Below are 56,644 nucleotides of genomic sequence, written 5' to 3'. Positions count from 1 at the left end.
GAGGTGGGGCCGGGGATCTCCCCGCGCAGCGTCGCCTGCTCCAGATTACGGATCCGCGGGTCCGGCTGCGGCACCGCGGCCAGCAAGGCGCGCGTGTAGGGGTGCGCCGGGTGCTGATACAGCGCATTCGCCGGGGCCACCTCCACCAGCTTGCCAAGGTACATCACCCCGATCCGCGTCGAAATGTGGCGCACCATCGACAGATCGTGGGCGATAAACAGATAGGTCAGCCCCAGCTCCTGCTGGAGATCCTGCAGAATGTTCACCACCTGCGCCTGCACCGACACGTCCAGCGCCGACAGCGGCTCATCGCACAGCACAAACTCCGGGCGCACCGACAGGGCCCGGGCAATGCTGATCCGCTGACGCTGGCCGCCGCTGAACTCGTGAGGATAACGCTGCAAATGTTCCTGTCTGAGCCCGACTTTATAGAGCAGGGTTTCGGTACGCTCCCGCTGCTCTTCCCGGCTGTAGCCGTGGACCTGCATCGGCTCCGCCACCAGCTGCTGGACGGTCATGCCGGGATTGAGCGACGACCAGGGATCCTGGAAAATCGCCTGCATCCGCTTGCGCAGCGGCTTGAGCTGTTTTTCACGGGCCTGGGCGATCTCCTGCCCGGCGAAATGGATCTCGCCCGAGGTGATATCAAACAGGCGCAGAATGGCGCGCCCGAGGGTCGATTTCCCGCAGCCGGATTCGCCCACCAGGCCAAAGGTCTCCCCCGGCTGGATATCAAAGCTGACGCCGTCAACGGCCTTCACCGCCACGCCTTTGCGCAGCAGCCCGCCGTTTAAGCTGTAGTGTTTTCGCAGATCCCGCACGCTCACCAGCGGGGCGTTGTGCTCGCTCATACCTGAACTCCCTTATCCTCTAACAGCCAGCACGCGGCGCGATGCCCGGCCCCCTGGCTGTAAAACGCCGGCTGGCGTTCGCACTGCGGCATCCGCTGCGGACAGCGTTCAGCAAACGGGCAGCCCGGGGGCGGATTCAGCAGCCCCGGCGGCGAGCCTTCGATCGGCAACAGGCGATGGCTGGTCTGCTCAGGGTGCGGCAGCGACGCCAGCAGCCCCTGGGTATACGGATGCTGCGGACGGTAAAAAATATCCTCCACGCTGCCCTCTTCCATCACCAGCCCGCCGTACATCACCACCACCCGGCTGCACACCTGCGCGACGACGCCCAGATCGTGGGTGATCAGCAGGATTGCGGTGTGGGTTTTCTGCTGCAGGCTTTTGAGCAGGCGCAGGATCTGCGCCTGAATGGTGACGTCCAGCGCAGTGGTCGGCTCGTCGGCAATCAGCAGTTTAGGGTCGCAGGAGAGCGCAATGGCGATCATCACCCGCTGGCGCATCCCGCCGCTGAACTCGTGCGGATACTGGTCGTAGCGCCGCACCGCCTCGGCGATCCCCACCTGCTCCAGCATCGCGATGCTCGCCGCTTTCGCCGCTTTTTTGCTTAAGCCTTTGTTGCGGACCAGGATCTCCGTCATCTGTTTGCCGATGGTCAGCACCGGGTTGAGCGCGGTCATCGGATCCTGAAAAATCATCGCGATCTGGTTCCCGCGAATAGCCCGCATCTGCTGCGGCGTTTTTTGCGCCAGGTCCTCCTGGTTAAAGCGGATCTGGCCCCCGGTAATGCGCCCGTTGCTGCCCAGCAGCTGGATTACCGACTTGCAGGTGACGCTCTTGCCGCAGCCGGATTCACCGACAATGCCCACCAGCTCACCGGCCTGCACGTGGAAGCTCACCCCGCGCACCGCATGGACATCGCCATCGTGGGTGCGGAAGGTGGTTTGCAGGTTATCGAGTTCAAGTAAGTTACTCATTGCGGTTCGCTCCCGGCTCAAAGGCGGTACGGAATACGTCGCCCAGCACGTTAAAACTGAACACCGTCAGCAGGATCAGAATGCCGGGGAACATCGCCAGCCACGAAGCTTCGCCAATGTACGACTGGGCATTATTAAGCATACTGCCCCACGACGCAGCAGGCGCTTGCACGCCCAGCCCGAGAAAGCTCAGCGTCGATTCCATTAAAATAGCCGAGGCGATATTCAGCGTGGCGGCAACGATAATAGTCGGCAACACGCCGGGAATAATGTGGCGCAGGATAATGCGCAGCGGGTGTTCGCCACAGGCGCGGGCGTAGAGCACATACTCGCGCTCTTTCACCGACAGAGTTTCGGCACGCACCAGCCGGGACATGTTCATCCACGTCAGCAGGCTAATGATCATGATGATGTTATCCACCCCCGGCTTCAGGTACGCGTTGAGCACCAGCAGCAGGAAGAAGGCCGGGATCGCCATCAGGATATCCACCGCGCGCATCATCAGGTTATCCAGCCAGCCGCCGAAGTAGCCGCTTACCGTCCCAACCACAGTGCCAATCAGGGTGGAAAAGACCATCGCCAGACAGCCCACCATCAGCGAGATTTGCCCCCCGTACAGGGCCCGGGTGAAGTAATCCCGGCCATATTCATCGGTGCCAAACCAGTGCGCGCCATCGGGCGCGAGAGTGCGGGCGCCCAGCGACATCTGATCCGGATCGTAAGGACTCAGCCCCGCGCACAGCGCAGCGGCGATAAAAATAAACAACACCAGTAAAGAGAATTGCGCCGGACGATTGCGGCGCAACTGGTGACCCACCTGTTGCCAGCGTCTGCTCATCCGGGTTACCTCAGGGTACGTATGCGGGGATCGGCGAAGCGATACAGCAAGTCGGCGATCAGGTTGCCAACGATCAGCATCAGCGACGAGAGCATGATGATCGCCATAATCAGCGGGTAGTCCAGGGAGGTGATCGACTGGATCCCCAGCAGGCCCATTCCCGGCCAGGAGAAGACGCTTTCGGTAACATAGGCCCCGACCACCAGCTCGCCAAACGACAGGCCAAACAGGGTGATCACCGGCAGCAGCACGTTTTTCAGCACATGGCGGAACAGGATGCTGGTACGCGTTGCGCCATAGGCAAGCTGCGTTTGCACGTAATCGGCCGAGAGCTGCGAAATGGTATTGGAGCGGATATAGCGCACATAGCTTGAGAGGTTATAAAAGGTCAGCGCAATGCACGGCAGTACGCCATGGCGCACTACGTCCAGCCAGTTATCCTCCATGCCGATGGTGCGCATCCCCATGCTGGGGAACCAGTTGAGCTGCACGGCGAAGACGGTGATCAGCAGGATCCCGAACCAGAAGATCGGCACCGAGATGCCAATATAGGCGAACAGGTTCAGAACATGATCCAGCCAACGGTGCTTAAATGCGCCCGCCAAAAGACCCAGTGGAATGGCCAGGACAATCGCCATCAGCAGCGAGGCGCCCATCAAGCCTAAGGTGGCCGGAATGCGCTCGGCGATCATCGTCAGCACCGGACGGTGATAGATCAGCGAGTAACCCAGATCGCCCTGCAAAATGTTTTTCAGCCACAGAAAATACTGCGTGACCAGCGGCTTATCCAGCCCCAGGCTCTGGCGGATCCGCTCGATATCCTCGGGCGCCATGCGCGGGGTGATGTAGGCCGCCACCGGATCGCCAGGGGCGAGTTTGACCAGCAAAAACGCCACCAGCGAGATAAAGAACAGCATCGGTATCAGTTGCAGCAACCGACGCATCAGTAATGTGTTCACGACTTGCCCTTAAAAATGACCCCGGCCAGCAGACCGGGGCTACGGCTTATTTTTGATAGATTTTTGACAGGTCCTGGAACATATACACCGGCTTCGGTTCCGCTTCCGCGGTGCCGCCAAAGCGTTTATCCACCGCGACGGTGGCGTTGGTGTAGGCAATCGGGTAATAGGTCATGTCGTTCGCCACCGTCTGCTGAATTTGCTTGTAGGTCTCCGCGCGTTTCCCCGCATCGGTCTCAACTGCGCCTTTATCCCACAGGGCATCAAACTGCGGGTTCTTATAGTGGGCGTAGTTATAGGCTTCGTTGCTCATAAACAGCGATTTGTAGCCGTCCGGCTCAGCGCCCATGATGTAGCCGCCAAGGTTCAGCTCCCATGCGGTGTTGTTCATGTCGAGGCTGCGCTGGGACATGGCGTTGGCGTCCAGCGGCATCAGCTCAACGTTCACCGCAATCCCCTTCAGCTGCTGCTGAATGTACAGCGCCATGCTCTCCTGGGTTTTGTTGGTGTTAACGTAGGCCAGACGCAGCTTGAGGTTTTCTGGCGCACCGGAGGCTTTCAGCAGATCTTTGGCTTTTTGCTGGTCGAATTTGTACTGCTCTACGTCGTCGGTCTGGTACAGCGTATCCGGCGTCAGGAACGAGGTGGCCGGTTTCGCGTAATCCAGCGAGGTAAACGCGGTCTGGGTTAGCTCGTCTTTATTGATGGCGTACGCAATGGCCTGACGCAGTTCCTTGCTTTTCATCACCGGCACGTTCTGGTTGAAGGTCATGTAGGCCAGACGCCCTTCCGGGTAGACCACGAAGTCAAACTTACCGGTATTTTTCAGGCGCGACACGTCCTGCGGATCGACCATCTTGAGGTTGATCTCGCCGTTCTGCAGCGCCAGGTTAGCGGAGTTGCTGTCTTTGGCAAAACGGTAGGTCACGGAATCAAGCTTCGCTTTGCCGTTCCAGTAATCGTCAAAACGGGTCAACGCGTAATACTGCCCTGCGCGATACTCTTTAAATTTGAACGGGCCGGAGCCGACCGGGGTATCGTTTTTGCTGCTCTTTTCCAGATCGCTTTCGCTGGCGAACACGTGCTGCGGGATTGGGTAGATCTGTACCAGGGTGCCGGTAAAGGCCGCGCTCACCTGCGGCAGGGTGAACTTAACGGTGCGATCGTCCACTTTGCTGACCGCAACGGGCTTACCGCCGTAGGTGAACATGCTGCGGAAGAAGCTGTGCTGCTTCTCGTCCAGCAGCTTGTTAAAGGTAAACACCACGTCATCAGCGGTCAGCGGCTGGCCGTCCTGCCATTTGAGATTCGGCTTTAAGGTCAGGGTGTAGCTGAGGTTATCCGCCGCCGGGGTCAGGCTTTCGGCGAGGCCCCATTCGATTTTACCCTCGTTAAAACTGTATAGCGGAGCATACAGCGCTTGCATGATGGTCAGGGTGGTGCGGTCGCTGGCGTACAGCGGGTTCACCGCCAGCGGGTCGCCGGAGGTAATGCCGATAATCAGCGAGCCGCCCTCTTTTGGCGCATCATTTTTGGCCGCCGGGGCCGCTGTGTTGTCTTTATTTTTGGCATCATCACAGCCGGCGGCGACCAGCGCCAGGGCGACCAGAACAGCAGATACTATTGGCTTACGCATATCTCACTAACTCCTTGCCTTGAAAGTTTTTTTAACTGCAGGTTGTTATTTTAACGATATCTGAGTGCGCATCATATTCAGCTTTAGAGGCATACGCATTAACAATGAAAATGCGATTTTTGATTAAGCTTATAACGATTTAGATATATATAAGCTTATTAAGTAATGGCTCATATCCTTATGCGCTCAGTTCGTTAAACCGTTCACGGAATGCCTGCTAAACTGCCTCAACACCTCATGAAAAAGGCAGATCAGCATGTCAGATGATTCTTATCAGCCAGCAAAAGTCTGGGAATGGAAGCAGAATAATAACGGTGGCGCATTTGCCAGTATCAACCGCCCGATCTCGGGTGCGACGCACGAGAAAGCGCTGCCGGTCGGCTCGCATCCGCTGCAGCTCTATTCCCTGGGCACGCCAAACGGCCAGAAGGTGACTATCCTGCTGGAAGAGCTGCTGGCGCTCGGGGTGACGGGCGCGGAATATGACGCGTGGCTGATCCGCATCGGCGAGGGCGATCAGTTCTCCAGCGGGTTTGTCGATGTGAACCCGAACTCCAAAATTCCGGCTCTGCGCGACCACTCCAGCACCCCGCCGACGCGCGTCTTTGAGTCGGGCAATATCCTGCTCTACCTCGCTGAGAAATACGGCCACTTCCTGCCAAAAGATCCGGCAGGCCGGGTGGAAACCCTGAACTGGCTGTTCTGGCTGCAGGGCTCTGCCCCGTTCCTTGGCGGCGGTTTTGGTCACTTCTATCATTACGCCCCGGTGAAAATTGAGTACGCGATCGACCGTTTCACCATGGAAGCTAAGCGCCTGTTCGACGTGCTGGATAAACAGCTGGCGCGCAGCCGCTACGTGGCGGGGGATGAGTACACCATCGCCGATATCGCGGTGTGGCCGTGGTTTGGCAGCGTCGCACTCGGCCAGGTGTATGGCGCAGCCGAGTTCCTCGATGCAAAAAGCTACAAGAACGTCCAGCGCTGGGCGAAGGATGTCGCTAACCGTCCGGCAGTGAAGCGCGGGCGTATCGTCAACCGCACCAACGGCGAGCTGAACGAACAGCTGCATGAGCGTCATGCCGCCAGCGACTTCGACACCCAGACCGAAGATAAACGTCAGGGTTAATCCTTGAGCCGGGCGGTTCACCGCCCGGCTGATGCCCGTTCTATCAGAATACGATGAGTTTTCCCCTCGGGGCATTATCGGCCTACCCCAGGCTGTGATGCTGCTGGCAGTATCCCCGCAGTAACACCCACTCTGACAAAGGAACTGCCATGAAATACATCAAAACCACGCTGCTGCTCAGCGCACTGATCTTCTCTGCCACAAGCCTGGCTGCGGATAAAACCGCTACCGGGGCGCTGGCGGGTGCCGCCATCGGTGCCGTCGCGGGCAAAAGCGTAAAATCCACTGTCGGCGGCGCGGTCGTCGGGGCCGGCACCGGAGCGATGTTCAAAAACGGTGAGAAAGGCAAAGCCGCGCGCAAGGGCGGGGCCATTGGTGCCGCGGTCGGCGCTGGTGCAGCGGTGGTCACCGGCAACAGCGTCCTGAAAGGTGCCGCACTCGGTGCCGGTGCAGGCGGCATGGTTGGCGAGGCCACCCACTGATACAAAAGCCGGGTGGTTGCGCCACCCGGCTTTTTAGCCCACACCTCGTTTTTATTTCCTGTCATCCCTGAATATAAGCCCTGGCGCAAATCATTGTCTTTTTTCAACAGCATATTTACTTCCGTCCGTTAAACTGGCATCAATATTTTTTTTATTCAGATGATTCGCATGTCAGAAAAATCGCTGAAACAACAGATCCAGAATCTGAAAAAGCACAATACCCGGCTTGCCAGGCTGGCGCGCGACGCCCGCAGCAAGCTCAGTGCTGCGCTCGACGGGACGGGGTTATGTTTGTGGCAGCTCGACGTCCCGAGCGGCAAGCTGATTATTTATAACCGCCGCTGGGGGTCGATGCTGGGCTATCAGCCCAAAGAGTTAAGCGCCCAGTTTGAGGTCTGGCGGGAACACCTGCACCCGGACGATAAGCAAAACGTACTCGATGCATTTTACGATCATCTGCACGGCAAAACCCCTTTCTACGAGGCGCTGCACCGGATGCAGCATAAAAACGGCACCGTCACCTGGGTGCTGGATCGCGGTCGCGTCAGCGAATGGGATGAACACGGCAACCCGCTCAAGGTGACCGGCACCCATATCGACATGACTAAAGAGAAGCAGTACGAAGAGCAGCTTGCCCTGCTGGCGAATCACGATCCGCTGACCGGGCTGGCCAACCGCCATGCGCTGATCAAACACTTCACCCAGCTTAAAGCCCAGGGACCGCTGTGCGTTGCCTTTATCGATCTTGATGATTTTAAAATGGTTAACGATACCTTTGGTCACCGCAGCGGCGATGAGCTGCTGATCCAGCTCAGCCAGCGCCTGCGCGATACCTGCCCGCCGGATGCAGTGGTCGGGCGGCTGGGAGGAGATGAGTTTGTGCTGCTGCTGCCCTACCCGCTCAACAGTTTGCTGATCAACCAGACCGCGCACAGGTGCCTGAACGCGGCGCTGACGCCTTTCGAGCTGGACAACGGCCAGGCGCAGGTGGGAGCGTCGGTGGGCATCGACGAGGTCCAGCCGCAGGATGATTTTATCAATGCCCTGCGACGGGCCGATCAGTCCATGTACCAGATTAAGCACACCGGCAAAAACGGCGTGGCCATCGGCCAGACGCTGCTGTCGGTGTCCCGTAGCGGAACCCATCCATGAAAAACAGCCGCCAGCAGGAGATCCTCCGCCAGTTGGCGGCGTGCGACGGAATGACGACGGACGCGCTTGCCGCATCGCTTGCGGTGAGCAAAGAGACGATTCGCCGCGATCTGAAGCAGCTTCAGCAGCAGGGGAAGATCGTGCGCCATCACGGGCGCGCCCGGGCGATCCATCCGGATCATCGCGACGGCGGCGAGCCGTTTGGCGCACGCCTGAAAAGCCACTACGCGGATAAAGCCGATATCGCCCGCCACGCGCTGGACTGGGTCAGCGAAGGGATGACTCTGGCGCTTGATGCCAGCTCCACCTGCTTTCATCTGGCGCGCCAGCTGCCGGACATCGCGCTGACGGTGTTTACCAACAGCCTGCCCATTTGCCACGAGATGGCGAAGCGTGAACGTGTGACCCTGATTTGCTCGGGCGGGACGCTGGAGCGCAAGTACCGCTGTTACGTGAACCCGGCGCTGGTCACCCAACTGAAATCGCTGGAGATCGACCTGTTTATCTTCTCCTGCGAAGGGGTGGATGAGCAGGGCGTGATGTGGGATCCCGCCCCGCACAATGCCGGGTTTAAGACGCAACTGCTGAGCCGTGCCAGCCAGTCACTGCTGCTGATCGACAAAAGTAAGTTTCAGCGCTCGAGCGAAGTGAAGATTGGTGATCTGTCGCAGGTCACACAAATCATCACCGACGCTCAGCTTTCCAGACGGTAGCCCGCCATAAAATAGCGCACGGTGGTGCTGGCATCGCTCTCTTTAAAGAAGTCCATTACCAGGTCGCGATCCAGCCCGTAGCGACGGGTTAAGATCCCCGCCTCCCAGGCGCTGAGCTGCCGGTCACCGGTTTTTTCGAACATCCGGTGGGAGAAGCCCAACACAAAGCCGCGTTTATAATCGGAACAGAAATGCGCCACGCTGCTGGCGGTATCTGCCTGTGCGGCGTTCATTCCCGCCATCAACCCTTTGCCAAAATGGTTATCCATCACATTGCCCCCAATCGCTATATAATGAATTATATAGCGATATTTTCATCGCTGGCTACTGCTATTTATGGGGCTGCAGAAAGCAGCCAACGACTACTGGGCCGACAGGCGGAACTTCTGCACTGAACGCTGCAGCTCTTCGGTCTGACGCTCCAGCGCCGCCGCCGCAGCCGACACCTGCTCCACCAGCGAGGCATTCTGCTGGGTCACGCCGTCCATCTGGGTGATGGCCACCCCCACCTGCGAAATCCCTTTGCTCTGCTCTTCCGAGGCCGCGGCGATTTGCTTCATGATGGTGGTCACTTCACTGACATCGCGCAGCACCGCTTCCATGGTGGTGCCGGTGTCGTTAACCAGTTTTGCCCCTTGCTCCACGCGGGAGACCGAGTCGGCAATCAGCCCTTCAATCTCTTTGGCCGCGTTTGCGCTGCGGCTCGCCAGATTACGCACTTCGCCAGCAACCACCGCAAAACCGCGTCCCTGCTCGCCCGCGCGTGCGGCTTCCACTGCCGCGTTAAGCGCCAGGATATTGGTCTGGAAGGCGATGCTGTTGATCACGCTGGTGATCTCGGCAATTTTCTGTGAGCTGACGGAGATACCGGTCATGGTGCTGACCACCTTTTCCACCAGCATCCCACCACGGCTGGCGGAGGTTGAGGCCACATCGGCCAGCTGGCTTGCTTCGCGGGCGCTGTCCGCGTTCAGCTTCACCGTGGCGGTAAGCTGCTCCATGCTGGCGGCCGTCTCTTCCAGGGCGGCAGCCTGCTCTTCGGTACGTGAGGAGAGATCGTTATTGCCGGTGGAGATCTCGGTGGCGCCGCGCCAGATATTCTCGCTGCCAGAACGAATAGTGCTCACCGCTTCACGCAGGCTGTCCTGCATCGCACTCAACAGTGGCACCAGTTGCCCCACGCAGTTGCGGCCAAACGGCGCAATAGGCTGACTGAGATCGCCCTGTGCAATCTGGCGAAAATGCTCGCGGATGCGATCCAGCGGTTTCACCAGCATCGCGACCAGATAGCGGTCGGTGAACAGCAGGATCAGCAGGCCAATAATCGTCGCCGTGATAATTGCCGTGCGGGTGAAGCTGGTCAGGCCATCCACCGTCACGCGGGTGCTGTCGAGGATGGTGTCGGCGGCTTTGCTGAACTGTTCAGCGCTGGCACCAAACGCGCGGCTCAGGGGCGGGGTGACGCTGTTCGCCTGCTGGCGATAGCCGTCAACATTCCCCTGCTGCGCAAGCTGCATCTGAGGCCTGACGCCGTTCTCCAGCAGCGCCTGCCAGCTGGCGATCACCTGGGTGGAAATCTGGGCATCCATTGGCCCCGGCGAAATCGCTTTCAGTTCATCGAGCTTGCTGGCCATATTGTCCAGCGCCTGCTGCACAGGCGCGAGATCGGCCGTGCCGCCCGACGCCTGCACGTCCATCGCGCGGCTCAGGCGGGTGACAAAGCGGAAATACTGATCGTTCCCCTGGCTCAGTACCGTCATCTGTTTGACCAGCTGCCGATCCACGTCATTACCGTCCGCAACGCGTGACAGTGCCCAGGTGCTATACAGCCCAACGCCCGCCCACATTAAACAAAAGATCCCCAGAATCGTCAGCATGACGAACCGGATCGTGAAATTACGAAGCACTTGCATATTTATTTCCTTGCCATGAGGGAGATATCGCCCGGAGGCGGGTATTACCCTCGTTATCGGCAATAAAATGCGAAGCGATACCTTTTATTGGTTAATTTTATAAAACTTTTCATTTCCATTTAATATTTATTGGAATAGATACCGGAGGCGCGATAAATACCCATTAAAACAATCCGCCTTTACATTTCATAAAGTTGCAAATAGTAAGCATCTTCAGCATTCATTAACCGCATAATTATTAAGGGCGAAACGGTTTTTATATTTGTAATAAAAACGTCATAAAGCACATGACGAAGACTAGAGATATAATCAGGGTTATTACGCGGATTTATAACAAGGAGCCCGGCAAAGATCCTGCCGGGCATTTTCAGGCGGGTTAACTCAAATATTTCTCAAACCATCCCAGGGTTCTTTTCCAGGCTAACTCCGCTGCAGGTTCGTCGTAGCGTGGGGTTGAATCATTATGAAACCCGTGGTTCACGCCAGGGTAGATCCAGGCTTCATACACTTTGCCGTTGGCTTTCAGCGCGGCTTCATAAGCCGGCCAACCTTCGTTAACGTTCTTATCCAGCTCCGCATAATGCAGCAGCAGTGGCGCCTTAATTTTGGCGACATCGGCGACGGGCGCTTGTCGGCCATAAAACGGCACCGCACAGGCCAGCTCCGGCCAGGCGACGGCCGCCGCATTCGAGACACCGCCGCCGTAGCAGAAGCCGGTAATCCCCACTTTGCCGGTGGCATCCGGATGCTTTTGCATAAAATCGATGGCGGCAAAGAAGTCGTTCATCAATTTAGTGGGATCGACCTTCTGCTGCAGCACCTTTCCTTCCTCATCGTTACCCGGGTAGCCGCCCACCGAGCTTAAGCCGTCCGGCGCCAGCGCAATATACCCCGCCTTCGCGACCCGACGGGCCACATCTTCAATATAAGGATTAAGGCCGCGGTTCTCGTGCACAACCACCACTGCCGGGACTTTACCGCTGGCTTTGGCCGGTTTCACCAGATAGCCACGCACCTCGCCATGTCCGTCCGGCGAGGGATAGGTAATGTATTCGGGGAGGATATCCGGATCGGTGAACTTCACCTGCTCGGCGAGGGCGTAATTGGGCTTAAGCATATTAAACAGCGCCAGCGCCGTGACGCCGCCAACGGCATAGCGGCCCGCCAGATTGAGGAACTCACGCTTGCTTATTTTGCCGTGAGCGTAATAGTCGTAATAGTCGAGCAATTCCTGAGGAAAGTCTTTGGCGGTCATACGCGTCATCGCATATCTCCATGAATTGTGAACGAACTAAGGATAGAATAGAAACGCTGTTTCGAAAATTAATCACTAACAAAGGAGACATCATGCCCTGGAACGCCTCCCCTGACCGCTACGAGAATATGCAGTACCGTTACTGCGGTAAAAGCGGCCTGCGCTTACCCGCGCTCTCCCTCGGTTTGTGGCACAGCTTCGGCCACGTCCACGCCCTCGATTCCCAGCGTGCACTGCTGCGCAAAGCCTTCGACTGCGGCATCACCCATTTTGATCTCGCTAATAACTATGGCCCACCGCCAGGCAGCGCGGAGGAAAATTTTGGCCGCCTGCTGCGCGACGATTTCGCGGCATATCGCGATGAACTGATCATCTCTACCAAAGCCGGCTACGACATGTGGCCAGGTCCGTACGGCGCGGGTGGTTCACGTAAGTATCTGCTCGCCAGTCTGGATCAAAGCCTCAGCCGTATGGGGCTGGACTATGTGGATATCTTCTATTCACACCGCGTGGATGAAAACACGCCGATGGAGGAGACCGCTTCTGCGCTGGCGCAGGCGGTGCAGAGCGGCAAGGCGCTGTATGTCGGCATCTCGTCCTACTCCCCGGAACGTACGCAGAAAATGACCGAGCTGCTGCGCGAGTGGAAGATCCCGATGCTGATCCATCAGCCCTCTTACAACCTGCTTAATCGCTGGGTGGATAAGAGCGGCCTGCTGGAGACGCTGGCGGCCAACGGCACGGGCTGTATCGCCTTTACGCCGCTGGCGCAGGGGCTGCTGACCGGAAAATACCTGAACGGCATCCCGGACGGTTCCCGGATGCAGCGTGAAGGAAAAAAAGCGCGCGGCCTGACGGAGACGATGCTGACCGAGGCCAACCTGAACAGCCTGCGGATGCTGAATGAGATGGCGCAGGAACGTGGCCAGACCATGGCGCAGATGGCGCTCAGCTGGCTGCTGAAAGACGATCGCGTGACGTCAGTGCTGATTGGTGCCAGCCGCACGGAGCAGTTGGAGGAGAATGTGCAGGCGCTGAATAATCTGCACTTTAGCGAGGATGAACTGCAGCGGATTGACCAGCACGTGACGGACGGTCAGCTCAATTTATGGCAGGCGTCATCGGATAAGTAGTTCATACCTCTCTCCCCGTCGGGGAGAGAGGGCCATCATCGCCTATTTACTGCTGCGATTAAGCTTATCCAGATACCCCATCACAAACGCCGACAGCACAAACGTCAGGTGGATAATCACGTACCACATCAGCTTATTATCCGGGATGTTTTTAGCATCCATAAACACCCGTAGCAGGTGAATCGACGAGATCGCCACAATCGATGCGGCCACTTTATTTTTCAGCGACGAGGCATCCATTTTGCCGAGCCAGTTCAGCTTCTCTTTACTGGGGTCAATATCCAGCTGCGAGACAAAGTTTTCATAGCCCGAGAACATCACCATCACCAGCAGACCGCCTACCAGCGTCATGTCTACCAGCGACAGCAGCAGCAGGATCAGATCGGCTTCAGCGATACTGAATATATGCGGCAGGACGTGAAAAATTTCCTGGAAGAATTTAATACAGAGGGCAACCAGCGCCAGCGAGAGGCCAAAATAGACCGGGGCTAATAGCCAGCGGGAGGCATACATTGCGTTTTCAAAAAAGCGTTCCATAGTGTCCTGTCAGCAAACGAAACCAGAACGCAGTATATCGCAACAGCACAAATTGTTTGCAACAACTAAACAACAAAAACCTTACACTTCATCAGGTTTAACGATCGGCCGTTGATACTCCGGCCATACCAGCACCACCAGCGACGGGTAGGCTTCGAGGCTAAACTCACGAAAACACTGGCGCAGGTTCATCACCTCCAGATCGGAATGGGACACCTTTTCGCCGTTCAGGCAGCGCTTTTTGATATTGTCATAATACTTGTACACCGCCGAGTTCAGATCGCTGCAACGACGCTGAGCGTCAAACAGATCGGGAATGCTATTTATTTCCACCATATTCATTCGTTTAATTGTGGCATGGAGAAAATCAATATATTCATGATTTACGCGCCAGTACCATACCGGCGTAATCGCATTCATCAGCATTGAAAAATGGTCTTCGCCCTCTTCTTTTGACATCCGCTCTGGCGGTGCCTGGGTGTGTGCATTCTGTGCCTCGTTACTTTTATTGAACTCGCGCATCAATAAAAGAACCCCGGCGGTAAGCAATAACAAAGTAATGACAGTATAAAAAATGCTGTTCATAGGCAGGCTCCATTTTTTTTGATTTTAAATTTGCCTCATGTTATTGTCAACGAATCTCACACTCCTGACAACCCTACCCCATTGAAATTAAAGGAAATATAAAATGTTGCCCGACAATCTGGTTCCGGCCAAGTTTCACATTTCTTCCGTGGAACCCAAACCGCCAGAAGCAGAAAGCAATGCAAATTTCACTAAGGGGAAAAGAACGCTCGCTGATTTCGCACCTGATATATTAATTGGTGTTACCCGTACCGGTAACTCCCGCAATATGTTGCTTGAAGAGCACGACCGCCATATTAAGGACCGGTTATTTCGGGTGGTTAAAATCGAAGTGTTCGCCCGCCTGCTCAATGATCTGCAGGCGGAAGGCGAAATAGATGCGCAGGCTCTAAGTCAAATATTGACTGAAAAGACCGATGAAATAAACGAAGCGGGTAATGAAATCTGGTTAAACCTAATTACCTGCGAGCGAAATTCACCTGTTTTTTATAAGCTTGAGGATGAATAACGTGAAGGATACTGATAATAATAACGTTTATTTGACTTTAGATGACAAAAAAAGCGATGAATTTATCTTAGAGCAAAACCTTGAAGCGCTTAAACAGATTAAGAACGGTGAACTGCAGCGCATTGCCAAAGAGCTACTTTCGATCCCGGCGGGTCTGGTGCGGCTGAAATGGCAAAACCGGCGGGAGATTTATCCCTTGCAGGTTAAAGAAGAGATTTACGGCGCGACCATCAATGCCATCATGACGCAACGCCCGGAATTAAAAGAAAAAATCCTCGCCCGTCTGGAAAGCAATTACCAGTATTTACTGGCGCGTGAAACCGCCACCCTGCGCGTAACCCGCAAGCTGGCCGAAGAAGGCTACCGGACCTCTAACGTCACCACCGTCGCGCTGGATGAAGAGGCGCTGGCCGCTAAAACGCCCCCAACCTCAGAAAAGCCTTAAACCCCCTCCTCCGCATTCGGGATTATCCTGGATGATCCCTGCCAGCTGGCGACTCTCCTAAGCTTAAAAGCTGACAATGCAAGCAAGGAGAACATGTATGACCACTTCGCAGAGCAAAATTCAGGATCCCACCACTCAGTATTACACCGGTGAATACCCGCAGCAGATTCAGCCCGCACCTGGCGTGCAAAGCAAGATGGACCCGGTACCGGACTGCGGCGAGAAGAGCTACAAGGGCAGCGGTAGACTCCTGGATCGTAAGGCGCTGGTAACAGGAGGCGACTCCGGGATTGGGCGTGCTGCCGCCATCGCTTACGCACGTGAAGGGGCAGATGTCGCCATTAACTACCTGCCCGCTGAAGAAGAAGATGCGCAGCAGGTCAAACAGCTGATCGAAGACGCGGGACGCACCGCGGTGCTCATCCCGGGCGATCTGAGTGACGAAAACTTTGCCCGTTCGCTGGCGCATAAAGCCCACGAAGCGTTAGGCGGGCTGGACGTGCTGGCACTGGTGGCCGGGAAGCAGGTCGCCGTCGAGAAAATTGCCGATCTGACCACCGAACAGTTCAAAGAAACCTATGCGGTGAACGTGCTGGCGCTGTTCTGGATAACCCAGGAGGCATTGCCGCTGCTGCCCGCCGGGGCCAGCATCATCACCACCTCGTCGATTCAGGCCTATCAGCCTAGTCCGCATCTGCTGGACTATGCCTCCACCAAAGCAGCCATTCTGAACTACAGCCGTGGGCTGGCGAAACAGGTGGCGGAAAGCGGGATACGCGTCAATGTAGTCGCGCCAGGCCCCATCTGGACGGCGCTGCAGATTTCCGGCGGCCAGACCCAGGAAAAAATCCCCAAATTTGGACAGCAGACGCCGATGAAGCGCGCGGGACAACCTGCTGAGCTGGCGTCGGTGTACGTCTATCTGGCGAGTCAGGAATCGAGCTACGTGACGGCGGAAGTGCACGGCGTATGCGGGGGAGAACATCTGGGGTAGTGTGAGGATCTGCCCGGTGGCACTACGCTTACCGGGCCTACAGATCTAAAACGGCAACCTGTTGGTTGCCGTTTTACGCTTATTTGGCCGCTGTTTTCTCTTCGCCGACCAGACCAATCTTCAGGTAACCCGCCTGATGCAGCGTGTCCATTACCTTCATCATGGTTTCATAGTCGACCGACTTATCGGCACGGAAGAACACCGTGGTGTCTTTCTTACCTTCAGTCAGCGTGTTAAGCGCCGGGATCACTGACTCGTCGGTCACCGGATCGTTACCGAGGAACATCGTTTTGTCCGCTTTCACCGACAGATAGATTGGCTTTTCCGGACGCGGCTGCGGCTGGCTTGAAGAAGCCGGCAGATTGACTTTAACGTCCACTGTCGCGAGCGGCGCAGCAACCATGAAGATAATCAGCAAAACCAGCATGACGTCGATAAACGGCGTCACGTTGATTTCGTGCATTTCGCCATTATCGTCCAGGTTTTCATTAAGACGCATTGCCATGACGAATCAACCTAAGTGTAATTTCTGAGCAGAACGGACGGGCTTCGCGGAGCTGGCACTCAGGTCCAGATCGCGGCTTTGCAGCAGCAGAACCTGTGCGGCAACGTCACCGAGGGTTGCTTTGTAGCTGCCAATCATACGGGCGAAGATGTTATAGATAACCACCGCCGGGATAGCAGCAACCAGACCAATCGCCGTCGCCAGCAGGGCTTCGGCAATGCCGGGGGCCACAACGGCAAGGTTGGTGGTTTGCGTCTGGGCGATGCCGATGAAGCTGTTCATGATGCCCCAGACGGTGCCGAACAGACCCACGAATGGCGAAATCGCACCAATGGTGGCGAGGAAACCGTTACCCCGGCCCATATGGCGACCAATTGCGGCGACGCGACGTTCCAGACGGAAGCCGGTACGCTCTTTAATGCCTTCATTGTCTTCACTGCCCGCGGAAAGCTCCAGCTCGTTCTGCGCTTCGTTGATCAGCAGAGTCGTCAGGCTTTTTGCCTGGAACGAAGAAGCCATATCGCTCGCCTGATTCAGGTTGCGGGCTTCGGCCAGCTGCTGCTGCTCGCGCTTAAGACGGCGTTTGTGCGAGATCAGCTCAACGCTCTTGCTAAAGAAAATAGCCCAGGTGACGACAGACGCCAGAATCAGGCCGATCATCACAATCTTCACCACGATGTCGGCATGCTGATACATACCCCAGACGGAGAGATCCGTCTGCATCAAATTATTACCCACTCGGTATCTCCAGGACGCAAATCACAAAATCTGAGCATAATAATATCAAAAACGCGTCGAATTGATAGTAGTTCTCATTAGTATTTACATGGTGCCGGAATTTCGGTTAACTTTCCTTGCGCTCACGCAGGAAAAATTTCCCGGAAACAAATTTTAAAAAATTTTCTTCTTTATGTACCCACCTCTCGTGACCATTTTTACTTTCATGGTAGTCTGGACGTCCAGACGTATAAAAACAGGTTGCGCACACATGAAAGAGAAGCATCTTGATACCACGCTTGTCCAGGCGGGACGCAGTAAGAAATACACCCTCGGCTCGGTGAACAGCGTGATCCAGCGCGCGTCATCGTTGGTGTTTGAGACGGTCGAAGCCAAAAAGCACGCCACCCGCAACCGGGCCAAAGGCGAGCTGTTTTATGGTCGCCGCGGGACGCTGACCCATTTCTCTTTGCAGGAAGCCATGTGCGAGCTGGAAGGCGGCGCAGGCTGTGCGCTGTTCCCCTGCGGCGCGGCCGCGGTGGCGAATACCATTCTGGCGTTTGTTGAACAGGGCGATCATATCCTGATGACCAACACCGCCTACGAGCCCAGCCAGGACTTCTGCACCAAAATTCTCAGCAAGCTGGGGGTGACCACCGGCTGGTTTGATCCGCAGATCGGCGCCGATATTGCCGACCTGATCCAACCCAATACCCGCATTGTGTTCCTGGAATCCCCGGGCTCGATCACCATGGAGGTGCATGATGTGCCTGCCATCGTGCAGGCGGTGCGCAGCAAAGCCCCGGAAGCGATCATCATGATCGATAACACCTGGGCGGCAGGGGTGCTGTTTAAAGCGCTCGACTTTGATATCGATATCTCGATTCAGGCGGCCACCAAATACCTGATTGGCCACTCTGACGGCATGATCGGCACGGCGGTATCCAACGCCCGCTGCTGGGACCAACTGCGCGAGAACGCCTATCTGATGGGGCAAATGGTGGACGCCGATACCGCCTATATGACCAGCCGCGGCCTGCGTACGCTGGGCGTGCGCCTGCGTCAGCACCACGAGAGCAGCGTGCAGGTGGCCGAGTGGCTGGCGCAGCATCCGCAGGTGGCGCGCGTTAACCATCCGGCGCTGCCGGGCAGCAAAGGCCATGAATTCTGGCAGCGGGACTTTACCGGCAGCAGCGGTCTGTTCTCATTTATCCTGAACAAGCGCCTGAGCAACGACGAGCTGGCGGCGTATCTGGACAACTTCTCGCTGTTCAGCATGGCCTATTCCTGGGGCGGGTTTGAATCGCTGATCCTGCCAAACCAGCCAGAGCAGATTGCCGAGCTACGCCCGGGTGGCGACGTGGATTTTACCGGTACACTGATCCGTCTGCATATCGGCCTGGAAAACGTCGACGATTTGATCGCCGATTTAGCGGCAGGCTTTGCGCGCATCGAGTAGCAAAGGGAGAGAAAACAGCTCAGAGGATACTTTTCCCCACATCGCCTACAGAAAAGTCTGAATTGTTGCGCCTGCGATCAAAGCCCGCAGGCGAAATAGGGAGTACACTAGGTTCATATACGCTGTTCCACAGGAAAGCCCATGGCTGTTATTCACGATATTATCGCTGCACTCTGGCAACACGACTTTGCAGCGCTGGCGGACCCGCATGTAGTCGGGGTGGTTTACTTCGTCATGTTCGCCACCCTGTTCCTGGAAAATGGGTTACTGCCCGCCTCCTTTTTACCGGGCGACAGTCTGCTGCTGCTGGCAGGCGCGCTGATTGCGAAAGGGGTGATGGACTTTACCTCGACGATGGTTATCCTCACCTCCGCAGCCAGCCTGGGCTGCTGGCTGAGCTATCTGCAGGGCCGCTGGCTCGGTAATACGCGGATCGTGAAAAGCTGGCTGGCGCAGTTGCCGTATAAGTATCACCAGCGGGCAACCTGTATGTTTGATCGCCACGGCCTGCTGGCCCTGCTGGCCGGACGCTTCCTGGCCTTTGTACGCACCCTGCTGCCAACGATGGCGGGGATTTCCGGCCTCTCTAATCGCCGCTTCCAGTTCTTTAACTGGCTGAGCGCGCTGCTGTGGGTCGGCGTAGTGACCACCTTTGGCTATGCCCTGAGCATGATCCCGTTCGTGAAGCGCCACGAAGACCAGGTGATGACCTTCCTGATGATCCTGCCGATGTTCCTGCTGGTGGCGGGTCTGGTGGGTACCATCGCGGTGGTGATTAAGAAGAAGTACTGTAGCGCCTGACGGTTACTCCCCTCACCCCTGCCCTCTCCCACAGGGAGAGAGTTAGGGTGAGGGCAACAGCCCGCACCATCACATCCCCTGCATCGTGCGGATCCGCGCTGCATCTTCCCCCGGCGTGACGCCAAAGTAGCGTTTAAACTCCCGACTGAACTGCGACGCGCTCTCATACCCCACACGTAGCGCCGCCGCGCTGGCCTTCATCCCGTCGTGGATCATCATCATGCGCGCTTTGTGCAGACGATAGCTTTTGAGATATTGCAGCGGCGAGGTGCTGGTGACCGACTTAAAATTATGGTGGAACGCCGAAACGCTCATGTTGGCCTCGGCAGCCAGCTGATCCACGCTCAGGTTTTCGGTGTACTGGCTTTCGATGCGCTTCAACACCCGGCTGATCAGGCTAAAGTGGGTCTGACGGCTGACCAGCGCCAGCAGTGCCCCGCCGCCCGGCCCCAGCAGGACGTGATACAGGATCTCACGGATAATCTGCTTGCCGAGGATGCGCGCATCCAGCGGGCGCGCCATCACGTCCAGCAGACGTTCAATGGCGCAGAGGATCTCATCCGACAGGGTGGCAGAGTTAATGCCGCTGGCCGCCATCGACGGGCAAAACAGTTCGTCCTCGCCAATATCCATCAGCAGCTCCTGCAGCTGCAGAATATCAATATTTAAGCGAATACCGGCCAGCGGCACCGCCTCTGTCGCGAAGGTTTCACATTCGAAGGGTAAAGGTACTGTCAGAAGCAAATATTCACGGGTGTCATAGCGGAACACCCGCTCATTGATATAGCCCGTTTTATGGCCAGAAAAGAGAAAAATGATACCGGGCTGATACATCACTGGCGTGCGCGGTCCGGGCTGTGTGCCGTACAGCAGACGAACGTCTGGTAGCAGGTCATCAAGCTTATTTGCATTATCTTTCAGTGTGTTAATTTGCGCAGTGAGCTGCAGGCACGTCTCTTCACGGTTCATCTTTGCTGAGTCCGGGTACGGTTTCCGATGATGACAGTGTGCGCAGGTTTACCCATTTTCTCCAGCACTGTGTAGAAATGGGCAAGACATCGGCAGAAATGTGCATTGAGAGGATAGCCTGCGCTCGCCACAATGAGCACCATCAGGCAGCCGTCTGCGCCGCCACGTTTTTCACCCACCTAAGGGAACGAGCAATGAACAATTTTAACCTGCATACCCCAACCCGCATTCTGTTTGGTAAAGGCGCTATCGCCGACCTGCGCGAGCAGATCCCAACCGGCGCTCGCGTGCTGATCACCTACGGCGGCGGCAGCGTGAAGAAAACCGGCGTGCTGGACCAGGTGTATGCCGCACTCGACGGCCTGGACGTGCGTGAGTTCGGCGGCATCGAGCCGAACCCGTCGTACGAAACACTGATGAACGCGGTGAAAATCGCCCGCGAAGAGAACATCACCTTCTTGCTGGCGGTCGGCGGCGGTTCGGTGCTGGATGGCACCAAGTTTATCGCCGCAGCCGCCCACTACCCGGACGGTATCGACCCGTGGCAGATCCTGCAAAACGGCGGCAGCGACATTAACAGCGCGATCCCGATGGGCTCGGTGCTGACCCTGCCAGCCACCGGTTCTGAATCCAACAAAGGCGCGGTAATTTCGCGTAAAACCACCGGCGACAAGCAGGCCTTTATGAACGAACACGTCCAGCCGGTCTTCGCGGTGCTGGATCCGGTATACACCTACACCCTGCCGCCGCGTCAGGTGGCGAACGGCGTGGTGGATGCTTTTGTGCATACCGTTGAGCAGTATGTTACTTACCCGGTTGACGGCAAAATCCAGGATCGCTTCGCGGAAGGTATTCTGCTGACCCTGATCGAAGACGGCCCGCTGGCCCTGAAAGAGCCAGAAAACTACGCCGTGCGCGCCAACGTGATGTGGGCTGCCACCCAGGCGCTGAACGGCCTGATCGGTGCAGGCGTGCCGCAGGACTGGGCAACCCATATGCTGGGCCACGAGCTGACCGCGATGCACGGCCTCGATCACGCCCAGACGCTGGCGGTGGTTCTGCCTGCACTGTGGAACGAAAAACGCGACACCAAACGCGCCAAACTGCTGCAGTACGCTGAGCGCGTGTGGGGGATCACCACCGGTTCTGAAGACGAACGTATCGATGCCGCCATCGTTGCGACCCGTAACTTCTTCGAGCAGATGGGCGTTCCGACGCGCCTCTCCGGCTACGATCTGGACGGCAGCACAATCCCTGCCCTGCTGGCAAAACTTGAAGAACACGGGATGACGCACATCGGGGAACATGGCGACATTACCCTCGACGTCAGCCGTCGCATTTACGAGGCCGCTCGCTAAGGGATTTTCGATCTTACCTTTCGTTTTTCGGCATTTAGGCCAGGCTTAATGCACATACGCCACCGGGGGCCTGCCCCCGGTGGATGAGCAAATGAAGGAGGAAAGATGGCAAACCCAACCGTAATCAAGCTTCAGGACGGTAGCGTAATGCCCCAACTGGGGCTCGGCGTATGGAAAGCCGGTAACGACGAGGTCGTGTCCGCCATTCACAAGGCGCTGGAGGTCGGCTACCGGTCGATTGATACCGCTGCTGCATACAAAAATGAAACCGGCGTGGGGAGCGCACTGGCCAGCGCCGGTCTGCCTCGCGATGAGTTATTTATCACCACGAAGCTGTGGAATGACGATCAAAAGCGTCCGGCCGATGCGCTCCAGGAGAGCCTGGACAAACTGCAGCTCGATTTCGTCGACCTGTATCTGATGCACTGGCCGGTTCCGGCTATCGATCACTATGTCGACGCCTGGCATGGAATGATCGACCTGCAAAAAGCCGGTCTGGTGAAGAGCATCGGGGTGTGTAATTTCCAGATCCACCATCTGCAGCGGCTGATTGATGAGACGGGCGTCGCCCCGGTGATCAACCAGATCGAACTGCATCCGCTGATGCAGCAGCGTCAGCTGCACGCCTGGAATGCGACCCACAAGATCCAGACTGAATCCTGGAGCCCGCTGGCGCAGGGCGGCGAAGGCGTTTTCGATCAGAAGATTATCCGCGAACTGGCCGACAAATACGGCAAAACCCCGGCGCAGATTGTGATTCGCTGGCATCTGGACTGCGGTTTAGTGGTGATCCCGAAATCCGTGACCCCATCGCGCATCGCTGAGAACTTCGACGTGTGGGATTTCCGTCTGGATAAAGACGAGCTGAGCGAGATTGCGAAGCTGGATAAAGGCAAGCGTTTAGGGCCGGATCCGGACCAGTTTGGCGGGTAGTAAGTGCGATACTGTAGGCCCGGTAAGCGCTAGCGCCACCGGGCAACAGGTTTAACCGATCTTACGTTTTACACTTTTCTTCGCACCCGCCGTCCCGTTCGAACGTTGATGCACGATCGGCGTGTGTTTGGTCAGCGCCGGGCGCGTATTGCGATTCTGACGACGCGCTTCGCGCATCTCATCCAGCGTCGGTGACGGCACCAGGCAGTCGCGACGTGAACCAATCAGGTGCTTTTTACCCATATCTTCCAGCGCCTGACGGATCAACGGCCAGTTAGCGGGATCGTGGTAACGCAGCAGCGCTTTGTGCAGTCGACGCTGTTTGTCACCCTTCGGCACCACCACATCCTCACTCTTATAGCCAATCTTAATCAGCGGGTTCTTGCCGGTGTAATACATGGTGGTCGAGTTCGCCAGCGGCGACGGGTAGAAGTTCTGTACCTGATCCAGTCGGAAGCGGCGCTGTTTCAGCCACAGTGCCAGGTTGACCATGTCTTCATCACGCGTACCCGGGTGCGCAGAGATGAAGTATGGGATCAGATACTGCTCTTTCCCGGCCTGTTTGGAGTAGGTATCGAACAGCTCCTTGAAGCGGTCGTAGCTGCCCATGCCCGGCTTCATCATCTTCGACAGCGGGCCTTCTTCGGTATGCTCCGGAGCAATCTTCAGATAACCGCCCACGTGGTGGGTCGCCAGCTCTTTGATGTAGCGCGGATCTTCTACCGCGATGTCATAGCGCACGCCGGACGCAATCAGGATCTTCTTGATGCCCTTCAGGTCACGGGCGCGACGGTACAGGTTGATCGTCGGCTCGTGGTTGGTGTCCATGTGCTCGCAAATGCTCGGATAGACGCAGGAGAGACGACGGCAGGTCTGTTCCGCGCGCGGCGATTTACAACGCAGCATGTACATGTTGGCGGTTGGGCCGCCCAGATCTGAGATTACGCCGGTAAAGCCCGGAACCGTGTCGCGAATCGCTTCGATCTCGTTGACGATCGACTCTTCGGAACGGCTCTGGATAATGCGCCCTTCGTGCTCGGTGATTGAACAGAACGAGCAGCCCCCGAAGCAGCCGCGCATGATGTTGATCGAGAAACGGATCATCTCATACGCTGGAATGCGGCTATCACCGTACGCCGGGTGCGGCACACGCTTGTACGGCAGGGCAAAGACGCTGTCCATCTCTTCGGTCGACAGCGGGATCGCCGGCGGGTTAACCCAGATAAAGCGCTCGCCGTGCTTTTGCATCAGGGCGCGCGCGCAGCCCGGGTTAGTTTCATGGTGCAGAATACGTGACGCGTGAGCGTAGAGCACTTTGTCGCCCTTCACTTTCTCGAAGGACGGCAGCAGCACGTAGGTTTTTTCCCACGGCTTCGGACGCGGCGGCTGAACCACCACGGCTTTGGCTTCGGCTTTTTTCGGCTCAACCGGTTTGTTATCCGCACACGGCAGATCGTCGCCATACGGATGCGGGATCGGATCGATTTTGCCCGGCATGTCAATAATGCGGGAATCGACCCCGCTCCAGCCCGGGAGCGCTTCTTTGACCATGATCGCGGTGTTACGCACGTCGCGAATGTTGCTCACTGGCTCACCCTGGGACAGACGGTGCGCCACTTCTACGAGCGGTCGTTCACCGTTGCCGAAGATCAGCATGTCAGCTTTGGAGTCCACCAGCACCGAACGGCGCACGGTATCGGACCAGTAGTCGTAATGCGCGGTACGGCGCAGGCTCGCCTCAATGCCACCCAGAATGACCGGCACGTCTTTCCATGCTTCTTTACAACGCTGGGTGTACACGAGAGTGGCACGATCCGGACGCTTGCCCGCCACGTTATCCGCGGTGTAGGCGTCATCGTGACGCAGCTTACGGTCGGCGGTGTAGCGGTTGATCATCGAATCCATGTTGCCCGCGGTCACGCCGAAGAACAGGTTCGGTTTGCCGAGGCGCATAAAATCATCTTTGGTGTTCCAGTCCGGCTGGGAAATGATCCCCACGCGGAAACCCTGCGCTTCGAGCATACGACCGCAGATCGCCATGCCAAAGCTCGGGTGATCGACGTATGCGTCGCCCGTCACCAGAATAATGTCGCAGCTGTCCCAGCCCAGTTGGTCCATCTCTTCGCGGGACATCGGCAGGAATGGCGCCGGTCCAAAACAGGCTGCCCAGTACTGGGGCCAGGAGAAGAGGTCTCGATCCGGCTGGATCAAGGATATTGCGCTCATAATGCTTCCGGAGAAAAAATAATCAAAAGGGCGGGGATTATACGCTGGATTAATACGGGAAATGAAGGGGTATTGTGCGGGGCGTGTTAAAGCCCGGTAGCGCTACGCTTACCGGGCCTGCGGACCTGTAGGCCCGGTAAGCGCAGCCGCTACCCGGCGAATTACGGTGCCGGGTTGACCAGCAGCTGCCCGACCGATCCTCTGTCCATCATCTCCAGGGTCTGGCTGTGGAACAGGAACGGGAAGTGCGGCCACGACGGTTGGCCGTAGTAGACCAGCAGTTCGACCTGCCCATCGATCCAGACGGTGTCTTTCCAGCCTCTGTCTTCCGGGAACGGCATCGCCCCGTTGACGTTGCGCACAAGGAAGCTCACCCCTTCGATATGGAACGACTGCGGCATTTCGGCGCGTACCGTCCAGCGCTCCCACGTGCCCTGCTGGGCAGTAATATCAATGCGGTTGACGTCCCACAGCTGGCCGTTAATGCCCGGATCGTCACCGAGGCTGATATCGCGGCTGCGCACCGCGGTACCGCTCATGATCTCTTCCGGCAGCAGGCGCATCGGCAGGGTATCGGTCACCAGCGGCAGCAGGCCGGTCGGACGCAGGGTCAGCACCAGGGTTGAAACCAGAATGCTCGACGGCTCAAAGAAGCCGCGCAGCCGATCAACGATGCTCGCCGCTTCGCCACAGGTAATCGACACTTCATCGCCGTTGGTCATATCCACCAGGATTTCGCGCCGCTCGCCCGGGGCCAGCGCCAGCTGTTTTACCGGGACCGGGGCAGGTAAAAAGCCCTGATCGCCGGCGATCACGTGCAGCGCCCGGCCGTCGCTCATCTGCAGCTGATAGCGGCGCGAGTTGGAGGCGTTCAGCAGGCGCAGACGCACCCAGCCGCGAGACACTTCGACATACGGGCTCTGTACGCCATTGACCAGCAGCGTATCACCGACAAACCCGCCGCTCCCCGGCTCGCTGTACTCCGGCGTACCGAAGTTATCCAGACGCTTATCCTGAATAATGACCGGGAAATCGTCGACGCCGTAGTGATTGGGAATGGGCAGCGATTTGCTGACCTCATCCTCCACCAGCCACATACCCGCCAGCCCTTTATAGACCTGCTGCGCGGTGCGGTTCGGGGTGTTGGCATGATACCAAAGGGTAGCCGCGTTCTGGCGAACGGGCAGAACCGGTGCCCAGTCAGCGCTCGGGGACATCATACGCGGCGCGCCGCCCTTAAGCGGGCCTGGAACCTGTAAACCGCTGATGGTCATGGCGACGTTTTCCGCCAGACGATTGCTGTAAATCAGCTTCACGTCATCGCCCTTCCAGACGCGGACCGTCGGACCGAGATAACGCCCGTTAATGCCCCAGACGGAGGCACGCGTGCCCTGGGTAAAGGTCCAGTGGGTACGCTGCAACGTCAGGAAAAGCGGCTGTCCGCGACGGGATTCGAGTAACGGCGGAATGGGCAGCGGCTGTTGCTGCCCGGCGGCGTTTGCCCTCAGCGGAACCGCACCTGCACATAGGGCGATTCCCGATGCCTGAATAAACTGACGGCGACTGAGTGACATATTGGCTCCATGTATAAACGTACTAACAACACGGGAATTCGTTTTCCCTTATGCCGGCTTAAACCTTGCCAGCGGCTTCGCGCTCTGCGACTTCTTTATCAAGTGCAGCGATTTTATTGAGCATGATTTCACGGCAATGCGCCGCCAGCTCGCGCACCTGGTCTTTACCGTACTTGCTCACATCAACCGGCTGCAGCATTTCAACGATCGCCAGACCGTTGTTCAGGCGGTTAAGATTAATCTTATTCGATGTGGTGGAAACGCACACCGGAATAATCGGTACACCGGCCGCAATTGCGGCATGAAACGCGCCAGTTTTAAACGGCAGCAGGCCACGCCCACGGCTGCGGGTGCCTTCCGGGAACATCCAGATCGAAATTCTGCGCTTCTTAAAGTGGCTGACCACTTCTGCAATAGTCCCGTGCGCTTTGGTGCGGTTGTTGCGGTCAATCAGCAGATTGCCGGTCAGCCAGTAGAGCAGACCGAAGAACGGCACCCACAGAAGGCTCTTTTTGCCTACGGTGACGGTTGGCGGTTGCACAATTTTAGCGGCGGTGACCATATCGTAGTTATTTTGATGGTTACAGATATAGATGGCGTTGCCAAACTTCTCTGCCCCTTCGGGCAGACGGGTCTCTACTTTCAACCCAAACAACGGTGCCAGGCGGCCAAACATATGGCCGAAGGTAGAGACATGCTTCGGATTACGTGGGCTGAACAGGCAGTAAATGCAGCCGAAAATACAGACCAGGATGCAGTAGATAACAACCAGGATTAAACGAACAATTAATAGCATAGCGACCTCTGAAGCCCGAACAGCTGACAATTATACTGCAACTGTATTCGGGTAACTGCTTTGTTTTTATAAAGGATGTGGTGACGATATCCCCCGCCTGAACGGCGGGGGAGAAACGAGATTACACCTCGCCTTCGCTCGCTTTGCCGCGATGTGGAGAGTCGATCTCCAGGCGATCAATACGCTGCAGACCGCGCATCAACGAGCCTTTGCGTCCACGTTCGCCCACCACTTTCTGCAGCTCTTCCGGGCGCAGTTTGATTTTGCGTTTACCCACGTGAAGGGTAAGGGTGCTCTGCGGCGGCAGAATAAGCAGGTGCGCCAGACTGTCTTCCCCTGATGCGGCATCCGCCGTGGCGATGTTGATGATCTTATTGCCCTTGCCTTTCGATAGCTGCGGCAGGTCGCTGACCGGGAACATCAGCATTCGCCCTGCGGCCGAGATCGCCAGCAGCATATGGCTCTCGTCTTCAATCAGCAGCGGCGCCATCACGCGCGCGTTATCCGGCAGGCTGATTAACGCCTTGCCCGCGCGGTTGCGCGACACCAGATCGTTAAAGGTACATATAAAGCCGTAGCCTGCATCGGAGGCCATCAGCAGCTTCTGCTCATCGCCTTCCATCAGCATGTGTTCAACCGTCGCACCCGGCGGCAGCGTCAGCTTGCCGGTCAGCGGCTCGCCCTGGCCGCGCGCCGACGGCAGGGTAATCGGATCGATGGCGTAGCTACGCCCGGTGGTGTCGATAAACGCCACAGGCTGATTGCTCTTGCCTTTCACTGCCGCTTTGAAGCTGTCGCCCGCTTTGTAGCTTAAGCCCGGGGCGTCGATGTCGTGACCTTTGGCGCTGCGCACCCAACCGCTTTGTGACAGCACAATGGTCACCGGCTCGGACGGCTGCATGTCATGCTCGCTCATCGCTTTGGCTTCTTCGCGCTCGCGCAGCGGAGAGCGACGATCGTCGCCGAAGGCTTCGGCATCTGCCTGCAGCTCTTTCTTCAGCAGGTTACTCATCTTGCGCTCGGAGGCGAGGATCGCCTGCAGCTGATCGCGCTCTTTTTCCAGCGCGTTCTGCTCGCCGCGAATTTTCATCTCTTCCAGTTTGGCGAGATGGCGCAGCTTCAGCTCGAGTATCGCTTCAGCCTGGGTTTCGCTGATACCAAACCGCGACATGAGCGCCGGTTTCGGCTCATCTTCAGCGCGAATGATCTCAATCACTTCGTCAATATTGAGGAACGCCACCAGCAAACCGTCGAGGATATGCAGGCGCTTGAGCACTTTCTCCAGACGGTAGTCCAGACGACGACGCACGGTATCGCGACGGAACGCCAGCCATTCGGTGAGGATCTCCAGCAGATTTTTCACCGACGGACGACCATCCAGACCGATCATGTTCAGGTTGATGCGGTAGCTTTTTTCCAGATCGGTGGTGGCGAACAGATGGTTCATCACCGGCTCCATGTCCACGCGGTTGGAGCGCGGGACGATCACCAGACGGGTCGGGTTCTCGTGATCCGATTCGTCACGCAGATCGTCAACCATCGGCAGCTTTTTATTGCGCATCTGGGCGGCGATTTGTTCCAGCACTTTGGCGCCGGAAACCTGGTGCGGCAGCGCGGTGATCACCACGGCACCGTCCTCTTTGGTCCACACCGCGCGCATGCGCACCGAGCCGCGACCGTTCTGGTAGATTTTGCGGATTTCAGCGCGGGAGGTGATGATTTCGGCTTCGGTCGGGTAGTCCGGCCCCTGCACAATATCCAACACTTCATCGAGGGTAGTTTTCGGCTGCTCGATCAGGGTGATCGCCGCTTTCGCCACTTCACGCAGGTTATGCGGCGGGATGTCCGTCGCCATACCCACCGCGATACCGGTGGTGCCGTTCAGCAGAATGTTCGGCAGGCGCGCAGGCAGCATCTTTGGCTCCTGCATGGTGCCGTCGAAGTTTGGTACCCAGTCGACGGTGCCCTGGCCCAGTTCGCCGAGCAGCAGTTCTGCATATTTGGACAGTCGGGATTCGGTATAACGCATCGCCGCGAACGACTTCGGATCGTCCGGTGCCCCCCAGTTCCCCTGGCCGTCAACCAGCGGATAGCGGTAGGAGAATGGCTGTGCCATCAATACCATCGCTTCGTAGCAGGCGCTGTCGCCGTGCGGATGGTATTTACCGAGTACGTCACCCACGGTACGGGCGGATTTTTTGAATTTTGCGCTGGCGCTCAGACCCAGTTCAGACATCGCATAAACGATGCGGCGCTGGACCGGTTTCAGGCCATCACCGATAAACGGCAGTGCCCTGTCCATGATCACGTACATGGAGTAGTTCAGATAGGCGTTTTCAGTAAATTCATGTAGCGCGAGGCGCTCTGCCATATCGCTCATTAAATGGGATCCCTCAACTCAGAAACCAGTTGGTTTCAGGCAATATTGCCGCAGATACTACCCTATCTGACGAGTCGAGTCACAAAGAAAAGGGCCGCGAAACCGGCCCTCTTTCAGCTTATTTATTCACTTTAGTGATCTGTTTCACTTCGATTTCAAACTCGTTCCAGTCCTTATCGACTTTGCCCTGGATCTCGACCTGATCCTGCGGGCTGACGGTCTGACCGTTCCAGTGTTTGGTATCGATTTCGACATCGACCGTGCCGCTGACGTCGCGGAACAGGTAACGGTCATCGGACAGGCGCTCGACGATGTTGCCGCGCAGTTTCACCCAGCTGTTGTCTTTCAGATCTTTGGCTTTTACCGCCGTGGTCAGATTGGCGTTAGCGTCAACAAAACCGCCCTGCTGAGTCGTGGACTGGGTGGTTGGCGCAGCCGACGGTCCAGTGAATCCGCCCTGAGCGGCAAACACCGGCGCGGTGGTGATCATCATAATGGCAGCCATTGCAGCGAATTTTTTCATCAGTAATTTTCCCTTTCAACGTGTTTAGATGTCCATTAAACAGGGTAAACCTTAACGATTTCTTAAGCCTAAAATTTAATTTTTTTTACTGTACAGCGATGACGCTCCAGAGGTTTACTGCCCTGTAAACAGCGATGACAAGGAGCGGGAATGCGTATTTTACTGGTTGAGGACGATCGGCTTATCGGCGACGGCATTAAGGTCGGGCTGAGTAAAATGGGCTTTCTCGTCGACTGGTTTACCGAGGGTCCCACTGGCAAAAGCGCCCTCTTCTCTGCCCCCTATGACGCGGTGGTGCTGGATCTTACCTTGCCCGGGCTCGATGGGCTGACGATCCTGCGCGCATGGCGCGAGAGCGGACGCAGCGAGCCGGTGCTGATCCTCACCGCCCGCGACGCGCTCGACCAGCGGGTGGAGGGGTTACGCCTGGGGGCCGATGATTATCTCTGCAAGCCCTTTGCCCTGATCGAAGTGGCGGCCCGCCTGGAAGCGCTGGTGCGCCGCAGCCACGGTCAGACCCGCCGCGAACTGCAGCATGGCAAGGTGAGTCTCGATCCGGTCGCCATGATCGCCACCCTCGACGGCGAAACGCTTTCCCTGAAGCCGAAAGAGTTCGCCCTGCTGGAACTGCTGATGCGTAATGCCGGGCGCGTGCTGCCGCGCAAAACTATCGAAGAGAAGCTCTACAGCTGGGATGACGATGTCTCCAGCAACGCCGTGGAAGTCCACGTCCATCATCTGCGCCGCAAGCTCGGCGCGGGCTTTATCCGCACCGTACATGGCATCGGCTATACCCTGGGAGAGGCATGAAACTGACGCAACGTTTGAGCCTGAAGCTACGCCTGACCCTGCTGTTTTTACTGCTGGCGCTGGGGGCATGGTTTGCCGCCAGCGTCGTGGCCTGGCAGCAGACCAGCCATAAGCTCGATAAGCTGTTCGACACCCAGCAGATGCTGTTCGCCAAACGACTGATGGCGATGGATCTTAGCACCCTGAACGGCACCGTTCAGGTGCGCGACATGCCAAAGAAGGCCAAAAACGGCCATCTGGACGATGACGCGCTGGCGTTTGCGATTTACTCCCGCGACGGAAAAATGCTGCTGCATGACGGGGAAAACGGCCGGGATATTGCCTGGCACGCGGGTCGCGACGGCTTTGATAACGGCCATTTGCAGGATGATAACGACGAATGGCGTTTTCTGTGGCTGACCGCGCCCGACGGGAATACCCGCATTGTAGTTGGCCAGGAGCGCGAGTACCGCCAGGAGATGGCGCTGGATATCGTCACCTCGCAGCTGACGCCATGGCTGGTGGCACTGCCGGTGATGCTCCTGCTGCTGGTTGTGCTGCTCGGCCGCGAGCTGCGTCCGCTGAAAAATCTGGCGCAAAGCCTGCGCCACCGCGCCCCGGATGCCACCGATCCGTTGACCTCTGCGGGCCTGCCAACCGAGGTGCGCCCGCTGGTGGAGTCGCTGAACCATCTCTTCACCCGCACCCGGGAGGCGATGCTGCGCGAGCGGCGCTTCACCTCCGATGCCGCCCACGAACTGCGCAGCCCCCTGACGGCGCTGAAGGTGCAGACCGATGTCGCCCTTCTATCGCAGGACGATCCGCAGGCGCAGGCGAAAGCGCTGACGCAGCTGCATGCGGGTATCGATCGCGCTTCCCGTCTGGTGGATCAGCTCCTGACCCTGTCGCGGCTGGACTCGCTGGCTAACCTCGATGAACTCGAGCCAATCCCGATGGCCGATCTGCTGCAATCGGCGGTGATGGATATTTACCATCCGGCACAGCAGGCAGGGATTGAGATCCGCCTGACGATCAATGCCCCGCAGGCGCGCCATACCGGGCAACCGCTGCTGCTGAGCCTGCTGGTGCGCAACCTGCTGGATAATGCCGTGCGCTACAGCCCGCGCGGCAGCGTGGTGGATGTCACGCTCGATGCGCGAAGCTTTAGCGTGCGGGATAACGGGCCGGGGATCGCCCCCGAGGCGCTGGCGCGCGTTGGCGAGCGCTTCTATCGCCCGCCGGGCCAGCAGCAAACCGGCAGCGGGCTGGGCTTATCCATCGTCAAGCGGATTGCCGCCCTGCACCGGATGACGGTATCGCTGGGCAATGCCGACCACGGGGGCTTTGAAGCACACATTAGCTGGTAGGGTGATTATTGCGCACAGAGCAAAAGACTTTACACATTTTGCTCATTTTACCGCCCCGCTGTCGCGCGTAGAATCGTCGCCATACTCTTTCCTGCGAGGTCACATTATGAGCAACATTCTGATTATCAACGGTGCGAAAAAATTTGCGCACTCCAACGGCCAGCTGAATGACACCCTGACCGAGGTCGCGGACGGGTTCCTGCGCGACGCCGGGCATGATGTTAAGGTCGTGCGCACCGACGGCGAGTACGATATCAAGGCCGAAGTGCAGAACTTCCTGTGGGCTGACGTGGTGATCTGGCAGATGCCGGGCTGGTGGATGGGCGCGCCGTGGACCATTAAAAAGTACATGGACGATGTCTTTACCGAAGGTCACGGCTCGCTGTACGCCAGCGATGGCCGCACCCGCTCAGACGCCTCAAAAAAATACGGTTCAGGCGGCCTGATTCAGGGTAAAAAATACATGCTCTCCCTGACCTGGAACGCCCCAATGGACGCCTTCACCGACGAAGACCAGTTCTTCCACGGCGTGGGTGTTGACGGTGTTTATCTGCCGTTCCACAAAGCGAACCAGTTCCTGGGCATGGAAGCACTGCCGACCTTTATCACCAACGACGTGATCAAAATGCCGGACGTGCCGCGCTATATCGCAGAATACCGCAAGCATCTGACGGAAATTTTTGCTTAACTGGAAGCTGGAATCATAAGGAGTGGACCATGCTTACCGTAATTGCTGAAATCCGTACCCGTCCTGGCCAACATCACCGTCAGGCGGTGCTGGATCAGTTTGCTAAAATTATCCCGGCCGTTTTAGACGAAGCGGGCTGCCACGGCTACGCGCCGATGGTAGACACTGCCGCAGGCGTCAGCTTCCAGACCACCGCCCCGGACTCAATCATCATGGTTGAGCAGTGGGAAACCGTGGCCCATCTGGAAGCCCACCTGCAAACCCCGCACATGAAAGCGTGGAGCGAAGCGGTGAAAGGGGATGTTCTGGAAACCCATATCCGTATTCTGGAGCAAGGGGTTTAAGTTTTGTGGTAACGCCGGGCAGCACTGCGTTTGCCCGGCCTACTTTTAAGCTCACCTGCTATGCTTATAGTCTTACGTGTTTGCTAACCGGAGGACGAAATGGGTATTTTCAGCTTCGTAAAAGAGGCAGGTGAAAAACTGTGGGACAACCTGACGGACCACAAAGGGCAAAGCGATAAAGTCGCAGACCATCTTAAAAAACTCAATATACCGGGTGCCGATAAGGTGCAGGTCAATGTGACCGACGGTAAAGCCAGCGTCACCGGCGACGGGCTGACGCAGGAACAAAAAGAGAAAATCCAGATTGCCGTGGGGAATATCGTGGGCGTCAGCGAGGTGGAAAACAATATCACCGCCAGTGACACCAGCGGCGAAGCCACTTACTACACGGTGAAATCCGGCGATACCCTCAGCGCCATCTCTAAAACCGTGTATGGCGATGCCTCGCAGTACAACAAAATCTTTGAAGCTAACCGGCCTATGCTCTCGAGCCCCGATAAAATTTATCCCGGGCAGACGCTGCGTATTCCGAAAGCCTGACCGTTGCGGCCCTCTCCTCGCAAAGAGGGCCGTTCTGTTTACCAGTACAGCTTCCAGCTCTGAGTACAACGCACCAGTGCTTCGACGTAGAAGTAATCCCCCCAGCTCGCGCATTCATCCACGCCTTTATTGCTGGCCAGATGGTAAACCGAGTGCTTCAGCACGCCGTTACCTTTCTCCGTTTTGCCCATCAGATAGTGCTTCGTCAACGAGGACATAATGCCCTGCGCCCACGCCTGATAACGCTCTCTGTCCGGATCGGTGACCGGCAGCTGTTTTACAAGCTCCAGCAGGCCACACACCGCAATCGCCGCCGACGATGAATCGCGCAGCGCGTCGGTACCCACCAGCGCCAGATCCCAGTGGCAGACGTAATCTTCCGGCAGACGGTTGAGGAAGTAATTCGCCAGCCGTTTCGACAGGTCGATCATCGTTTTGTCGCCGGTATAGATGTAGCTCAGCAGGAAGCCATAAATCCCCCACGCCTGGCCGCGTGACCAGCAGGAGTCATCCGCATAGCCCTGCTGAGTGTTGCCGTAGCGCGGCGCGCCGGTTTTCACATCCATATAGTAAGTGTGGAACGTTGAAGCGTCTTCGCGAATCAGATATTGCGCTGCCTGCATCACGTGGGCCTGCGCCGCATCGGCAAAGCGCGGATCGCCGGTCTGCTCGGTCGCCCAGTACAGCAGGGGGAGGTTCATGTTGCAGTCGATGATCATTCGTCCGGCCTGCTCGGGATCGCTCAGATCCCCCCACGCCTGGATGATCTTCGCCTTCTCATGGAAGCGTTCAAGTAGCGCTTCAGCCGCCAGCAGCGAGAAGCCGCGCGCCTCGCGGTCGCCGGTCAGTCGCCAGGCTGCCACGCAGGAGAGCGTGTACAAAAAGCCGAGATCGTGAGTATTGGTGTCATGACGACTGGCGATGCGCACGCCAAACGAGCGGGTGTGCTTCTCCGCCATCGCGCGGAATTTCTCGTCGCCGCTCATCTCCCACGCCAGCCACAGCTGGCCGGTCCAGAAGCTGGTGGTCCACTCGACATTTTCGGTCAGCGGATAGTAACCGTCCTGACAGGTTTCGGCCGGGAACTGCTCACCGAACTCGGTTAAATGACGGCTAATCAGCTCGAGGATATGGCTGCGCGCCGAACGTAATTCGTCGTTGAACGCACAAGCCTCGACCGGCACGGGAATATCAGTCAGCGGCTCCAGGGCGATATGATTTAACATTTTTCGGTTCCTTCTTTGACGGCAAAAATTAATGTGATGACGGTTGCTCTGACACGTTCAGCGCCCGGGTGCCGCGCCATTTGCTCTGACAGGCCGACAGCGTAAAGGCAGATATAACCGTAAAGGTCAGCGCCGTTGCGCCCATGATGATATAGGTCTGCTCAAAACCGATGCGGTCATACAGATAACCCGCCGGGGAGGAGACCACCACGTTGCCGACATACAGCATCGCCTGATAGCCCAGCAAATACATGGTGGCGTTAACCCGTTTATCGAAATGCTCGGCGATATATTTAAATACCGACACCAGCAGCAGACAGATTTCCAGACCGTACAGCGGTTTCAGCACCGAAATTAACAGATGGGAATCGCACATCCCGGAAATAATCAGTCGCGCACCGACCACCAGCCCAACAATTAATAACCCGCGCTTGGCACCAATAAAATTGACGAACAGCGGGATCACCATATACATCACGAATTCCATTCCGGACTGGACGGTACCCAGATAGCCAAATACCGCATTGCCCTGATGAATATCGTCGAAGAAGGTGACGAAATAGCGGGAGAACTGCTGCTCGGCGATAAACATCATCCACGCCACGCCCGCCACATACAGGCAGAAGGCCCAGAACTTGCGGCTGCGCAGCAGGGCATAGACATCTGACGGGGCGATTTTCTCTTTGGTCAGCACCTCGTCGGCATGAACGGAGTTAGTGTTCACTTTCAGGCTCAACAGGACGATAAGCATAATGACCGAAGCCACGCTGCCCATAATAAAGTTGTACGACGGTGAGAGGTTAAACAGCAGACCCGAGAACGAGGACGCCACCGCCCAGCCCAGCGATCCCCACATGCGGATCTGGCCAAACTCCATGCCGTTAAGCCGGCTGAAACGGTCGGAATAGGATTCGCACGCCGCCACGCCCGCATACCAGGCAAAGCTTAAATAGAGTGCGCCGATAATAATCCCCAGCAGGGTGTTGGACATTAACAGCGGCTGGTAAACGTAGATAAAGAACGGTGCCATCAGGGCCGACATCGCCACCACGAAATAGAGCAGATATTTGCTCATACCGATCTTATCCAGAATATAACCGTAGATCGGTTTCAGGATCACCGAGAAGATGCCGTTTACCGCAAATACAGTGCCAATCACCGAGCCGCTGAGATTTGCTTTTTGTCCAAGCCAGATGGCCAACAGGCCAATACTGGCGGACCAGGTAAAGAAATAGAGAAAAATAAAACTGCTGATTTTGTAATATTCAGTTTTGTTACTCATACCATCCTCGCCAACATTCAGGTTCAGGGCTTATAAAAAGAACGACAGCTGACGTTCGCTTCCAGGCAGAGAAATAACGGCCTGGGTATTATTGATTTCCAACTGTGGGCTCACCGCCGCTTTATTAGCCTGTCCGGACGCCATCACCGCGCAGCACAGCCAGCTCTCCCCTTGCGCAAGGGTGGTGGTGAGCACCGGTATCGAGGCACATTGAGCAAACATTATGCTGCTGTTCGGCGGGGTGACGATGCTGTCAGGCTCGCGGGCAATGGCGGGCGAGAGATCGACAATCGCGCTGCTGCCGTTAGTGGCATGCAGCCAGCTGCCGCGCCCCTGCATGTGATGCTCGGTTTTCATCACCGCAAAACCCCCCTCAACCGTTTGCAAGGTGCGGGCACTGTTAATGCGGTGCAGGCGAAGATGCCACTCGCCGAACGGCACCAGCCAGGTATCGACCATCACGTCCTGCCACGGGGACCAGCGCGAGAAGATGTAGTTTTCGTCCACCCGCACCTGCTCGCATTCACGGCGTCCGCGGAAGTAGTTATCGCCATCCGCCAGCAGCAGCATCGAGTCGCAGGCGGCGTGTTTTATGCCAAAACGCCCACGCTCAATGGTGAAGCCAAAGCGGCTGGAGTAGGCAAATTTGGTGTATTTCGCCTCGGTGTTGACGTAGTTGTTCAGCTCCAGCTGTCCGGCGGTGAGCATCTGAACATCGTCGGCCTGCATCAGGATCTGTTGGGCGTGCGGTATCACGCGCGTTTCGGCAAGCGCTGGCAGCGGTTGTTCTTCCGCCTGCCAGAACGGATGCGCATCCGGCAGCGCAAGGATCAGATAGGTTTTCAGCGCCCAGTACGGCGAGCCGGGCGAGTTGTAGTCCTCACACATCGCCAGATTCGGGTAGGCAAAGCCGAGGGTTAAAATCCCGTCGCGATCGGTAATCGGCTGCTGCTGCCACCAGCGCAGATGGCGGAGGATCACCCCTTTTACGATCCCCGGGGTGAAGACATCCAGCCCGGAAAAAGCCACCGCGCTCCAGAAGGCGACCATTGCAAAGCGATAGGTCAGGCTGCGGCCAAACGGCACCGAGGCACCGTCGGCAGCAGACAGGTAAATAAAGTCTTCGGCGAACTGGCGTGAACGCTGGCGCAGTATTTCAGCGCGCGCCTCATCGCCGCTCAGGGTGGCGTAGATCAGTCCGTAGAAGTGAAACGCCATTGAGATGTAATAATCTTTCGGGCGACCCACGCCGTCGGAGTACCAGCCCTCCCCCAGGTAGTAGGCATCCATCATAGCGAAGCGACGATCGATGGCCTGCTGGTCGTAGGGCAAACCGGCGCGCTTAAAGCCGAGCTGCACCATGATGGCGAAGTAGTTCCAGTTGCTGTCCGGCATTTGCGCATCGGTGATTTGGTTCAGCCATGCGTACAGGTTGGCCAGTTCACGCTCGGTAAAGTGCGCCGTGAGCCTGTCCTGCAGCAGGGTCAGCCCCAGGCCATAGGCCGCCATCTCCACCAGCCGCTGATCGTAAGGCTGAGTGTCGCCCCAGTAGCCCGGGCTTTGCGGGTCAGTACCGATTTTGATTGCCGCGATGTATTTGTCGCTGAACGGGGTGCTGTCACCCGCGGCCATCAGCGGGAACAGGCCCCACAGCACCCGGGACAATCCTTCCATCTGCGCCACGTCGGTGCCGTAGTGGGCGCAGGTCTCCCCCAGCGAAAAGCGTGAGCTGCCCGCCGGAAACTGCTTGTCTACCGCCGCCAGCATCGTGTTCAGGGCCGTCACCAGATCCTGACGGGTAGACAACGGATTTGATTTTTCTTTCTGTGCCGCCAACATGCGCTCGTCCTCGTAATCAACTGCGGCAAAGAATAGTTAATCAGCAAGGGGCAGAAATGTTAGCCCGGTCACACCCGCGAGAGATGCATGAACCCGCAGTTGAGGAAATTTAAAAAGGTGGTTTATAAAGGGCGAGGGAAAGGGAAAAGTTGAGTTTTATTGCACTATGCGCCACACGCCAACTGCGGAACATCTTGAGCTTATCACGCTGAATGACACCCTCGTGTCGTTCAGTCGTCTGTTCGCCAACACCGTGCGCTATCACCACTGGCACCAGTGTCTGGAAATCCTGTATGTCGAAGAGGGCTTTGGCATCGCGATTGTCGATAACCGCCACTACACCATGCGCCCTGGGCGGCTATTTTTCTTCCCACCCTTTACCCTGCACAAGGTGATGGTCGATCCGCAAGCCGAAGCCAGCTACCGCCGCACCATTATTCACCTCGACCAGCACGCGGTGCTGAAAGCACTGCGCGATTTCCCTCAGACCCAGCAGCGGCTGCAGAAGCTGTCTCAGCGCGGGGGAGAAGCGTGGGTAGCGGATATGGCCCACTGCCATAGCCATCTCGATCACCTGTTCAGCTGCTATCAACCGCCGATGAACAGTGAACAGGTGGCCGGGCTGCTGATCGGCCTGTTCGCCATGCTGCCGCACGACGATAAGGGGCAAACCGGGAACAGTCAGGGGATTGCCAGCCAGGTCATGTTCTGGCTTGATGAGCACTATCGGCAGAAATTCAGCCTCGACGCGCTGGCGGGCGAAATGGGGAAATCCCGCAGCTACGTGTCGCGCAAGTTCCATGCGGAAACGGGCGAAAAAATTCACGATTACCTGAACACGCTACGGCTGCGCAAAGCCTGCGAAAGCTTGCTGCACTCTGACGCGAGCGTGCGCGACATCGCCGCGCGGGTTGGATTTTCGGATGTAACGTACTTTATTAGCGCCTTTAAAAAGGGCATCGGCGAGACCCCGCTACAGTACCGGAAGAGTCACCTAAGTACTCTTCTTCCCCGGCTTTAGGCCACGATGAAATTCGTTGATGCGCTTAATAGATTTAATGCTGCGCTGCGGCGTGGTGGAGGCCACCGACAGCACGATCATCTCCAGGCACAGCAGCACGGTTCCGTGCAGTGGGATTTTGCCTTTCTCGCCACCGCGCGGCACGTGGATCACCACGTTGGCCTCTTTGCTGAAGCGGGAATCCAGCGCGTTGGTCAGCAGTATGGTCGGAATGCCCAGCCGTTTCGCCTCGCGCAGCGTCGTTTGCCCCTCACGATGGGCGGATTTCTGCGCCATCATCACCAGCACGTCGCCGCGCTGTAGCGCGATAAGCTGCTCTGCCAGTCCAATCCCGGTGCGGTTGAGCGGCGTGGCGGGCAGCCCCATGCGGCTGAACATGCGGGCGGTGTATTCCGCCAGAACCCCCGACGCGCCAATACCAAAAATAGCCACCTGGCGCGCCTCACTCAGCAGCGCCACCGCCTGCGCCATCGCGTAACGATTGCCCGGCTCGGACAACACCTCGCAGGTGTGCTGATGGCCTTCCAGCACAAAGTCGATGCTGGAATTGACGTCGCTGGTCAGAATATTGACCGTGGTGGAGATCTTTTCGCTGGAGCTTACCGTCGGGCCAAACCAGTGCTCCAGCGTCTGCTTCAGATCCCGCAGGCCGGCAAACCCGAGCGCCTGGATGGCCCGCACCACGGTGGCATCAGAGGTTTTAAGCTGCGCGGCAATTTCCATCGCCGTTTGCTCCATCACCGCTTCGCGGTTCTCATTGATGTAAGTGGCGACCTGATTCAGGCGCGGCGTCAGCTGGTGGGCGCGGGCGCGAAAGCGATCGCCATACACGTCCACGCGCGATTTGTCTTTGCGGATCATTTCGCCTCCGGCAGCGGACGGCCCGCGATCTGCGATTGCACCTGCGCCGCCATTAAGCCCAGTGACGCGAAGGAGTTGGAGATCGCCTCTTCACGCGAGATCAGCACGTAGCGCCCGGTGCGGCAGGCGTTGAGGAACTGGCACCAGCCGGGCATCACTGCCTCCATCGCCGCCAGCTCGTCCTGCGGCTTGCCGCCGGTATCCCCGCGCCAGGTGGCGAAGACAAAATCGGCGTCCAGCTCCGGCAGGCGCTCGGCGCTAACATCGATACGCCCGCCGTCCGGAATGCTGTCGATCAGCGGCGGGAAGGTGAATCCCGCGTCACGCAGCACCCGGCCCAGCGAGTGGTAGCTGTGCATGGCGGTAATTTTTCCCTGGTTGGCCTGAATGACGGAAACAGAGATCTTGCTGGTATCGAGGGTGGCCTTCAGCGCTTTGATCTGTTCCTCGTAGCGGCGTTGCAAAATGCTCAGTCGCGCCTGGGTGCCGGTCAACTGCGCCAGCTTGCGATAGATTTCCGGCGCGCCGCCGTCCAGGTGATCGATACTGACCGTCGGGGCGATACGCGCCAGTTGTTCCACCGGCGTGTTGCGGGTCGGCTCGGTGATAATGAGATCCGGCTTTGCAGCGGTAATGGCTTCAATATCGATATCCGCCGTGCCAATAAACTGGATATCGGAATTATCAAAGTCGACCCCGGTCAGCATTCCGCTGGATCGAATAAAATGGCTGCCGTCCGGGCGCGTGCGTCCGTGGCTGGCGATGGGCGGAACGCCCAGCTCAATCAGCGGAATGGTGATGTCGAGATCGTGCAGCGACACGATGCGTTTCGGGTGGGCGGGCACCTCCACCGCGCGGCCTAAATCATCGGTAAAAGTCTGAACAGGTTGTGCCGCGCTGACGGAAAATCCCGCCAGAAGCAGCATCGATAACAGTATGCGCATCGCGCTTTCCCCTTCTAAAAGCGATCCCGACGCTGCCAGAGCAGCACCAGGAAAAACGGCCCGCCAATCAGCGAGACAATAATGCCCGCGGGTAGCTGCAGCGGCAGAAACGCCAGCCGCCCGAGATTATCCGCCAGTACAACCAACAGCGCGCCCAGCGTCGCACTGCCTGCAAGCAGCGTGGCCTGGCCGCCGCGCAGTAAAAAACGCGCCATGTGCGGGGCGATCAGCCCGACAAATCCGATGCTGCCCACGCAGGATACGCAGGCAGCGGTCAATAACACCGGAGCGATGACCTGCAGCAGCGCCAGCCTGGCGGTGCGCACGCCCAGCCCGGTGGCGGCCTGGTTGCCCAGCAGCGCCACATCTGCCGCGCGGGCGGTGAACAGCAGCAGCGCAAAGGCGGGAAGCGCCCAACCAGCAGCCACGCCGACCAGCGTCCAGTTGGCGGCATGCAGGCTTCCGGCCAGCCACAGCAGTGCGGTCTGGACATCGCGCACGTCGGCAGTGGTCATAAAGACCCCGATGCCCGCTGCAAACGCCCACGACACGCCGATGCCCACCAGAATAAAGCGCGGACGGGAGATATCCCGGGCCAGCAGAACCACCAGCAGCGCCGTTAGCAAACCGCCCAACATCCCGATAACCGGACGCCAGACCACGTCCAGCGCCGGGAACTGAAAAATCAGCACTAACACCGCCACGCTGCAGCCTTCTTTCACGCCAATCAGACCCGGATCGGCCAGGCCGTTGCGGGTGATGGACTGCATGGACGCGCCCGCCACCCCCAGCATCGCGCCACACAGCAGCGCCATCAGCAGGCGCGGCAGCCGAATATCTTCAACGATATAGCGTGCGTCAACGCTCAGCGCATCCGGGTAAAACAGCCCGCGCGCTATCGCCGACGTAGGGATCGGCATCGACCCCTGAGTCAGGCCGTACAGCATCATGCCCAGCACCAGCAGGACCAATAGTGCCAGCAAAAGCAGCGCCTTAGGGCGAACCACGGCAGAAAAGCGGCCAAGGCGCAGCGGACGCAAGCCCGCGCGCAGGATGGCCCGGCTCATTTAAAGATCCTCGTCGCCATAATGATAAACACCGGGGCACCCACCAGCGCGGTTACCACCCCGGTCGCCAGCTCATGCGGCGCAAACAGCGTCCGGGCGGCGATATCAGCCAGCAGGAGAACAAGCGCTCCGCAGCAGGCCGAAAGCGGCACCATCACCCGTAAATCGACCGACACCAGACGGCGGATAATCTGCGGCACCACCAGGCCAATAAAGCCAATCGGCCCGGCAACCGACACCGCCGCCCCGCAAAGCAGTGCAATCGCCAGCAACGCTAAAATACGCGTGCGCAGCAGAGAAACACCCAGGCCCTGCGCCATGCGATCGCCCAGCGCCAGCATGTTGAGCGACGGTGCCAGCCCGATGGCAAGCGTTAAGCCGATGGCTGCCACCCAGGCGGCGATGCGGTTTGTCTCCCAGCTCAGCCCCGCCAGATCGCCCGCCAGCCAGGTGCGCATCGCCAGCAGGGTTTGTTCATCAAGGATCAGCACCGCAGCGGTAATTGACGAGGCAAATGCCGACAGCGCGACGCCGCAAAGGGTGACTTTCATCGGCGTCAGCCCGCTTCGTCCGGCAGACGACAGGCCGAATACCAGCAAAAACAGCGCACCGGCCCCGAGCGCGGCAATCAGCGGACGACCAACAGGCAGCGTCAGCCCCAGCGCGCTGGTCATCACTACCGCCAGGGCCGCACCGGCGTTGAGGCCCAAAATATGCGGCTCGCCAAGAGGATTGCGGATCACCGCCTGCAACAGCACGCCCGCCACGCCAAGCGCGGCCCCGATCGTCAGGGCGGCAGTCAGGCGCAGCAGGCGCAGATTGATAATCACGTTATGGTCAAAGCTGCGCGGATCGAACGCGATAAAGGCCTGCACCACGGTTTGCGGAGGAATAAAACGCGCACCAATACCAGCATGGACAATCGCACCCACCAGCAGCAGGCCGATGAATACGGCAGACGCCAGGCTGGTGCGCATCATGACTTTCCGCTACGTCGAAACGGCAGAAAAAACGGTTTACCGGTTAGCGGATTGACTGACATGTGGACGTCAACGTCGAACACCGCGCCGATCAGTTCAGGCGTACAAACATCGTCTTCATTGAGCACGCCCTGCACTTTCCCCTCGCGTAAAAAGACCAGCGTATCGCCGTAGTTCACCGCAAAGTTGAGATCGTGTAACACCACAACCACGGTGCGCCCATGGTGGCGGGTTAAATCGTGCAGGAGCTCGAGGATTTCAACCTGATAGCGAAGGTCGAGGAAGGTGGTCGGTTCATCGAGCAGGATATAGGGAGTTTGTTGCGCCAGCGCCATTGCAATCCAGCAGCGCTGGCGTTGACCGCCTGAGAGGCTTTCGACAGGGAGATGAGCATAATCGAGCGTGCCGGTTAAGCGCAGCGCCTCTTCCACCGCCTGTTCATCGGCATCGGTCCACTGGCGCATAAAGTTTTGCCACGGAAATCGCCCGCGTGCGACCAGCTCAAAAACCGTCAGCCCTTCAGGCAGCAGCGGCGACTGCGGCAAAATGCCGAGCTGACGCGAAACCGCTTTAGTGGGCTGGTGATGAATGGCTTTGCCATCGAGCAGCACTGTACCGCCCATCGGCTGTAGCAGACGCGCAATCGTGCTGAGCAGCGTGGATTTTCCGCAGCCATTCGCCCCCACCAGCACGGTCATTTTCCCGGACGGAATGGTGAGGGAAATCCCCTCGATGATGATTTTTTTCTGATAGCCAGCAGAGAGGTTTTCGAGCACCAGCCCCTGCTCTGTCGCGTTTTGAGCCACGTGTGTGCCAACTTAATCCAGTTACAGACAAATAAAAATAAAACTCATTCTCATGCAATTTTGCCGCTGGGCCATGTAGTAGTCAAGGGGATAAACACCCTGATAAAAGCAGGGGTAAACATCACTACACCGCCCAGGATAAATATTAATTATTGATTAATTTTCAATTAGTTAACCAGGGAGAAATTCATGAGCATTGCGGACGTTCTGGCTGTAGCTGATTTTTGCTTTTTTCCATTTACTACTACATACCCTCATGATTGAATGATTCTCAATTACATACCCGCACCCACTCAGGCGAACGGGTAGCGCTGTACGGGCAATGACACACCAGCTTCACCCGCGAGCATTCGCAGGGTATTTCGGGATAATGATTAAATGCTTAAGTTCACACCTTCCTTCTCTGGGGTAAAAGGGCGCGCGCTCTTTTCACTGCTGTTTATCGCGCCCCTGGCGCAGTCAGCAGAAAAAACAACGACAAAAGACGGCGAGACGTTAACCGTTATCGCCACACCCGACGCCAGGACCGAGGCCACAAACGGCTATCAGCCGCTGAATACCGCCACCGCCACGCTGACCACCATGCCAATGCTGGATATTCCGCAGGTGGTGAATACGGTGAGCGACGAGGTGCTGGAAGATCAGCATGCCACCACGCTCGACGAGGCGCTGTATAACGTCAGCAACGTGGTGCAAACCAATACGCTGGGCGGCACGCAGGATGCGTTCGTGCGCCGGGGTTTTGGCGCGAACCGCGACGGCTCAATCATGACTAACGGGTTGCGTACCGTGCTGCCACGCAGCTTTAACGCCGCAACCGAGCGCGTGGAAGTGCTGAAAGGCCCGGCGTCCACGCTGTACGGGATCCTCGATCCAGGCGGTCTGATCAACGTGGTCACCAAACGCCCGGAAAAAACATTCGGCGGGTCTCTTTCTGCGACGTCCACCAGCTTTGGGGGCGGCACCGGGCAGCTGGATGTCACCGGTCCGATTGACGGTACGCGGCTGGCATATCGCTTGACCGGTGAATACCAGGATGAAGATTACTGGCGCAGCTTCGGCAAAGAGCGCAGCACCTTTATCGCCCCCTCGCTGACCTGGTTCGGCGACGATGCGACCGTGACGGTGCTCTATTCCCATCGCGATTATCAGGCCCCGTTCGATCGCGGAACGATCTTCGATCTCACCACCAAAAAGCCGGTCACTGTCGATCGTAAAACCCGTTTTGACGAGCCGTTTAACATTACCGACGGCGAGTCGGATCTGGCGCAGCTGAACGCGGAATACCGTCTGAACAGCCAGTGGACCGCCAAATTCGACTATAGCTTTAGCCAGGACAAATATACGGATAATCAGGCCCGCGTGATGGCCTATGATTCTGTCACCGGTAATCTGACGCGCCGCGTGGATGCCACCCAGGGCTCGACCCAGCGCATGCACTCTACCCGCGCAGATCTGCAGGGGAATATTGATATCGCCGGGTTCTACAATGAGATCCTGACCGGCATCTCCTATGAGAATTACGATCTGCTGCGCACGGATATGATCCGCTGTAAGAACGTGAAAGGGTTCAATATCTATAACCCGTCCTACGGCGATCTCGGTAAATGTACGACCGTGTCTGCTGCCGACAGCGACCAGACTATTCAGCAGGAAAGCTACTCTGCATATGTGCAGGATGCACTGTATCTGACGGATAAATGGATTGCGGTCACCGGGATCCGCTATCAGTCGTATACCCAGTATGCGGGCAAGGGTCGCCCGTTTAACGTCAATACCGACAGCCGCGACGACCAGTGGACGCCGAAAGTCGGCCTGGTGTACAAAGTCACCCCTGCGATGTCGCTGTTCGCCAACTATTCGCAAACGTTTATGCCGCAATCGTCCATTGCCAGCTATATCGGCAATCTGCCGCCTGAAACGTCAAATGCTTACGAAGTGGGCGCTAAGTTTGACCTGTTCGACGGTGTAACCGCCAATATCGCCCTGTTTGATATCCACAAACGCAACGTGCTGTATACCGAGAGCATTGGCGACGAAACCTATGCCAAAACCGCCGGCCGCGTACGGTCGCGGGGCGTAGAAATAGACGTGGCAGGTTCGTTGACCGAGAACACCAACCTTATCGCCAGCTATGGCTACACGGATGCTAAAGTCGAGGAAGATCCGGATTACGCAGGCAAACCGCTGCCCAACGTTCCGCGCCATACCGGCTCGCTGTTCCTGACCTACGATATTCAGAATGTGTATGCCGGGAATACGCTGACGCTTGGCGGTGGCGGGCACGGAGTGAACCGTCGCTCAGCCACCAACGGCGCGGACTATTATCTGCCGGGCTACTTTGTCGCGGACGCCTTTGCGGCTTATAAGATGAAGTGGCAATACCCGGTAACGCTGCAGGTGAACGTGAAGAATCTGTTTGATAAGACCTACTACACGTCGTCGATTGGCACCAATAACCTGGGCAACCAGATTGGCGATCCGCGCGAAGTGCAGTTTACGGTGAAGATGGATTTCTGATATCAGTGCGGGGTTTCCCCTCACCCCTATCGGGCGAGGGAGAAATGACAGCGCCGGGCAGTCCCCTCTCCCCTATGGGGAGAGGGTTAGGGTGAGGGGCATCAGCCTTCGATGTCCGCCAGGTCACCCTTCTCCTGCAACCAGTTGCGGCGGTCTTCCGAACGCTTCTTAGCCAGCAGCATATCCATCATCGCGTTGGTCTGCTGCTCGTCTTCATCGCTGATGGTCAGCTGTACCAGACGACGGGTGTTCGGATCGAGCGTGGTTTCGCGCAGTTGCAGCGGGTTCATCTCGCCCAACCCTTTAAAGCGCTGCACGTTCGGTTTGCCCTTCTTACGCTTAAGCTGATCCAGCACGCCGGCTTTCTCTTCTTCCGTCAGAGCGTAATAGACCTCTTTGCCGAGATCGATACGGTATAACGGCGGCAGCGCCACGTGAACATGGCCGTTCTTCACCAGCGCGCGGAAGTGCTTCACGAACAGCGCGCACAGCAGAGTGGCAATGTGCAGACCATCAGAGTCCGCATCCGCCAGAATACAGATCTTACCGTAGCGCAGCTGGCTCAGATCGTCACTGTCCGGATCCATACCGATCGCCACGGAAATGTCGTGCACCTCCTGCGAGGCCAGCACTTCATCGGAAGAGACTTCCCAGGTATTAAGGATCTTGCCCTTCAGCGGCATGATCGCCTGATATTCGCGATCGCGCGCCTGCTTGGCAGAACCGCCCGCCGAGTCTCCTTCGACCAGAAACAGCTCGGTACGATTCAGATCCTGCGCGGTGCAGTCCGCCAGCTTGCCCGGCAGCGCCGGACCGCTGGTGAGCTTTTTACGTACCACTTTCTTCGCCGCACGCATTCGGCGCTGGGCGCTGGAGATCGCCAGTTCCGCCAGCATTTCGGCAGTCTGAATATTCTGGTTCAGCCACAGGCTAAAGGCATCTTTCACCACGCCAGAGACGAATGCCGCACACTGACGTGAAGAGAGACGCTCTTTAGTCTGCCCGGCAAACTGCGGATCCTGCATCTTGACCGACAGCACGTAGGCGCAGCGATCCCAGATATCTTCCGCCGACAGCTTTACGCCGCGCGGCAGGATATTGCGGTATTCGCAGAACTCGCGCATCGCATCCAGCAGACCCTGACGCAGACCGTTAACGTGAGTACCGCCCTGCATGGTCGGGATCAGGTTAACGTAGCTTTCGGTCAGCAGCTCGCCGCCTTCTGGCAGCCACAGCAGCGCCCAGTCCACCGCTTCCGTATCACCCGAAAAGTTACCGACAAACGGTTTTTCCGGTAGGGTTGGCAGGCCGTTTACCGCTTCGCACAGATAATCGGTGAGACCATCCTGATAGCACCAGCGCTGCTCGCTGTTGTTGACCTCATCCTTAAAGGTGATTTCAACCCCAGGGCACAGTACGGCTTTGGCTTTCAGAATGTGCGTTAAGCGCGAGACAGAGAAACGTGGGCTATCAAAGAAGCTTTCATCCGGCCAGAAGTGGACGCTGGTGCCGGTATTGCGTTTCCCGCAGGTGCCGATGACCTGCAACTCTTGTACTTTGTCGCCGTTCTCAAACGCAATATTGTGCACCTGGCCGTCGCGGCGCACGGTGACTTCAACACGTTTTGACAGGGCGTTCACCACGGAGATACCGACCCCGTGCAAGCCACCCGAGAACTGGTAATTTTTGTTGGAGAACTTGCCGCCCGCGTGCAGACGACAGAGGATCAGCTCAACCGCCGGGACACCCTCTTCCGGGTGGATATCGACGGGCATGCCGCGACCGTCGTCGATGACTTCCAGCGACTGATCGGCATGCAGGATCACGTCAATGCGTTTGGCATGGCCCGCCAGCGCTTCGTCCACGCTGTTATCAATAACTTCCTGGCCCAGATGGTTTGGGCGCGTGGTATCGGTATACATCCCCGGACGGCGGCGAACCGGCTCAAGCCCGGTGAGTACCTCAATGGCATCAGCGTTATAGGTTTGCGTCATGATTTAAACTAGCAATTCGCAGCGATTGTCAGAGGCTTTGCAGTCCAAGAAAATCGACAATCTGGGTGAAATGATCCTCAAAGCCCGTGAAAGCATGGTTCCCGCCTTCTTCTATAGTCTGGCGGCAGGAGGCGTAATACGCCACTGCCTGGCGGTAATCCAGCACTTCATCACCCGTCTGTTGTAGCAGCCAGAGGAGATCGGGCGCTTCAAGCGGGTCTACCTGCATAACTTTGAGGTCGTAAATATGGCGAGACTCTAGCACATATTGCTGTCCGGTGTAGGGGTTCTCGTTGTGGCCAAGATAGCCGACCAGCAGCTCAAAAGGCCGCACCGCCGGGTTCACCACCACCGCTGGCACCATAAAGCACTGAGACAGCCAGGTGGCGTAGTAACCTCCGAGCGATGAGCCCACCACGCCGAACGGCTCGCCGCCGTGGGCCAGCACAATCGACTCCAGCATCTCGGCAGCCTCGGCCGGGTACGGCGGCAGCTGCGGGACGATCATCTCGATATGCGGATGATGAACGGTCAGCCATTGACGGAACAGCGTCGCTTTTGCGGAACGCGGGGAGCTGTTAAAACCATGCAGATAGAGGAGCGCAGACATCAGTATCCTTCTGAGGCGGTATCCGGGCGGAACTGCGCGCTTTGCAGGCGGCAGACCTCGGTCGTCAACGAGCCATCAGCATGCAGTTCCAGCCAGCGCCAGCCCGGCGCAACGGTATCTAACGTGAAGTTGGCGCAGTGCGGTTTAAACTGCACGCAGGTGGATGGCGTGGCCAGCAGGCGGCGCCCGTTCCAGTTGAGATCCTGTTCCTGGTGAATGTGTCCGCAGAGCAAGTTGTTGACCCGTGGGAACTTCATCAGCACGCGATCCAGGGCCGCGGAGTTGCGCAGGCTGTGCTGATCGAGCCAGCTGCATCCCGCCGGCAGCGGATGATGATGCAGTAATAACAGGGTGTGACGTTCCGGCTCGGCCAGCAGTTTGTTTTCGAGCCATTCGAGCTGAAACTCGCTCAGCTCGCCGTGCGGCACGCCGAAAACCTGGCTGTCGAGCAGCAGGATTTGCCAGTTGTCGCCTGGGTAAATTCGTTTTGCAGGTGAGATCCCCGCATCCTGCAGCGCGCTGTACATCGCGGGCTGGAAATCGTGATTACCCGGTAACCAGACGCAGGGAACGTTAAAGCTCGCGATACCTTCAGCAAAATGCTGATACGCCGCGGCCGTTTGATCCTGCGCCAAATCGCCCGTGGCGACAATCAGGTCACATTCGCGCTGCTGTGCATGAATGGCGTTCAGAACAGCGTGATAGCTCTCCCAGGTATTCACTCCCAACAGGGTTTCATGCTTTTTGGCAAACAGGTGAGTATCGGTAATTTGTAATACCCTGACTGGCGCCCCACCAGCAACAGTCAGGTTCAACAGGCTTTCCAAATGGTGTCCTTAGGTAGGTTTCACGACGCTAACAAACCGGAATCGCCATCGCTCCATGTGCAAAACAGTATCTTAACCAATCGGCCAGAAACTGATTAATTTGATGCTTTTCGTCACGTTGATGCAACTTTTTATTTGGGTAATCATACCGCGCTTTGAAGCGGAAGATCTGCTGGCTTGAACACACTTCAGCCACCATCGCGTCATGATAAAGACGGACCGTCATCGACGGCAGGCTCCAGTAGCTGATCGCGGGCACCGTTTGATCGATTTCAACCAGCGTAGTGTAACGGGTCGATTCGACGATCGTTAACCGATACTGCGCGTTGCTCACCTGATAGCTCACTGTTTCGCCGGGCGCGTCGGTGCGCGGCAGCAATCGGCGCAGCTGGGCGAAATTGGTTTCGCACAGGCGCATCATTTCAGGGAAGTCAGGTGTATAACGCTTCATTTTGTCCACTCGAGTCTTAAGTCTTGATAATGCAGCTGTAGCCATTGCAATGCGATGACAGAGGCTGCGTTGTCGATTTTCCCCTCTTCTACCCATTGATAAGCCTGCTCCCGACTTACCACATGAACACGAATATCTTCGTTTTCATCAGCCAGACCGTGAATACCTTGCGCGGTCGTAGCGTCCACTTCCCCCACCAGAACCGACAGACGTTCGCTGGTTCCTCCGGGGCTTGCCAGATAGTTCGAAATCGGTTTTGTGCGTCCAACCACAAGCCCGGCTTCTTCCATCGCCTCACGACGGGCGACATCATCGGGGGTTTCACCCGCTTCGACCATCCCGGCGACCATCTCCAGCAGCCAGGGGCTGGCGCTGGTATCCAGCGCGGCAATCCGAATCTGCTCTACCAGTACCACTTCGTCACGCACTGGGTCAAAGGGTAGCAACACTGCAGCGTGCCCGCGCTCAAAAATTTCGCGCTTCACTTCGCCGCTCATTTCACCGTTAAATAGACGGTGGCGAAAACGGTATAGCTCCAGTGAAAAAAAACCGCTGTACAGCGTTTCCCGTGCAATAATTTCTACATCGTTTTTTGTGAAAGTCACTGGCATGTTTTCTGGTTTATCCACCTTGGCCTCCCGGTACAAATGGTGACATTAATGTCAAATTCAATTCTGCTAAACTGCGGTTTCTACTACAGTATGGTAAATTGGTGCAAGTTACCGCCGGATGGCACGGAACGCCAACCTTTTGCAGTGGCGAAGTCTGCTAGAATCGGGTAAATAAATTTTAATTAGATCAGCGCTAACAAAGCTTCACAACAAGGAAAGCAAATGAAGAAATTGCTCCCCATCCTCATCGGCCTGAGCCTGACGGGTTTCAGTGCGTTGAGCCAGGCAGAAGACCTGATGCAGGTATATAAACAGGCACGTCAGAGCAACCCGGAACTGCGTAAGTCCGCTGCCGATCGTGATTCTGCATTTGAAAAGATTAACGAAGCACGTAGCCCATTATTACCACAGCTGGGTTTAGGTGCCGATTATACCTATAACAATGGTTACCGTGATGCGAACGGCGTCGACTCCAACGTCACCAGTGGTTCACTACAGTTAACCCAAACGCTGTTCGATATGTCGAAATGGCGTCAGCTGACCCTGCAGGAAAAAGCGGCCGGTATTCAGGATGTGACCTTCCAGACTGACCAGCAAACGCTGATCCTCAATACGGCAACTGCCTATTTTAAAGTGCTGAACGCGATCGATACCCTGACCTATACCGAATCGCAGAAACAGGCAATTTACCGTCAGTTAGATCAAACCACTCAGCGTTTTAACGTGGGTCTGGTTGCCATTACCGACGTCCAGAACGCCCGTTCACAATACGACAGCGTGCTGGCGAATGAAGTGACTGCCCGTAACGATCTGGATAACGCGCTCGAAGAGCTGCGCCAGGTCACCGGCACCTACTACCCGCAGCTGGCCTCGCTGAACGTTGACAGCTTCAAAACCGACAAGCCGCAGGCGGTGAATGCCCTGCTGAAAGAAGCTGAAAACCGTAACCTCAGCCTGCTGCAGGCGCGTCTGAGCCAGGATCTTGCCCGTGAGCAAATCCGTCAAGCTCAGGACGGCCACATGCCAACCCTGAGCCTGAGCGCATCAACGGGTGTATCGAACACCAGCTATAGCGGTTCCAGAACGGGCAACGGTCAGTATAACGACAGCGATGTCGGTCAGAACAAAGTGGGCCTGAACTTCTCCCTGCCACTGTACCAGGGCGGCCAGGTCACCTCTCAGGTCAAACAGGCGCAGTACAACTTTGTTGGCGCCAGCGAGCAGCTTGAAAGCGCGCATCGCAGCGTTGTGCAGACCGTGCGTTCATCCTTCAACAACGTGAACGCCTCTGTCAGCAGCATCAACGCTTACAAACAGGCCGTGGTTTCTGCTCAGAGCTCCCTGGATGCAATGGAAGCAGGTTACTCCGTCGGTACGCGTACCATCGTTGACGTGTTGAACGCTACGACCACGCTGTACAACGCGAAGCAACAGCTCTCTAACGCCCGTTACACCTACCTGATTAACCAACTGAACATTAAGTCTGCGCTGGGTACGCTTAACGAGCAGGATCTGCTGGCGCTTAACGGCGCACTGGGTAAACCGATCTCCACCGCGCCAGACGCCGTGGCACCGGAAACCCCACAGCAGAACGCGTCAGCGGACGGTTACCCGGCTACCGCCGCAGTCCGTAACTGATGTCACAACCCGGTCTGGTTTCGCCAGACCGGGTTGAATCGACAAAAAAACGTAAGCCAACGTAAATATCCCCCTGTTTTGCCCCCATCGCTTCAATTTCGACCACCTATCCTCTATTCTGAGCGTAATTTTCTACGTTCTACCACTGGGTCCTGGAAGACAAAAATGAAACGGACAAAAACGATTAATCACGCTTCGTTCCGCAAAAGCTGGAACGCGCGTCACCTCACTCCTGTTGCGCTGGCATTCACTGCCGTCTTTATGCTGGCAGGCTGTGAACAAAGCGACGAAACAGTTTCGCTCTATCAGAATGCCGATGACTGTTCTGCCGCCACCGGTAAAAGCGCGGAATGTACCACGGCTTACAACAACGCCATGAAGGAAGCGGAACGTACCGCGCCGAAATACGCCAGCCGTGAAGACTGCGTGGCAGAGTTCGGCGAAGGCCAGTGCCAGCAGGCACCAGCCCCGGCTCAGGCCGGTACCGCGCCGGAAAACCAGGCGCAGGCGCAATCTAGCGGCAGCTTCTGGATGCCACTGATGGCCGGTTACATGATGGGCCGCATGATGGGCGGCGGCGCGGGCTATAAGCAGCAGCCGTTGTTCAGTTCTAAAAACCCATCCAGCCCGGCTTACGGTCAGTACACTGATGCTGGCGGCAAAGGCTACGGCGCTGCCCAGCCAGGCCGCACCATGAACGTCCCGAAAACGGCGATGGCGCCAAAACCGGCCACCACCAGCACCGTCACCCGCGGCGGGTTTGGCGACTCTGTAGCTAAACAGAGCACCATGCAGCGCAGCGCGGCAGGCACCTCAACGCGCTCAATGGGCGGCTGATAATGGAACGAGTCAGTATTGTTGAGCGCCCGGACTGGCGCGAAAAAGCCACAGAATATGGTTTTAACTTCCACACCATGTACGGCGAGCCGTACTGGTGTGAAGATGCCTACTACAAGCTGACACTCGACCAGGTTGAAAAACTGGAAGAGGTGACGGCAGAACTGCACCAGATGTGCCTGAAAGTGGTTGAGAAAGTGATCGCCAGCGACGAGCTGATGGCCAAATTCCGCATCCCGAAACACACCTGGGGCTTTGTGCGTCACTCCTGGCAAACCCAGCAGCCTTCGTTATATTCGCGCCTCGATCTGGCATGGGATGGCGTGGGCGATCCTAAGATGCTGGAAAATAACGCTGATACGCCAACCTCGTTGTATGAAGCAGCGTTCTTTCAGTACATCTGGCTGGAAGATCAGGTCGCGGCGGGCAACCTGCCGGAAGGCAGCGACCAGTTCAACAGCCTGCAGGAAAAGCTGATCGAGCGTTTCGCCGAGCTGCGTGAGCAGCACGGTTTTAATCTGCTGCATCTTGCCTGCTGCCGCGACACGGTTGAAGATCGTGGCACGGTACAGTATCTGCAGGATTGCGCGGCAGAAGCTGAAGTCGCGACTGAATTTTTGTATATCGAAGATATCGGTTTAGGCGAGCGCGGCCAGTTCACGGATACGCAGGATCAGGTCATCAGCAACCTGTTCAAGCTCTATCCGTGGGAATACATGCTGCGTGAGGTGTTCTCGACCAAACTGGAAGACGCGGGCGTACGCTGGCTGGAACCGGCCTGGAAGAGCATCATCTCTAACAAAGCGCTGCTGCCGATGCTGTGGGAAATGTTCCCGAACCATCCTAACCTGCTGGCCGCGTATTTCGCCGAAGACGATCATCCGCAGATGGATAAATACGTCATTAAGCCGATCTTCTCCCGTGAAGGGGCCAACGTTTCAATCATTGAAAACGGCAAAACCCTGGAAGCAGCCGAAGGTCCATACGGCGAAGAAGGCATGATCGTTCAGGAGTTTTATCCTCTGCCGAAGTTTGGCGACAGCTATGTGCTGATCGGCAGCTGGCTAATCAACGATCAGCCAGCCGGGATTGGCATTCGCGAAGATCGCGCGCTGATCACCCAGGATCTGTCCCGCTTCTATCCGCATATTTTTGTGGAATAGTATGCTGTGCCGGGTAGCGGCTTCGCCTACCCGGCACTGATTACCCCACCTGAACCGACAACATACTCAAGCTGCCCATCTCGATGCCGTCAACCGGCGTCGTAATCGGCTCCTGACCGTCCCACGCGCCCAGCACGTATAACAGCGGCAGGAAATGTTCTGCGGTTGGGTTGGAGAGCGAGCCGCCTTCGTGATCCAGATAGTTCACCAGCGGGTGTTCCTCTGTCGGCCCCTGCCAGTTCAGGTTCGCTTTCACATAGTCATTGAATGACGTCGCCCAAGGATACGGCGTGCTTTCGCCGTGCCAGCGGGCGGTGCGCAGGTTATGCACCACGTTGCCGCTTGCCACCAGCATAATGCCCTGATCACGCAGGGTGGCGAGCTTGCGGCCCATCTCTAAATGCCAGGCGGCCGGTTTGGTGCTGTCGATGCTGAGCTGTACCATCGGGATATCAGCATCCGGATACATTTTGATTAACACGCCCCAGGAGCCATGGTCGAAACCCCATGCCTCTTTATCCAGCGCGACGGGGATCGGTGCCAGCAGTTCAACCAGCTGCTGCGCCAGCGCCGGTGAGCCGGGTGCCGGATAGTGCGTGTCGTACAACGCCTGTGGGAAGCCGCCAAAGTCATGAATCGTTTTCGGGGTTTCCATCGCGGTTACACCCGTGCCACGGGTAAACCAGTGTGCCGACACCACCACGATTGCTTTCGGACGCGGCAACGTCTCTCCCAGATGACGCCAGGCGCGGGTGTAGACATTATCTTCCAGCACATTCATTGGGCTACCATGACCCAAAAACAGCGCTGGCATACGAGAAGAAGTCATGATGATATCCTTACACAAGATGTCGATTTGATTGCTTTACCTTACCTGCTATCTGGTTAAGATGAACTCAGATAACCATGATGAAGATCATCAGGAAATTTGAATGTAAGGGTTATGTAAAGGCGACTATACCCTCTCGCTTTGCGCGAGTTTAGCCCTTAATATTAATGAGAATCATTATCATAAGGAGAGGTGAATGTCAGTTCCTCTGACTCTGACTATTCTTGCCGGCGCCGCCACCTTTATTGGCGCGATACTCGGCGTGCTGGGCCAAAAGCCCTCTAACCGCCTGCTGGCGTTTTCCCTCGGCTTTGCCGCCGGTATTATGCTGCTCATCTCCCTGATGGAGATGCTGCCTGCAGCTCTCGGCACTGAAGGCATGTCGCCGGTGCTGGGCTACGGCATGTTCGTGGTCGGCCTGCTGGGCTACTTTGCGCTGGACAGAATGTTACCCCACGCGCATCCCCAGGATCTGATGCAAAAAGGGGCGCAGCCGTTACCCAATCTCAAGCGTACCGCGCTTCTTCTGACGCTGGGCATCAGCCTGCACAACTTCCCTGAAGGCGTCGCCACCTACGTGACGGCCAGCAATAATCTGGAGTTAGGGTTCGGTATTGCGCTGGCGGTGGCGCTGCACAATATTCCTGAAGGACTGGCGGTTGCGGGCCCGATTTATGCGGCCACCGGCTCAAAGCGTAAAGCTGTATTCTGGGCGGGGATATCCGGTATGGCGGAGATCCTCGGCGGGGTGCTGGCGTGGTTGATTCTGGGTAGCCTTGTTTCACCGGTGGTGATGGCAGCCATTATGGCGGCCGTGGCCGGAATTATGGTGGCGCTGTCGGTCGATGAACTGATGCCGTTGGCCAAAGAGATTGATCCCAATAACAACCCTAGCTACGGGGTGCTGTGCGGGATGTCGGTCATGGGGTTGAGTCTGGTTCTGCTCCAGACGGCAGGTATAGGATAAGCAGCAATGACTAAAAAGATAATAATATACAGACAGCAGAGCAATGCCATGATGCTGAGATAGTTAGGAAGGCGTGTGATATAGACCATACTACAGGAAAT

The 56,644-nt window shown here is 57.2% G+C and carries 55 protein-coding genes (1 of these 55 cut by a window edge); 23 read left to right on the top strand and 32 right to left on the bottom strand.

The window, feature by feature from the left end:
- The 5 genes in view from ACRDD5_RS13105 to ACRDD5_RS13085 are tightly spaced (at most 46 nt apart) and all read right to left on the bottom strand, a layout consistent with a single transcriptional unit that may run on beyond the window.
- Positions 1-851, bottom strand: partial view of an ABC transporter ATP-binding protein gene (locus ACRDD5_RS13105; RefSeq protein WP_438677000.1) — the 5' portion only. 127 nt of this gene lie to the left of the window's left edge; only the first 851 of its 978 coding nucleotides appear in the window; it begins with the start codon at positions 849-851; the stop codon falls past the left edge of the window.
- Positions 848-1,825 (bottom strand): ABC transporter ATP-binding protein, encoded by a 978-nt coding sequence (locus ACRDD5_RS13100; RefSeq protein ID WP_438676999.1) that lies wholly within the window; start codon positions 1,823-1,825, stop codon positions 848-850. Before ACRDD5_RS13100 ends, ACRDD5_RS13105 begins: the two co-directional genes overlap by 4 nt.
- A complete protein-coding gene (locus ACRDD5_RS13095; protein ID WP_438676998.1) occupies positions 1,818-2,663 on the bottom strand; it encodes an ABC transporter permease in 846 nt (281 codons plus the stop codon). The genes ACRDD5_RS13100 and ACRDD5_RS13095 overlap by 8 nt, the downstream gene beginning before the upstream one ends.
- A gap of 5 nt (positions 2,664-2,668) precedes the next feature.
- A complete protein-coding gene (locus ACRDD5_RS13090) occupies positions 2,669-3,622 on the bottom strand; it encodes an ABC transporter permease (protein ID WP_271284560.1) in 954 nt (317 codons plus the stop codon).
- A 46-nt stretch (positions 3,623-3,668) separates the two neighbouring features.
- Positions 3,669-5,258, bottom strand: a complete 1,590-nt coding sequence (locus ACRDD5_RS13085) for an ABC transporter substrate-binding protein (protein ID WP_438676997.1) — start codon at positions 5,256-5,258, stop codon at positions 3,669-3,671.
- Positions 5,259-5,514: 256 nt separating this feature from the next.
- Between ACRDD5_RS13085 and yghU the strand changes: the two genes are divergently transcribed.
- The 4 genes from yghU to fucR all read left to right on the top strand — a co-directional run bounded on the left by yghU (position 5,515) and on the right by fucR (position 8,731).
- Positions 5,515-6,384, top strand: coding sequence for a glutathione-dependent disulfide-bond oxidoreductase (yghU, locus tag ACRDD5_RS13080; RefSeq protein ID WP_438676996.1), 870 nt, complete (start codon positions 5,515-5,517; stop codon positions 6,382-6,384).
- Between the two features lie 149 nt (positions 6,385-6,533).
- Positions 6,534-6,866, top strand: a complete 333-nt coding sequence (locus tag ACRDD5_RS13075) for a glycine zipper family protein (RefSeq protein ID WP_271284557.1) — start codon at positions 6,534-6,536, stop codon at positions 6,864-6,866.
- Positions 6,867-7,034: 168 nt separating this feature from the next.
- Positions 7,035-8,018, top strand: coding sequence for a sensor domain-containing diguanylate cyclase (locus ACRDD5_RS13070; protein ID WP_271284556.1), 984 nt, complete (start codon positions 7,035-7,037; stop codon positions 8,016-8,018).
- On the top strand, positions 8,015-8,731 hold the full coding sequence (gene fucR, locus ACRDD5_RS13065; RefSeq protein ID WP_271284555.1) for an L-fucose operon activator: 717 nt from the start codon (positions 8,015-8,017) through the stop codon (positions 8,729-8,731). The genes ACRDD5_RS13070 and fucR overlap by 4 nt, the downstream gene beginning before the upstream one ends.
- Here the strand turns inward: fucR and ACRDD5_RS13060 are convergent.
- From ACRDD5_RS13060 to yghX, 3 genes are all read right to left on the bottom strand, one after another.
- Positions 8,713-9,000, bottom strand: coding sequence for a DUF2623 family protein (locus tag ACRDD5_RS13060; protein WP_271284554.1), 288 nt, complete (start codon positions 8,998-9,000; stop codon positions 8,713-8,715). The genes fucR and ACRDD5_RS13060 overlap by 19 nt on opposite strands.
- 93 nt (positions 9,001-9,093) lie before the next feature.
- Positions 9,094-10,644 (bottom strand): methyl-accepting chemotaxis protein, encoded by a 1,551-nt coding sequence (locus tag ACRDD5_RS13055; protein ID WP_438676995.1) that lies wholly within the window; start codon positions 10,642-10,644, stop codon positions 9,094-9,096.
- Positions 10,645-11,020: 376 nt separating this feature from the next.
- Positions 11,021-11,908, bottom strand: a complete 888-nt coding sequence (gene yghX, locus ACRDD5_RS13050) for a YghX family hydrolase (RefSeq protein ID WP_271284552.1) — start codon at positions 11,906-11,908, stop codon at positions 11,021-11,023.
- A gap of 83 nt (positions 11,909-11,991) precedes the next feature.
- Between yghX and ACRDD5_RS13045 the strand changes: the two genes are divergently transcribed.
- Positions 11,992-13,032: an aldo/keto reductase gene (locus ACRDD5_RS13045; protein ID WP_438676994.1), complete on the top strand. Its 1,041-nt coding sequence runs from the start codon at positions 11,992-11,994 to the stop codon at positions 13,030-13,032.
- Between the two features lie 42 nt (positions 13,033-13,074).
- Here the strand turns inward: ACRDD5_RS13045 and ACRDD5_RS13040 are convergent, their stop codons facing one another.
- A complete protein-coding gene (locus ACRDD5_RS13040; RefSeq protein WP_271284550.1) occupies positions 13,075-13,569 on the bottom strand; it encodes a TIGR00645 family protein in 495 nt (164 codons plus the stop codon).
- An 81-nt stretch (positions 13,570-13,650) separates the two neighbouring features.
- Positions 13,651-14,154, bottom strand: coding sequence for an ESA_00282 family adhesion-associated protein (locus tag ACRDD5_RS13035; protein ID WP_271284549.1), 504 nt, complete (start codon positions 14,152-14,154; stop codon positions 13,651-13,653).
- Between the two features lie 103 nt (positions 14,155-14,257).
- On the opposite strand from ACRDD5_RS13035, the gene ACRDD5_RS13030 reads away from it, so the two are divergent.
- The 3 genes from ACRDD5_RS13030 (at position 14,258) to ACRDD5_RS13020 (ending at position 16,101) form a co-directional block, all read left to right on the top strand.
- Entirely contained in the window at positions 14,258-14,662 is a 405-nt protein-coding gene (locus ACRDD5_RS13030) for a hypothetical protein (RefSeq protein ID WP_271284548.1), read from the top strand.
- Positions 14,655-15,107 carry a cytoplasmic protein gene (locus ACRDD5_RS13025; protein ID WP_438676993.1) on the top strand — a complete coding sequence of 151 codons (453 nt, stop codon included), beginning with the start codon at positions 14,655-14,657 and terminating at the stop codon, positions 15,105-15,107. Before ACRDD5_RS13030 ends, ACRDD5_RS13025 begins: the two co-directional genes overlap by 8 nt.
- Before the next feature lie 97 nt (positions 15,108-15,204).
- Positions 15,205-16,101: an SDR family oxidoreductase gene (locus tag ACRDD5_RS13020; protein ID WP_271284546.1), complete on the top strand. Its 897-nt coding sequence runs from the start codon at positions 15,205-15,207 to the stop codon at positions 16,099-16,101.
- Positions 16,102-16,180: 79 nt separating this feature from the next.
- On the opposite strand, the gene exbD is transcribed toward ACRDD5_RS13020, so the two are convergent.
- Together exbD and exbB are read right to left on the bottom strand one after the other, a co-directional pair.
- Entirely contained in the window at positions 16,181-16,606 is a 426-nt protein-coding gene (exbD, locus tag ACRDD5_RS13015) for a TonB system transport protein ExbD (protein ID WP_271284545.1), read from the bottom strand.
- Between the two features lie 6 nt (positions 16,607-16,612).
- Positions 16,613-17,344 (bottom strand): tol-pal system-associated acyl-CoA thioesterase, encoded by a 732-nt coding sequence (exbB, locus tag ACRDD5_RS13010; protein WP_271284544.1) that lies wholly within the window; start codon positions 17,342-17,344, stop codon positions 16,613-16,615.
- 250 nt (positions 17,345-17,594) lie between these two features.
- Between exbB and metC the strand changes: the two genes are divergently transcribed.
- Both metC and yghB read left to right on the top strand, forming a co-directional pair.
- A complete protein-coding gene (metC, locus tag ACRDD5_RS13005; RefSeq protein ID WP_438676992.1) occupies positions 17,595-18,782 on the top strand; it encodes a cystathionine beta-lyase in 1,188 nt (395 codons plus the stop codon).
- A gap of 141 nt (positions 18,783-18,923) precedes the next feature.
- Positions 18,924-19,583, top strand: coding sequence for a DedA family general envelope maintenance protein YghB (gene yghB / locus ACRDD5_RS13000; protein WP_271284542.1), 660 nt, complete (start codon positions 18,924-18,926; stop codon positions 19,581-19,583).
- Positions 19,584-19,652: 69 nt separating this feature from the next.
- Here the strand turns inward: yghB and ACRDD5_RS12995 are convergent, their stop codons facing one another.
- Complete coding sequence (locus tag ACRDD5_RS12995) at positions 19,653-20,552, bottom strand: AraC family transcriptional regulator (RefSeq protein WP_438676991.1); 900 nt, start codon at positions 20,550-20,552, stop codon at positions 19,653-19,655.
- Positions 20,553-20,746: 194 nt separating this feature from the next.
- On the opposite strand from ACRDD5_RS12995, the gene yqhD reads away from it, so the two are divergent.
- Both yqhD and dkgA read left to right on the top strand, forming a co-directional pair.
- The gene (gene yqhD / locus ACRDD5_RS12990) at positions 20,747-21,910 is read left to right on the top strand and encodes an alcohol dehydrogenase (RefSeq protein WP_438676990.1); all 1,164 of its coding nucleotides are present in this window, start codon (positions 20,747-20,749) and stop codon (positions 21,908-21,910) included.
- A gap of 105 nt (positions 21,911-22,015) precedes the next feature.
- Entirely contained in the window at positions 22,016-22,843 is an 828-nt protein-coding gene (dkgA, locus tag ACRDD5_RS12985; RefSeq protein ID WP_271284539.1) for a 2,5-didehydrogluconate reductase DkgA, read from the top strand.
- A gap of 51 nt (positions 22,844-22,894) precedes the next feature.
- On the opposite strand, the gene ACRDD5_RS12980 is transcribed toward dkgA, so the two are convergent.
- The 5 genes from ACRDD5_RS12980 to ACRDD5_RS12960 all read right to left on the bottom strand — a co-directional run bounded on the left by ACRDD5_RS12980 (position 22,895) and on the right by ACRDD5_RS12960 (position 30,342).
- Positions 22,895-25,069 carry a YgiQ family radical SAM protein gene (locus tag ACRDD5_RS12980; protein WP_438676989.1) on the bottom strand — a complete coding sequence of 725 codons (2,175 nt, stop codon included), beginning with the start codon at positions 25,067-25,069 and terminating at the stop codon, positions 22,895-22,897.
- Between the two features lie 161 nt (positions 25,070-25,230).
- Positions 25,231-26,643 carry a cell division protein FtsP gene (gene ftsP, locus ACRDD5_RS12975; RefSeq protein ID WP_438676988.1) on the bottom strand — a complete coding sequence of 471 codons (1,413 nt, stop codon included), beginning with the start codon at positions 26,641-26,643 and terminating at the stop codon, positions 25,231-25,233.
- A gap of 58 nt (positions 26,644-26,701) precedes the next feature.
- Complete coding sequence (gene plsC, locus ACRDD5_RS12970) at positions 26,702-27,439, bottom strand: 1-acylglycerol-3-phosphate O-acyltransferase (RefSeq protein ID WP_271284537.1); 738 nt, start codon at positions 27,437-27,439, stop codon at positions 26,702-26,704.
- Between the two features lie 121 nt (positions 27,440-27,560).
- Positions 27,561-29,819 carry a DNA topoisomerase IV subunit A gene (gene parC / locus ACRDD5_RS12965; protein WP_438676987.1) on the bottom strand — a complete coding sequence of 753 codons (2,259 nt, stop codon included), beginning with the start codon at positions 29,817-29,819 and terminating at the stop codon, positions 27,561-27,563.
- A gap of 118 nt (positions 29,820-29,937) precedes the next feature.
- Positions 29,938-30,342, bottom strand: a complete 405-nt coding sequence (locus ACRDD5_RS12960) for a YgiW/YdeI family stress tolerance OB fold protein (RefSeq protein WP_438676986.1) — start codon at positions 30,340-30,342, stop codon at positions 29,938-29,940.
- A 150-nt stretch (positions 30,343-30,492) separates the two neighbouring features.
- Between ACRDD5_RS12960 and qseB the strand changes: the two genes are divergently transcribed.
- The 5 genes from qseB to lysM all read left to right on the top strand — a co-directional run bounded on the left by qseB (position 30,493) and on the right by lysM (position 34,070).
- Positions 30,493-31,152 carry a quorum sensing response regulator transcription factor QseB gene (qseB, locus tag ACRDD5_RS12955; RefSeq protein WP_438676985.1) on the top strand — a complete coding sequence of 220 codons (660 nt, stop codon included), beginning with the start codon at positions 30,493-30,495 and terminating at the stop codon, positions 31,150-31,152.
- Positions 31,149-32,498, top strand: a complete 1,350-nt coding sequence (qseC, locus tag ACRDD5_RS12950; protein ID WP_438676984.1) for a quorum sensing histidine kinase QseC — start codon at positions 31,149-31,151, stop codon at positions 32,496-32,498. Before qseB ends, qseC begins: the two co-directional genes overlap by 4 nt.
- 106 nt (positions 32,499-32,604) lie before the next feature.
- Positions 32,605-33,186, top strand: coding sequence for an NAD(P)H-dependent oxidoreductase (locus tag ACRDD5_RS12945; protein WP_271268156.1), 582 nt, complete (start codon positions 32,605-32,607; stop codon positions 33,184-33,186).
- A gap of 29 nt (positions 33,187-33,215) precedes the next feature.
- On the top strand, positions 33,216-33,530 hold the full coding sequence (locus tag ACRDD5_RS12940) for a putative quinol monooxygenase (RefSeq protein WP_271268157.1): 315 nt from the start codon (positions 33,216-33,218) through the stop codon (positions 33,528-33,530).
- Between the two features lie 99 nt (positions 33,531-33,629).
- Positions 33,630-34,070 (top strand): peptidoglycan-binding protein LysM, encoded by a 441-nt coding sequence (lysM, locus tag ACRDD5_RS12935; RefSeq protein WP_271284531.1) that lies wholly within the window; start codon positions 33,630-33,632, stop codon positions 34,068-34,070.
- Between the two features lie 38 nt (positions 34,071-34,108).
- Here the strand turns inward: lysM and ACRDD5_RS12930 are convergent, their stop codons facing one another.
- The 3 genes from ACRDD5_RS12930 to ACRDD5_RS12920 are packed head-to-tail and all read right to left on the bottom strand — an operon-like array spanning position 34,109 to position 38,417.
- Positions 34,109-35,296, bottom strand: coding sequence for a glycoside hydrolase family 88 protein (locus ACRDD5_RS12930; protein WP_438676983.1), 1,188 nt, complete (start codon positions 35,294-35,296; stop codon positions 34,109-34,111).
- 28 nt (positions 35,297-35,324) lie between these two features.
- Positions 35,325-36,578 (bottom strand): oligosaccharide MFS transporter, encoded by a 1,254-nt coding sequence (locus ACRDD5_RS12925; protein ID WP_271284529.1) that lies wholly within the window; start codon positions 36,576-36,578, stop codon positions 35,325-35,327.
- 30 nt (positions 36,579-36,608) lie between these two features.
- A complete protein-coding gene (locus ACRDD5_RS12920) occupies positions 36,609-38,417 on the bottom strand; it encodes a DUF2264 domain-containing protein (RefSeq protein ID WP_438676982.1) in 1,809 nt (602 codons plus the stop codon).
- A 166-nt stretch (positions 38,418-38,583) separates the two neighbouring features.
- Between ACRDD5_RS12920 and ACRDD5_RS12915 the strand changes: the two genes are divergently transcribed.
- Entirely contained in the window at positions 38,584-39,438 is an 855-nt protein-coding gene (locus ACRDD5_RS12915) for an AraC family transcriptional regulator (protein ID WP_438676981.1), read from the top strand.
- Here ACRDD5_RS12915 and ACRDD5_RS12910 read toward each other — a convergent pair.
- Genes ACRDD5_RS12910 through ACRDD5_RS12890 form a run of 5 tightly spaced genes read right to left on the bottom strand, consistent with a single transcriptional unit; the run spans position 39,412 to position 44,096 of the window.
- The gene (locus tag ACRDD5_RS12910; RefSeq protein WP_438676980.1) at positions 39,412-40,299 is read right to left on the bottom strand and encodes a MurR/RpiR family transcriptional regulator; all 888 of its coding nucleotides are present in this window, start codon (positions 40,297-40,299) and stop codon (positions 39,412-39,414) included. The two genes, ACRDD5_RS12915 and ACRDD5_RS12910, sit on opposite strands and share 27 nt — an antisense overlap.
- Positions 40,296-41,243, bottom strand: a complete 948-nt coding sequence (locus tag ACRDD5_RS12905) for an iron-siderophore ABC transporter substrate-binding protein (RefSeq protein WP_438676979.1) — start codon at positions 41,241-41,243, stop codon at positions 40,296-40,298. Before ACRDD5_RS12905 ends, ACRDD5_RS12910 begins: the two co-directional genes overlap by 4 nt.
- Positions 41,244-41,257: 14 nt before the next feature.
- Complete coding sequence (locus tag ACRDD5_RS12900; RefSeq protein ID WP_438676978.1) at positions 41,258-42,310, bottom strand: FecCD family ABC transporter permease; 1,053 nt, start codon at positions 42,308-42,310, stop codon at positions 41,258-41,260.
- Entirely contained in the window at positions 42,307-43,290 is a 984-nt protein-coding gene (locus ACRDD5_RS12895) for a FecCD family ABC transporter permease (protein ID WP_438676977.1), read from the bottom strand. Before ACRDD5_RS12895 ends, ACRDD5_RS12900 begins: the two co-directional genes overlap by 4 nt.
- Positions 43,287-44,096, bottom strand: a complete 810-nt coding sequence (locus tag ACRDD5_RS12890) for an ABC transporter ATP-binding protein (RefSeq protein ID WP_438676976.1) — start codon at positions 44,094-44,096, stop codon at positions 43,287-43,289. Before ACRDD5_RS12890 ends, ACRDD5_RS12895 begins: the two co-directional genes overlap by 4 nt.
- Before the next feature lie 378 nt (positions 44,097-44,474).
- Between ACRDD5_RS12890 and ACRDD5_RS12885 the strand changes: the two genes are divergently transcribed.
- Positions 44,475-46,616 (top strand): TonB-dependent siderophore receptor, encoded by a 2,142-nt coding sequence (locus tag ACRDD5_RS12885; protein WP_438676975.1) that lies wholly within the window; start codon positions 44,475-44,477, stop codon positions 46,614-46,616.
- Between the two features lie 101 nt (positions 46,617-46,717).
- Here ACRDD5_RS12885 and parE read toward each other — a convergent pair whose 3' ends face one another.
- Genes parE through nudF form a run of 5 tightly spaced genes read right to left on the bottom strand, consistent with a single transcriptional unit; the run spans position 46,718 to position 51,109 of the window.
- On the bottom strand, positions 46,718-48,610 hold the full coding sequence (parE, locus tag ACRDD5_RS12880; RefSeq protein WP_438676974.1) for a DNA topoisomerase IV subunit B: 1,893 nt from the start codon (positions 48,608-48,610) through the stop codon (positions 46,718-46,720).
- A 28-nt stretch (positions 48,611-48,638) separates the two neighbouring features.
- Positions 48,639-49,220, bottom strand: coding sequence for an esterase YqiA (gene yqiA / locus ACRDD5_RS12875; protein ID WP_438676973.1), 582 nt, complete (start codon positions 49,218-49,220; stop codon positions 48,639-48,641).
- Complete coding sequence (cpdA, locus tag ACRDD5_RS12870) at positions 49,220-50,047, bottom strand: 3',5'-cyclic-AMP phosphodiesterase (RefSeq protein WP_271284520.1); 828 nt, start codon at positions 50,045-50,047, stop codon at positions 49,220-49,222. Before cpdA ends, yqiA begins: the two co-directional genes overlap by 1 nt.
- Before the next feature lie 28 nt (positions 50,048-50,075).
- The gene (locus ACRDD5_RS12865; RefSeq protein ID WP_271284519.1) at positions 50,076-50,498 is read right to left on the bottom strand and encodes a DUF1249 family protein; all 423 of its coding nucleotides are present in this window, start codon (positions 50,496-50,498) and stop codon (positions 50,076-50,078) included.
- Positions 50,495-51,109 carry an ADP-ribose diphosphatase gene (gene nudF / locus ACRDD5_RS12860; RefSeq protein WP_438677043.1) on the bottom strand — a complete coding sequence of 205 codons (615 nt, stop codon included), beginning with the start codon at positions 51,107-51,109 and terminating at the stop codon, positions 50,495-50,497. Before nudF ends, ACRDD5_RS12865 begins: the two co-directional genes overlap by 4 nt.
- A gap of 222 nt (positions 51,110-51,331) precedes the next feature.
- On the opposite strand from nudF, the gene tolC reads away from it, so the two are divergent.
- From tolC to ACRDD5_RS12845, 3 genes are all read left to right on the top strand, one after another.
- Positions 51,332-52,747, top strand: coding sequence for an outer membrane channel protein TolC (gene tolC / locus ACRDD5_RS12855; RefSeq protein WP_271284518.1), 1,416 nt, complete (start codon positions 51,332-51,334; stop codon positions 52,745-52,747).
- Between the two features lie 165 nt (positions 52,748-52,912).
- Positions 52,913-53,584 (top strand): DUF1190 family protein, encoded by a 672-nt coding sequence (locus tag ACRDD5_RS12850; protein WP_271284517.1) that lies wholly within the window; start codon positions 52,913-52,915, stop codon positions 53,582-53,584.
- Between the two features lie 2 nt (positions 53,585-53,586).
- Complete coding sequence (locus ACRDD5_RS12845; RefSeq protein ID WP_438676972.1) at positions 53,587-54,747, top strand: glutathionylspermidine synthase family protein; 1,161 nt, start codon at positions 53,587-53,589, stop codon at positions 54,745-54,747.
- Between the two features lie 40 nt (positions 54,748-54,787).
- Here ACRDD5_RS12845 and ygiD read toward each other — a convergent pair whose 3' ends face one another.
- A complete protein-coding gene (ygiD, locus tag ACRDD5_RS12840) occupies positions 54,788-55,576 on the bottom strand; it encodes a 4,5-DOPA dioxygenase extradiol (RefSeq protein WP_271284515.1) in 789 nt (262 codons plus the stop codon).
- Between the two features lie 196 nt (positions 55,577-55,772).
- On the opposite strand from ygiD, the gene zupT reads away from it, so the two are divergent.
- The gene (gene zupT / locus ACRDD5_RS12835; RefSeq protein ID WP_271284514.1) at positions 55,773-56,543 is read left to right on the top strand and encodes a zinc transporter ZupT; all 771 of its coding nucleotides are present in this window, start codon (positions 55,773-55,775) and stop codon (positions 56,541-56,543) included.
- The last annotated feature ends 101 nt before the right edge of the window (positions 56,544-56,644 follow it).

Source organism: Silvania sp. (assembly GCF_051656365.1).
GTDB classification, from domain to species: Bacteria; Pseudomonadota; Gammaproteobacteria; order Enterobacterales; family Enterobacteriaceae; genus Enterobacter; species Enterobacter hatchlandensis.
This window is presented reverse-complemented; position numbering and strand designations above follow the sequence as displayed.

Bases quoted from the DNA above. Each gene is read 5' to 3' on its own strand.
- ACRDD5_RS13100 (WP_438676999.1), bottom strand. From the start codon at position 1,825: ATGAGTAACTTACTTGAACTCGATAACCTGCAAACCACCTTCCGCACC.
- ACRDD5_RS13095 (WP_438676998.1), bottom strand. From the start codon at position 2,663: ATGAGCAGACGCTGGCAACAGGTGGGTCACCAGTTGCGCCGCAATCGT.
- ACRDD5_RS13085 (WP_438676997.1), bottom strand. From the start codon at position 5,258: ATGCGTAAGCCAATAGTATCTGCTGTTCTGGTCGCCCTGGCGCTGGTC.
- yghU (WP_438676996.1), top strand. From the start codon at position 5,515: ATGTCAGATGATTCTTATCAGCCAGCAAAAGTCTGGGAATGGAAGCAG.
- ACRDD5_RS13075 (WP_271284557.1), top strand. From the start codon at position 6,534: ATGAAATACATCAAAACCACGCTGCTGCTCAGCGCACTGATCTTCTCT.
- ACRDD5_RS13070 (WP_271284556.1), top strand. From the start codon at position 7,035: ATGTCAGAAAAATCGCTGAAACAACAGATCCAGAATCTGAAAAAGCAC.
- fucR (WP_271284555.1), top strand. From the start codon at position 8,015: ATGAAAAACAGCCGCCAGCAGGAGATCCTCCGCCAGTTGGCGGCGTGC.
- ACRDD5_RS13060 (WP_271284554.1), bottom strand. From the start codon at position 9,000: ATGGATAACCATTTTGGCAAAGGGTTGATGGCGGGAATGAACGCCGCA.
- ACRDD5_RS13055 (WP_438676995.1), bottom strand. From the start codon at position 10,644: ATGCAAGTGCTTCGTAATTTCACGATCCGGTTCGTCATGCTGACGATT.
- yghX (WP_271284552.1), bottom strand. From the start codon at position 11,908: ATGACGCGTATGACCGCCAAAGACTTTCCTCAGGAATTGCTCGACTAT.
- ACRDD5_RS13045 (WP_438676994.1), top strand. From the start codon at position 11,992: ATGCCCTGGAACGCCTCCCCTGACCGCTACGAGAATATGCAGTACCGT.
- ACRDD5_RS13040 (WP_271284550.1), bottom strand. From the start codon at position 13,569: ATGGAACGCTTTTTTGAAAACGCAATGTATGCCTCCCGCTGGCTATTA.
- ACRDD5_RS13035 (WP_271284549.1), bottom strand. From the start codon at position 14,154: ATGAACAGCATTTTTTATACTGTCATTACTTTGTTATTGCTTACCGCC.
- ACRDD5_RS13030 (WP_271284548.1), top strand. From the start codon at position 14,258: ATGTTGCCCGACAATCTGGTTCCGGCCAAGTTTCACATTTCTTCCGTG.
- ACRDD5_RS13025 (WP_438676993.1), top strand. From the start codon at position 14,655: ATGAATAACGTGAAGGATACTGATAATAATAACGTTTATTTGACTTTA.
- ACRDD5_RS13020 (WP_271284546.1), top strand. From the start codon at position 15,205: ATGACCACTTCGCAGAGCAAAATTCAGGATCCCACCACTCAGTATTAC.
- exbD (WP_271284545.1), bottom strand. From the start codon at position 16,606: ATGGCAATGCGTCTTAATGAAAACCTGGACGATAATGGCGAAATGCAC.
- metC (WP_438676992.1), top strand. From the start codon at position 17,595: ATGAAAGAGAAGCATCTTGATACCACGCTTGTCCAGGCGGGACGCAGT.
- yghB (WP_271284542.1), top strand. From the start codon at position 18,924: ATGGCTGTTATTCACGATATTATCGCTGCACTCTGGCAACACGACTTT.
- ACRDD5_RS12995 (WP_438676991.1), bottom strand. From the start codon at position 20,552: ATGAACCGTGAAGAGACGTGCCTGCAGCTCACTGCGCAAATTAACACA.
- yqhD (WP_438676990.1), top strand. From the start codon at position 20,747: ATGAACAATTTTAACCTGCATACCCCAACCCGCATTCTGTTTGGTAAA.
- dkgA (WP_271284539.1), top strand. From the start codon at position 22,016: ATGGCAAACCCAACCGTAATCAAGCTTCAGGACGGTAGCGTAATGCCC.
- ACRDD5_RS12980 (WP_438676989.1), bottom strand. From the start codon at position 25,069: ATGAGCGCAATATCCTTGATCCAGCCGGATCGAGACCTCTTCTCCTGG.
- ftsP (WP_438676988.1), bottom strand. From the start codon at position 26,643: ATGTCACTCAGTCGCCGTCAGTTTATTCAGGCATCGGGAATCGCCCTA.
- plsC (WP_271284537.1), bottom strand. From the start codon at position 27,439: ATGCTATTAATTGTTCGTTTAATCCTGGTTGTTATCTACTGCATCCTG.
- parC (WP_438676987.1), bottom strand. From the start codon at position 29,819: ATGAGCGATATGGCAGAGCGCCTCGCGCTACATGAATTTACTGAAAAC.
- ACRDD5_RS12960 (WP_438676986.1), bottom strand. From the start codon at position 30,342: ATGAAAAAATTCGCTGCAATGGCTGCCATTATGATGATCACCACCGCG.
- qseB (WP_438676985.1), top strand. From the start codon at position 30,493: ATGCGTATTTTACTGGTTGAGGACGATCGGCTTATCGGCGACGGCATT.
- qseC (WP_438676984.1), top strand. From the start codon at position 31,149: ATGAAACTGACGCAACGTTTGAGCCTGAAGCTACGCCTGACCCTGCTG.
- ACRDD5_RS12945 (WP_271268156.1), top strand. From the start codon at position 32,605: ATGAGCAACATTCTGATTATCAACGGTGCGAAAAAATTTGCGCACTCC.
- ACRDD5_RS12940 (WP_271268157.1), top strand. From the start codon at position 33,216: ATGCTTACCGTAATTGCTGAAATCCGTACCCGTCCTGGCCAACATCAC.
- lysM (WP_271284531.1), top strand. From the start codon at position 33,630: ATGGGTATTTTCAGCTTCGTAAAAGAGGCAGGTGAAAAACTGTGGGAC.
- ACRDD5_RS12930 (WP_438676983.1), bottom strand. From the start codon at position 35,296: ATGTTAAATCATATCGCCCTGGAGCCGCTGACTGATATTCCCGTGCCG.
- ACRDD5_RS12925 (WP_271284529.1), bottom strand. From the start codon at position 36,578: ATGAGTAACAAAACTGAATATTACAAAATCAGCAGTTTTATTTTTCTC.
- ACRDD5_RS12920 (WP_438676982.1), bottom strand. From the start codon at position 38,417: ATGTTGGCGGCACAGAAAGAAAAATCAAATCCGTTGTCTACCCGTCAG.
- ACRDD5_RS12915 (WP_438676981.1), top strand. From the start codon at position 38,584: ATGCGCCACACGCCAACTGCGGAACATCTTGAGCTTATCACGCTGAAT.
- ACRDD5_RS12910 (WP_438676980.1), bottom strand. From the start codon at position 40,299: ATGATCCGCAAAGACAAATCGCGCGTGGACGTGTATGGCGATCGCTTT.
- ACRDD5_RS12905 (WP_438676979.1), bottom strand. From the start codon at position 41,243: ATGCGCATACTGTTATCGATGCTGCTTCTGGCGGGATTTTCCGTCAGC.
- ACRDD5_RS12900 (WP_438676978.1), bottom strand. From the start codon at position 42,310: ATGAGCCGGGCCATCCTGCGCGCGGGCTTGCGTCCGCTGCGCCTTGGC.
- ACRDD5_RS12895 (WP_438676977.1), bottom strand. From the start codon at position 43,290: ATGATGCGCACCAGCCTGGCGTCTGCCGTATTCATCGGCCTGCTGCTG.
- ACRDD5_RS12885 (WP_438676975.1), top strand. From the start codon at position 44,475: ATGCTTAAGTTCACACCTTCCTTCTCTGGGGTAAAAGGGCGCGCGCTC.
- parE (WP_438676974.1), bottom strand. From the start codon at position 48,610: ATGACGCAAACCTATAACGCTGATGCCATTGAGGTACTCACCGGGCTT.
- yqiA (WP_438676973.1), bottom strand. From the start codon at position 49,220: ATGTCTGCGCTCCTCTATCTGCATGGTTTTAACAGCTCCCCGCGTTCC.
- ACRDD5_RS12865 (WP_271284519.1), bottom strand. From the start codon at position 50,498: ATGAAGCGTTATACACCTGACTTCCCTGAAATGATGCGCCTGTGCGAA.
- nudF (WP_438677043.1), bottom strand. From the start codon at position 51,109: ATGCCAGTGACTTTCACAAAAAACGATGTAGAAATTATTGCACGGGAA.
- tolC (WP_271284518.1), top strand. From the start codon at position 51,332: ATGAAGAAATTGCTCCCCATCCTCATCGGCCTGAGCCTGACGGGTTTC.
- ACRDD5_RS12850 (WP_271284517.1), top strand. From the start codon at position 52,913: ATGAAACGGACAAAAACGATTAATCACGCTTCGTTCCGCAAAAGCTGG.
- ACRDD5_RS12845 (WP_438676972.1), top strand. From the start codon at position 53,587: ATGGAACGAGTCAGTATTGTTGAGCGCCCGGACTGGCGCGAAAAAGCC.
- ygiD (WP_271284515.1), bottom strand. From the start codon at position 55,576: ATGACTTCTTCTCGTATGCCAGCGCTGTTTTTGGGTCATGGTAGCCCA.
- zupT (WP_271284514.1), top strand. From the start codon at position 55,773: ATGTCAGTTCCTCTGACTCTGACTATTCTTGCCGGCGCCGCCACCTTT.